The sequence below is a fragment of the Jingyaoa shaoxingensis genome, assembly GCF_014385005.1.
Lineage (GTDB): Bacteria > Bacillota > Clostridia > Lachnospirales > Lachnospiraceae > Marvinbryantia > Marvinbryantia shaoxingensis.
On the sequence record NZ_JACRSZ010000003.1, the window covers coordinates 1 to 57671 of the forward strand.

Consider the following 57671-nt stretch of genomic DNA (forward strand, 5'->3'; position numbering starts at 1 on the left):
TTGTCGTACATTTTTTTGATTTATGCATGGATTTTAATCTGTGACAAGAAAATAAAAGAGAAGTTAGTATCGAAAAAAGATACCAACTTCTCATAATCTTACTTAACTTAATGCCATTGATGCTGTCTGCAAGACTCTTTAATGCTCTGTCACCGTAACTATGTCCATAGATATCATTGATAAATTTAAAGTCATCGATATCAAAGAGTGCAGCCACAAAATGTGTTTGTGGATTTTTGGAAATCATTTTTTCTGCAAATTCATCAAATCCATAGCGGTTATAAATATTTGTAAGAGAATCTGTGCGTGCAAGTATTTGATATATGTTCTTATGTTCTTTTGCTACTAACCATACTCTGGTAAGAACTGACAGAAGAAGGCTTATAGTAAGAAACATTCCGCTGATGATTACGAGTAGTGTGTTATTTCTCCATCCAATTTTAGGAGTTACTTCAAGTTTCCAGTTTTCATTGCCTATTGTAAATGCATAGAAAACAGGATGATTTATTTGACCATCTGACTGATAAACCACTTTATAAGTATCACTCCAGGGAGTGTCTGTTTTTGAGATTTTATATTCGTATCCAAATTTTGAAAGTGCATTGACTGCATCTGAAAAAATATCCGGAACACGCAGGATAGCAATCGTAAATCCCCAAAAATACTCTTGTCCGTTTTTATCTTTCAGGTATACTGGATTGCGGACTGCAATTCCATATCTGCCCTGTTTTAATTCGAAAGGTCCCTGCGTAATGATTGTATGGTTATCTCTTGCATAACAGGAAATCTCTTTACGGTCTTTATCATGGAGCAGATCAATCTTGCCTGCCTCATTTCCTTCAGCCGGATAAATATCTGTTACAACACCATTGGGAGCGAGCTGCATGCTTTCAATAGAAGCAGACATAAGATTCCCAGCAATCGTGTCAAACTGATGGATTTCGCCATTTTCACTGATTAAGATCTGTTCCAAAGCATCCGTAATTTCAATTCCATTTGCAATTTCATTCTTTATGCGCTCACCATAGGTGTTTGCATTCAATTGTGCTGTTATGTGTCTCTGCTCTTTTTCGTGGGTGTCTGTTTTGTATACAATGAAACTAACAAGGCATAAGCCCAGTAAAAAAACGATAAGAGGCACAAGTATTTTCTTCTTCACTTGGTTTACCTCGTTTTATCCATGAAAATTTTTATGATAAAGCATTATATCACAGAAGTTGAAAAACAGAATAAGTTTTCTGAAAAAAAACAATATTTTTTTAACAAAAGTTAGCAAGAATTCTCCTTCCGCTACAGGTGGGAGATGAATTGCAGAAAAAATGATCTGTGAAGATGCCGGTAAAGGCTATTCTTCCATGTATCAGGATGTGAAACGATGCGTTCCTACCGAGATTGATGCCATAAACGGGGCAATCGTAGAACAGGCTCGTCGATACAACGTACCGGTACCTTATAATACTCTGATTGTTGATCTGATTCATGCCATTGAAGAATCATATGAATATCGAAAACAGAGTTAACTGCACAAATTCTGCAGAATGGATACAATTATTTTTAATAATTATAGAATTTTCTCCATATTTTGTGTTATTCTGTTTATGTACAACTCTGATCTTTTATGATTAAATGATGTTGAAGAGATTGGAATACATAAAACAATCCATATAACATCATTCATGTCTGAGATCACAGGAGAAAAAGGAGGAACCGATTATGGCAATTTTGGTAACAGGCGGCGCAGGATACATTGGAAGCCACACCGTAGTAGAACTTCAGAACGCAGGTTATGATGTAGTAGTTGTAGATAATTTAAGTAACGCAAGCGAAAAAGCACTGGACAGAGTCAGCGCAATCACAGGCAAGCCAGTTACTTTTTATAAAGCAGATATTCTTGACAGAGAAGCACTGAACGAAGTATTTGATAAAGAAAAGATTGATTCCTGTATTCATTTTGCAGGACTGAAGGCAGTGGGAGAGTCCGTTGCAAAGCCTTGGGAATATTATGAGAACAATATTGCAGGAACACTGACACTGGTAGATGTCATGAGACAGCACGGAGTAAAGAACATCATCTTTTCTTCCTCTGCAACTGTTTATGGTGATCCGGCCATCATCCCGATTACAGAGGAATGCCCAAAGGGACAGTGCACCAATCCTTATGGATGGACCAAGTCCATGCTGGAGCAGATCCTGACAGATATTCAGAAGGCAGATCCGGAGTGGAACGTGGTATTACTGAGATATTTCAATCCAATCGGTGCTCACAAGAGCGGAACCATGGGAGAGAATCCTAACGGTATCCCGAACAATCTGATGCCATACATTACACAGGTAGCAGTTGGTAAGTTAAAAGAACTGGGTGTATTCGGTAATGATTATGATACACCGGACGGAACCGGCGTCAGAGATTATATTCATGTAGTTGACTTGGCAAAAGGTCATGTAAAGGCATTGAAGAAGCTGGAAGGACATCAGGGACTGAATATCTACAATCTGGGAACCGGAAAAGGCTATAGTGTTCTGGATATTGTCAAGAATTTCGAAGCTGCAACCGGTGTGAAGATCCCATATGTGATCAAAGCAAGAAGACCAGGTGATATCGCTACCTGCTATTCCGATGCAACCAAAGCAGAAAAGGAACTTGGATGGAAAGCGGAGAACGGTATTCGTGAGATGTGCGAAGACAGCTGGAGATGGCAGTCCCAGAATCCGAACGGATACGAAGATTAAAACTCGCATTATCATGAACTAAGGATCACGTTCAAGAAAAAGGTACCACTTTTTGAATATTGGATATAAATTTGATGTTTGAAAAGTGGTTCCATTTTTTGAACGTGTTTTTTCTTTTTGAATCAAGTCAATTCTCGTTTACGAAACTGGGATGGGGAGCATCCAAACTGTTTTCGGAACAGACGGCTGAAATATAATGGATCATCATAACCCACCAGATCTGCGATCTCAGAAATATTATTATCCGTAGTTTCTAACATCACCCGGGCGTTCATCATCCGAACTGACTGAATGAACTGTGCAGGAGTGGTTCCGGTATAAGTCTTAAAGTTCTTAATAAATCCACCGGTATTAACATTATGTTCTGTAGCGTAAGTCTCTACACTGATCGGTTCACTGTAATGTTGACGGAAATATTCTACAGCCTCATCCATTTCCCGGAAGATCTGCATATTTTTTTTATGGGGTTTGACATACGACATACGATGGATACGGATCAGAAGTTCCATAAAATAGTGAACCAGCATTTCTTCATAATCTTCTTTGGTAAGCTGCAGTTCCTGTATAATGGATTGAAACAGATTCTTATATTCCATGGATGTTCCGGTATAAAAAATATGAGTATCAGCGCTGATACCATACCGATTTAAAATATTTTCTACATCATTTCCAGTAAAATGAATCCAACAAACTTCTGACTGATCCACTGCGTTATAATAATACATCTGTGGTTCTTTTGGACGATAAATAACCATATTTCCGGCTTCTACCGTCTGTTCTCTGCCATTAATTGAAAAATATGCTTTTCCAGCAGCTACATAGAGAATCTGATAGTCCAGACGACCATTTGGGCGGTTGGTTGGACGCTTATCCAAAGTATACAAACGATAAATTCCACAGCTTTCAATAAAAAGCGGATGTGTCTGATCATGAAAATCGATTTTTGATTGATTCCAGTAAGCTGAGTTGGTATACATGAAGCTTAAATCTCCTTATTAAATCTATCTTTCAAAATCATATCATTTTGAAAAAGAATTGTAAATGATGAACCCATTTGATGTTTGTCATTTATTACCAGATGCAGTATAATAAAAACAACTGAGAGATGGAAACTGCATTTCCATTTCGGAGACTTGGGAATAGCTGCCTGTCTTTATAAAATCTTAATACAAAATCAGAAAATCTTACACTATTTTAGAATGAGTCCTTATATAATGAACAACGAACATATTTTGAAAGGGGCGTAAGCATATTATGTCGGAGAATATGCATAGAAGAAGGCATCTGACCACATTTCAGGTAATTATTCTTGGATTTGCAGGTGTAATTTTGCTTGGTTCAGCCATATTGATGCTTCCTGTTTCATCTACGAAAGGAAGCGTTACTTCTTTTCACGATGCACTTTTTACAGCAACATCTGCCGTGTGTGTGACTGGACTGGCAGTACGCGATACAGGCAGTTACTGGTCTGCTTTTGGACAGACTGTGATTCTTATTTTGATTCAGGTAGGAGGTCTGGGTGTTGTCACGGTTGCTTCTGCAGTAACAATTCTGTCCGGGAAAAAAATCTCGCTGATGCAGCGCAGCACCATGCAGGACGCCATTTCAGCACCTCAGGTAGGTGGAATTGTCCGATTGACCAGATTTATACTAAAAGGGACATTTTTGATCGAGCTATGTGGGGCATTCTTATTGCTGCCAGTATTTTGTCATGACTATGGTGCAAAAGGAATCTGGATGTCTGTTTTTCATTCGATATCAGCATTCTGTAATGCCGGATTTGATATTTTAGGTACATCAGAAAACACCTTTCCTTCCCTTACCGGATATACAGGAAACATAATGGTAAATGTGGTGATTATGTTTTTGATTATCATTGGAGGAATTGGGTTCCTTACCTGGGAGGATATCTGTACAAACAGAGGAAAACTGAAACGTTATCGGATGCAGAGTAAGGTTATTTTTGCGACAACATTGATATTCATTGTACTGCCAGCTATCTTTTTCTTTTTTTCCGATTTTCAGGAACTGTCCGCAGGAAGGCGTTTTCTCGCTTCTCTTTTTCAGGCAATAACGCCAAGAACTGCCGGATTTAATACAGAAAATCTTTCTAATATGACAGAGGTATCAAAGGCAGTTATGATTTTGCTTATGCTGGTCGGAGGATCTCCTGGCTCGACCGCTGGAGGTATGAAAACAACCACTTTTGCAGTTCTCATTTTGAATGCAGCTGCTACTTTCCGCAGTCGGGAAGAGGTAAGTGTATTTGGTCGCAGAATAAACAACACTGTCATAAAAAATGCGGCAACGATTGGTATGATGTATCTGGTACTGTTTCTGTGCGGAGGGTTCATCATCAGTGTACAAAATGGAATTCCTCTTTTGGATAGTCTTTTTGAAGCTGCCTCTGCGGTAGGAACAGTAGGACTTACACTGGGGGTGACACCGGAGCTGCATCTTGCATCCAGATATGTGCTGATTATATTGATGTATCTGGGGCGGGTCGGAGGATTGACACTGATCTATGCAGTATTATCAAAAAAGAATGCAGGAAATGCAAAATTACCTTTAGAGAAAATAACAGTTGGATAAAATGGAGATGAAATGTATATGAAAAATATATTATTAATTGGGCTGGGACGTTTCGGAAAACATGTTGCCCTGCAGCTGAATCAACTGGGACATGAAGTGATGGCGGTGGATGCCAATGAAGAGCGAGTAAATAAAGTACTTCCTTTTGTGACAAATGCGCAGATCGGAGACAGCACGGACGCTGAATTTTTAAAATCCCTTGGTATTGGCAATTATGATATTTGCTTCGTGGCTATTGGAGGAGATTTTCAGAATTCCCTGGAAACTACTTCACTTTTAAAAGAGCTTGGGGCCAAACTGGTTATATCTCGTGCAGAACGGGATGTACAGGAAAAGTTTCTTTTGCGCAACGGAGCAGATAAGGTTGTGTATCCGGAAAAACAAGTAGCAAAATGGGCTTCGATCCGTTATACAGACGATCATATTCTGGACTATATGGAAGTCGATGCATCCCATGCTATTTTCGAAGTAGAGGTGCCTGAAGAATGGATTGGAAAAACAGTGGGCGAACTTGATATTCGCAAAAGACACAATATTAATATTCTTGCAGTAAAAAAAGATGGTGAAATCAGTATTACCATATCTGCAGACACTCTTCTTACAGAAAATGTAACGTTGCTGGTTTTGGGAGAGTATAAGGAAATTCGGAAATGTTTTCATATCTGAGAAAAAGGGGTGAAATATGAATCATCACATATCAGGTGAAAAAAAACAGGAGACAGAAGAGCATATTCTTGTCTGTCTGTCAGCGTCTCCATCCAATGAAAAAATCATCGATACCGCGGCTAAGATGGCTCATGGGCTTCAGGCACGTTTTACAGCACTTTATGTACAGAATGGAGTCAGACAGGAAAAGGCCGATCAGGAGAGACTGGAGGAGCATATCCGTTTTGCTGAAAAGATGGGGGCTGAGATTGTAATGACACACGGAGAAAACGTGCCGGTGCAGATTGCAGAATATGCACAATTATCCGGTGTAACCACAATAGTGATCGGGCAGAGCAATGCCAGGAAGAATCACGTTTTCAGCAGACAGACTTTGACAGAAAAATTGATATCTTTGATACCGGATATTGACATTCATATTATTCCGGATACTTTCAGAGATGGAAATTATCACAAACTTCATCTTGCTCTGTATACAGAAAAGCCTTCAGTAAAAGATATTTTGTTAACCATATCTATCTTTGCAATCTGTACCATGATTAGCCTGGTATTTCAAAAGCATCACTTTACTGATACGAATATTGTGACAATCTATATTCTTGGTGTATTACTCACTTCTATTCTGACAAATGGATATCTCTGCAGTATTGCGGGATCTTTTTTAAGTGTCGTGTTGTTTTGCTTTTTTCTTACGGAACCCAGAATGTCTTTTCAGACTTATGCTGTAGGATACCCTGTGACATTTCTGATAATGCTGATCTCTTCGGTACTTACCGGAACACTGGCAGCAAAATTAAAAAATCATGCAAGGCTTTCGGCACAGCTGGCCTTTCGTGCACAGATTCTATTTGACACAGATCAGATGCTGCAAAAGACAAAAAGCAGCAATGAGATCTTAAGTGTAACCTGTACTCAGCTGGTACGTCTTCTGAATCGCAGTATTGTGGCCTATGTATCAGAAAATGAAGCGTTATCCTGTGGAACAGTATTTCACAGCCAGAAACAGGATGAGAAGGAAGAAAAATCAAAATCGGAAGAACAGCTTCTGGTACCATCAGAAGAAAATGTTGCCAAATGGGTATATGAAAATCAACAGCGGGCTGGAGCAACCACCCATCATTTCCGTAATGCCAGATGCCTGTATCTGGCTATTCGTATTGGAGATCACGTATATGGGGTAGTTGGAATTCCCGTACAGAACCATCCACTGGATTCCTTTGAATATAGTGTGTTGCTTTCCGTGATAAGTGAATGTGCACTTGCCATGGAAAACTCCAAGAATGCCATGGAAAAAGAAAAAAATGCAGTATTGGCGAAAAATGAACAGCTTCGCGCAGATCTGTTGCGTGCAATATCTCATGATCTGCGTACCCCTCTTTGTTCGATATCCGGAAATGCAGATATGCTTCTGAACAGTGGAAACGGACTGGATGATGCCACAAAGCAGCAGATTTATACGGACATTTATGAGGATGCAGAATGGCTGACCGGTGTGGTGGAAAACCTGTTATCTGTTACCAGACTGAATGATGGACGTCTCAAGTTCAAATTCACAGATCAGATTCTGGATGAGGTCATTACAGAGTCTCTGCGACATATCAGTCGAAAACACGAAGAATATCAGATTCTGACGGAATGCGATGAACTGCTTTTGGTACGTATGGATGTACGGCTGATTATTCAGGTGTTGGTGAATCTGATCGACAATGCCATAAAGTACACGCCGCCAGGTTCTGTGATCTGCATTCGTGGAAAAAAGAAAAATGGAAAAGCAGAGGTTTGCGTAACGGATAACGGAGCCGGAATTTCTGAAGAAATGAAACCTCATATATTTGAGATGTTTTATACCGGAAAAAATACGATTGCAGACAGTAAGCGAAGCCTGGGTCTGGGCCTGGCACTTTGCAAATCGATTATTGAAGCACATGACGGCAGTCTGACGCTTACAGATAATCAGCCACATGGATGTATCTTTACTTTTACATTACAGCTCAGTGAGGTGATATTACATGAATAAAACAACCATACTGGTTGTGGAAGATGACCGTCCTATCCGCAACCTGATCATCACAACCTTAAAAACCCATGATTATAAGTATCTGGCAGCAGAAAATGGAGCTGCTGCATTATTGGAAGCCTCCTCTCATAATCCTGATATTGTACTTCTGGATCTTGGCTTGCCGGATATGGAAGGAGTAGAAATCATAAAAAAGATTCGCACCTGGTCAAATATGCCGATTATTGTCATCAGTGCAAGAAGTGAGGACACAGACAAGATCGAAGCGCTGGATGCAGGAGCGGACGATTATATTACCAAACCATTTTCTGTAGAAGAACTGCTGGCGCGTATTCGGGTGACACAGCGTCGTCTTTCCATCATTCAGGCCGGTGACAGCCAGGAAACATCTCTGTTTCAGAATGGGAATCTGAAAATCGATTATACTGCTGGTTGTACCTATCTGAAAGACACGGAGCTGCATCTGACACCAATTGAATATAAGCTACTGTGTCTGTTATCGCATAATCTGGGAAAAGTACTGACACATACCTATATCACTCAGCAGATCTGGGGGAGGACGTCCGAAAATGATGTTGCATCCCTGAGAGTCTTTATGGCAACGCTGCGAAAAAAGCTGCAGCCGGATAAAAATGGGGTACAGTATATACAGACTCATATCGGTATCGGATATCGTATGTTGCGGATTGAAAACTGAAATATATTGAATGATTGTGAGGACTGTTGTTCCATAGAAGTATCTGTGTCTATGGAGAACAGTCCTTTCAATCATGTTATAAAATATTTTGGAACCATTTGGTATTTTTCTGCGTCTAATAGATAGAACAGTTGAAAAACATGTTCCTGTACGTACAGATTTTCAGAAGGGAGAAGTAAAGTGGAGAAGTTAGTCAATATGGCAAAAAGAGGTGATACAGAAGCTTTTACACAGCTGATGCAGTCTCAGATGCAAAACATGTATAAAACTGCCAGATCCATTTTATCACAGGATGAAGATGTGGCAGATGCGATTTCAGATACCATACTGGCATGTTGGGAACAATTGGGGAGTTTGAAGCATGATGGATATTTTCGTACCTGGATGACCAGAATTTTGGTCAATAAATGCTATGATCTGATCAGATCAAATAAAACAGTAGCATGGGAAGACTATATTCCAGATCCGGCGTACCGTGAGCAGGAGTATGAAAATATTGAATGGAAACAGACCTTAGATTCTCTTTCAGAAAAATACAGGCTGATCATGATGCTGTATTATGTGGAAGGATTTAAAGTCAGTGAAATCAGCCAGATACTGGATCTTTCAGAAGGTACCGTAAAAAGCAGACTGTCCAGAGGGCGTGACCGTCTGACAGAAGCTTTTGAATTACGGCAAAGGAGGGCGAATTAATGAAGAAAAATGATACGATTTATACTTTACAGCAAAATATTGAGATCCCAGATATTGTAACAGAGAAGGCAAATATGGCATTTGAACAGATCAGGAAGGATGCCGGCAGCAGTAGCGATAAAATTGTAACGTATCAGAAATCAGTGAAAAAATCCCGCAAAAAATATGTGATTGCGGCACTCATTGCCACGATGACCGTTGGTGCAGTATCTGCCTATGCCGCTTATACAAACTGGAGTCATGGAATGAAAGAAGAACTGCGTATTTCAGAGGAACAGCAAAAGAATCTGGAAGCAAACGGTATGGCAGCATTTTCCGATGCATCCGTCACAGATGCAGGCGTGACAGTAACAGCACAGCAGAGTATTACCGATAATTATTACACCTATCTTTCCTTTAAGGTAGAGGGGTATTCTGTTGAAAAAGGGGTACAGCCAGACTTTGAAACTATTTCAGTCACCGCAGACGGACAGGATGTCAGCTGGGGCGGCAGGTTCTATGACGGAATGATTTCGGGCAATGATGGAATGTTTGTCAATGCAGATGGTTCGGAACCGGAAACAGAGGCCGATGGATCCATGATAGAAAACTATATGATGGATGATGGCAGTCTGGAGTATCATATGATACTGAAGAGCCATGAAAAAGGATTTTTTACAGGTAAACAGCTGCATGTAGAATTAGAAAACCTTGGAACAGTGGCAAAGGCGCAATATTTTCCGGATATCGAAGGCAACTGGATACTGGATATGACACTTGGCGGTGCTGATACAGCCAGATATATAGAAACCTGTGAAAAATTAGGTGATACCGAAACAATTGTAACAGGAGTGGAACTTTCACCGGTTTCCATGCGAGTCACATATGATTTTCCAAAAACAGAGCCGCGAATGGAAGAATTTGAGGATGAAAACGGTGAAATACAGACTATTGCCTGGCCTGCACAACCACCATTTGCTTTCGGAATCCGGTTAAAAGATGGTACTGTGATGAAATATATCTCTGCCGGTAGTGAAAGCACGGGATATACAAGTGAAGAAGGGCAGGAATATGTTGTGTCATTCCCACTGGACCGAGTGATTGATCCGGATCAGGTAGAAGCAGTACTCTTCAGAGAATACAACGAAGAAAGCAACGAACATCTTACTTATGAAGTACCGTTAAAAGCGAATTAATATTCATAAATCATCTGGAAAACTTACAGCAGTAATGATACAATAGTCGAAATAGGAGAGGAGCAGTAAGGCACATGACTTTTTCAAAGAGAATCAAAAATTTAAACCGTTATCAAAAGTGTTTTTTATTGATTATGTTATTGATGTCTCTGATATTTACGATATTGTATCCCATTACCATCTCCAGAGTAGGTTATGAATATAAGAATTCCATTTTTGTTCCGACACAGGAAAACAATAATATCGTATATTCAGGTAAAATTCATGGGACGCAGGCACATTTTACAGTATCAGAAGATAAGACTCTTGCATTTCAATATGGGGATAAAACCTATGGTCCTTATACTCTGAAAGAAGATCCTGCAGCAATTCCACAAAACGATGATATGTCTGAATATATGACAGGTGTGGAGCTTCGATGTGGCGAAAATATTCTGTTTCGCGGAGGTATGCAGCAAATGGCCGATTCTTACTGGCTGTATAATGAGGATGGAACGGATTATGAATTTTCATATATGGTAGAGGATGAGACTGAACGGGATGCAAGCGGCAATACCATTGATCCAGATGAGCCATCTGCAGGCATTATAATAGAACTGATGAACGATCCTGTGCTGACGCATAAAGGAAACTGGACTACATGGTTTGTTGCTTTGGCAATTTGCCTATTTAATGCAATTTCGATTCTGTATGCGGACGAACTTTTCCGCTGGAATCTCGCCTTTCAGATTCGTGATACATACGGAGCAGAGCCATCTGACTGGGAGATTGCAGGTAGGTATGTGAGTTGGATCATACTAATCATTGTTGCTTTGATTATATACATAATAGGGTTGAATTAATCAGCAGGCTTTTATCATAGGATTTATCTATACTTAAAATGACAAACAACAGCTTGTCAGGATGTTTGGAAGATGATATAATAACCCATACAGATCTATTCGACAAACCATAGTTTAACGAATAGATGAGCAGCGATATACAATGATTACGTTCAGAAAGGATTTTTATATTATTATGGATCAGACATCTATGACATATCATGAACAAACCGATATTGACAATACCTTACGTCTGCGGGAAATCTTAAAGACACTTCCTCCGTTTGTCAAGGATTATTTCCGGGCAATTGAACCTACCACATCTACGCGAACCAGGATTTCTTATGCATATGACATTCGGGTATTTTTCCAGTTTTTACTAAATGAGAACCCGGCGTTTAAGAATACATCCATGTCAGAGATCTCTGTATCTGTACTTGATCAGATCAAGGCTCTCGACATCGAGGAATACTTGGAATACTTAAAAGTATATGGTGACCGGGAGAATCTCCACACCAACGGCGAACGTGCCTTAAAACGCAAAATGGTGGCTCTCAGGGGGTTCTATGCATATTACTATAAGCATGAAATGATCCAGACAAATCCTTCCGTTCTGGTTGATATGCCGAAGATTCATGACAAGGCAATTATCCGCCTGGATGCGGACGAAACGGCCATGCTTCTGGATTTTATTGAACATGGCGGTGATGAACTGAGTGGTCAGAAAAAGGTCTACTGGGAAAAGACAAAGGTTCGCGATCTGGCACTGATTACCCTTCTTTTAGGTACTGGAATCCGTGTATCCGAATGTGTGGGTCTGGACATTACAGACGTGGATTTTAAAAATAACGGTATCAAGGTCGTTCGAAAAGGCGGTAATGAAATGATTGTATACTTTGGTGATGAGGTGGAATCTGCCCTGCGTGATTACCTGGCGGTGCGGGAAGGCATTACGCCTTTAGTCGGCCATGAAAACGCCCTCTTTCTCTCCACTCAGCGGAAACGTATTGGCATCAAGGCTGTGGAAAATCTGGTAAAAAAATATGCATCCCAGATTACCGGAACCAAGAAAATTACACCTCATAAGCTGCGAAGTACTTATGGTACTGCTCTTTATCAGGAAACCGGTGATATCTATCTGGTTGCAGATGTTCTGGGACACAAAGACGTCAATACCACCAAAAAGCATTATGCAGCCATGGACGACCAGAGACGCCGTCGGGCTGCTTCAGCAGTACATCTGAGGGAAGATTAATCCATACATAAGAATCCCTCTGTCGGATCAAAACAGATAGATCTGTCAGAGGGATTGACTTTTATTTAATTTTCCAGTATCACAGTAAATGGTCCGTCATTGACCAGGCTGACCTTCATATCAGCGCCAAATTCCCCTGTTTCTACACATGGGATCTGTTTCCGGCATTCTGAGATGATGTATTCATACAATTCATTAGCCATTTCCGGAGGGGCTGCATCCACAAAACTTGGACGGTTGCCTTTCTTACAATTGGCATATAAGGTAAACTGAGAAACCAGTAAAAGGCTGCCGTCTACATCTTTCAGTGCCAGATTGGTCTTTCCGTTTTCATCTTCAAAGATACGAAGCTGAATCATCTTTTTGATTAACTGATCAGCTATTTCTCTTGTATCTTCTTTTCCGATTCCAATCAGAACCAGAAATCCTTTTTGAATCTGTCCGATACAGGTATGATTTACCGTAACAGAAGCCTCACGGACACGTTGAATCACAAATTTCATAATAATAGGTACTCTCCTGCTTTTTCTCATGATGTACAAAATGCCTTACGGACTGCATATTCTAATCCGCAGGGCATTCTACGATTATTCAGATAAATGACGTGGAACTTTCCGTTGTTCCTTCTCTTCTACAAATTTTTTAATCAGATCTACGGTTCCGTCAATTCCAAGAACAGAGCTATTCACGCACAGATCATAACTACTGATGTCGCCCCATTTCTTACTGGTGTAGTAGTTATAATAGCTGGCACGTTGTTTGTCAGTCTTGGTAATGGCATCCTTTGCCTTGGAGTCACTCCAGTCATGGCGTCTGGCGATGCGATGAATTCGAGTGTCCACATCACCATAAATAAACACAGATACATGATTCGGGAATGATTCCAGTGCATAGTCGGCACAACGCCCAACCATAACACACGGTCCTTCTTTTGCAATATCCTTAATAGCATTAAACTGTGCCAGAAATACCTTGTGATTGATCGGCATACCCGATAAAGCGGAAGAAGCATATCCCATAGAATAGGTATCCATAACCAGAGAATATAAGAAACTATTCGTTGGTTTCTCATCATGGTTTTCAAAAAGCTCCTGACAAATTCCGCTTTCTTTAGCGGCTCGGTCTAAAAGTTCATTATCGTAACACTTGATTCCAAAAGCCTCAGCAAGTTTTTGGCCAATCTCTCTTCCTCCGCTTCCATACTGTCTTCCGATTGTAATGATTGATTTACATGCCATAAAAATCTCCTCCTGCCTGTTTTGGATAAAATAATTTATGTATATTATACAATAAAGACATCATATTGTACAGCAATTTGTACAAAAAATCATAATATTCAAACTTTGTATAGAAATTATTTTTCTTACCTGGATGAGATACTGCGCAATTTAGTCAGAAGATTTTCAAAATATTCCGGCAGCGGTGCAGAAAATTCCATATATTCGCCTGTCCGCGGATGAATGAATCCCAGCACCTGGGCATGAAGTGTCTGTCCCTGCAGACCTGAAAATGGACATTTAGCCGGTCCGTAAACATCATCCCCGACAATCGGGTGATGAATGCTGCTCATATGAACACGAATCTGATGGGTACGTCCCGTTTCAAGCTGACATTCGATATAAGTATAATTTCCAAAACGCTCCAGAACATGGTAATGGGTAATGGCATCCCGACCATTTCGTGGCTCAATCGCCATTTTTTTGCGATCAATGGGATGACGTCCGATCGGAGCATCTACAGTGCCCTGATCATCCTTTAGATTTCCATGTACAATCGCACGGTACCTGCGGGTAATAGAATGTACCTTTAACTGTTCGGCAATGGCATTGTGGGCAAAATCGTTTTTACATACCAAAAGACTTCCGGTTGTATTGCGGTCAATACGATGAACAATGCCAGGACGCATTACCCCATTAATCCCTGACAAATCATCCTTGCAGTGATACATTAATGCATTAACCAGTGTGCCACTGTAATGTCCGGCTGCAGGATGAACTACCATGCCTTTCGGTTTATTTATGACAATCAGATCCTGATCTTCATATAGAATATCCAGTGGAATATCTTCCGGCAGAATATCCGGTATAACCTGATCAGGAATCAGAAGTGCGATTTCTTCAGACCCGGTTATTTTATAATTAGACTTGACGGCTTTTCCTTCAATCGAGACCTGTCCGTCTTTGATCAGTTTCTGAATATAGGATCTGGAGTGTTCCGGGAGCTGTTCCGAAAGAAAACGGTCTATGCGGATTCCGTAATGCTCTGCGGACGCCTGAATTAGTTTCTGATCCACTCGTACACCTCTTTTCGATAAAAAAATAAAAATAATGCAATAGAAAGGGTCACATAACAGTCGGCCACATTAAATACCGGGAAATTGATAGCTGAGAAATACAGAAAATCAATCACATAGCCATGTAAAAAGCGGTCAATGGCGTTACCCACTGCACCGGATGCCAGCATAATCATAAGGAACCGGCTCAGATTCCAGTGGTGTTCCAATGGGAGTTTCCGATAATAGAAAAAAATCAGACCTGTCAGAATCACTGCAGTAATCAGAAAGAAAAATCTGGCATTTTCTAGAAGCCCCCATGCCGCCCCCCTGTTCTCCAGGTAATAAAGTTCAAATATACCTGGAATCAGAATGATACCAGACTGATTCTTTAAATACAGAACTGCAGCATATTTGGATAACTGATCCAGCAAAACAAGTACGGTCAGTTCTGCCAGAGCAAACAGATAATAGCGTTTAGTCTTGTTCATAACAACTCGTAGTTTACATAATCTGGTTACGTAACCTATTCTCCTTCCAGATTGTCAGCATTAATAAATTCAACAGCTTCCAGAATTTCTTCATCTGTTACAGTATGGTCAATAAATGCCTTGCCAATTTTCTCTAGCAGAATAAATTTTACCTTACCGGCGTCCATTTTTTTATCTGACTTGGTAATACGCAGAATTTCCTGACTGTCGATTCCTTCAATGAGAAAAGACAGATCAAATCCCACATTCATATCACGGATCTCATAAAATTCTTCTGTAGATAACAGTCCCCTTTTAAAAGAAATATAGGCAGCGGCAACATACCCCAGGGCAACACACTGACCGTGAAGAAGCTCTGGTGATTTGACTTTTTCAATGGCATGTCCGATGGTATGTCCAAAGTTCAGTAACGCACGTTCTCCCTTTTCAGTAGGATCTTTTTCTACAACATTTTTCTTGATTTCACAGCTTTCCTGTACCATCTTTAATAGTACCGGCAGTTCACGGTCATTGATTTCTGTCATATGATTAATCAGCCATTCGTAGTATGCGGCATTTTTGATCAGACCATGCTTCAGGATCTCGCCCATACCACAGGCAAACTGCTGTTCATTCAGACTCATAAGCGTATTCAGATTCATATAGACAAGAGATGGCTGATGGAATGCACCGACCATATTCTTGTAGCTGTCAAAATCCACACCGGTTTTACCGCCAATGCTGCTGTCTACCTGGGATAATAATGTAGTAGGCACCTGAACGAAATCAATGCCTCTCAGATAAGTTGCTGCGGCGTAACCTGCAAGGTCACCTACCACGCCGCCTCCCAGGGCAACGATTAGATCACGGCGTTCGAAATGGTTCAAAATCAAATGTTCATACAGATTCCGGACCGTATCCAGAGTCTTATTCTGCTCTCCTGCCGGGAAAATAAACTGGGATACGGTAATACAGTGACTGTCCAATGCTGCGGTAATCTGGCTTCCATAGAGTGGAAATACATTGCTGTCTGATACAATGCAGACCTTTCTGCCGGAAATCTTGCAGTCCTTTTCCAAAATCTCTGCAAAATGTTCAAAGCTCTGCTCAAAATAAATGGTATATCCCTGATGATCTCCTGTCTTTACAGACAGGCTGGATTCAAATTTTTTACCCATAATTGATTCTCCTTCTATTATTTATAACGTTTTATTTCTACGGAAAGACGTCCTTTGCGTGTTTCAGAAAGGACACTGCAGAACTGAAACTTGCCGTATCCGCGGGCAGAGATAATATCTCCATTTTTTAATTTATAACCGTTGGAGGTAGTCAGTCTGCCATTGACGTAAATACTGCCGTTTTCCACCAGGGAAGTCAGGCTGCTTCTGGAAGACCCAAATGCCAGTGAAAGCAGGCTGTCCAGACGCAGGGAAGCTACTGTCCCGTGAATCGTCTCATACACTGGCTGCCAGGAAAATGAGTCCAGATCTGTAATCTGAGCAGCAACGGAAGTATGACGGATATGGGTCAGTTCCCTGCAAAGCAGCTCTGCCATAGTTTCATGGCAGAATACGTAGGTACCGTCATCTGTCAGTAAAATATCCCCAATTTTATTTCGTTCAATGCCGATATTCAGAATAGCACCCAGAAAATCCCGATGTGTCAGTTTATCTGTATATTTTTCATGCAGTGGACGTATACAAATGCAGACAAAAGGGAATTCCCACCCATATGGAAGGCTGCCATCCTTCGTCTCTGTATCCTCCATATCATAAGAAAGAGCATCAGGTATAAATGCTATCATCTGACGCTCTGCTGTTTCATAGCCGCCAAACAGCCTGCATGTAACAAATGCAAGCTCTTTTTTGCTGCTGTGATAAATATTCAGTTCATTTAAGTTCAGAAAATCACTGAACATAATCATACTGCGCCGATCTGCCAGGTTCGCAAGATCGATCACTCTTCGCTGAAATAATACTTCGTCTTTTGTCATAATAATCAGTAATTAAAATTCATAGATGGAATGTCAAAGGCACCGTTTAACAGATCCTGAAAATCTCCGGATACATCTACGGATGCCGGTGTAATAATGAATATGTAGTTGCTGATCTTCTGAAGATTACCGCTGATTGCATAACAGGAACCAGACGTAAAATCAATGATCCGCTGTGCCAGATCCAGATCCAGCCCTTCCATATTCAGAACAACAGTACAGTTTGCCAGTAAGGTTTCTGTGATCTCACGGGCATCTTCCATATTACGTGGTTTTACCACACATACAGACATATCGTTAGCTGTCTTGCGGGTGCGTATCGGTGATACCTTGCTGCTGGATACTGTTGCCTTCTGAGTAGAAAAACTGCTGCTGCTTTTCGGCTTGGTATAATTCACGGTCTTAAGTGTCTTTACCGGCTGCTTCAGGCTTTTTCTTGCAAGAGGTTCTTCATCAAAATCATCTTCTATATCATCGAAAGAATCGGACTGCGACTTTTTGAAGATGCTTTTCTTAGGACGTTCTTCGTAATCGTCCGCATCATCATCTAAAAAATCATCATCATCATCGTAGTCGTCATTTAACTTCATGGCATTCAATATTTTATCGAGAAAACTCATTCTTCTACTCCAATCTTTTTTTATACCGGATAAGAACGTGCCCCGAAAATTCCTGTTCCAACTCTGACCATGGTGGCACCTTCTTCTATCGCAACCTCGTAATCATTGGTCATTCCCATGCTGAGATTGCACATACTTACATTATCAATGTTTCTTCCTTTAATGTCAATAAATAAATTATATAAATTTTGAAAGTGAATTCGGTTATCTTCAGGGTTTTCGACAAAAGGAGCGATAGTCATCAGTCCGGATACCTTCAGATTCGGGTAAGCAGCTACCTGCTCAATAAATGCAGGCGTCTCGTCCAGCGTAAGACCAAACTTGGATTCTTCCTGTGCAGCATTGACTTCAATCAGCACCGGCATAATGACATTATGTTTTTCTGCTTCTGTCTGGATCGTCTCTGCCAAACGGATAGATTCCAGCGAATGAATCATACATGCCTTATCAATGATATATTTAACTTTATTTCTCTGCAGATGACCGATCATATGCCACTTGAGGTCTTTTGGAAGCACTTCATATTTCTCCTTCAGTTCCTGTGGCTTATTTTCACCAAAATCGACTACTCCGAGAGGAAGCAGTTCTTCGATCATAGACACCGGCTTAGTCTTGCTTACTGCAATCAGAGTAATATCTTCTGGTTTTCTTCCGGTGCGTTCACATGCTGCAAATACTTTCTTCTGTACATCCAGATAATTCTCTTTTATCATGATTCTATAACTCCTTTCAAAATGCCTGCTTATACTACAATGGCATCTTCTTTTACGGTAGAAGCATCCAGCGCTATATGGTCGTACTGGGCCAGTCCATAACTGGAATTGCTCTCTATAATACAATATTCCTCATTCTCATCAATAATTGTAATCTCACGGAATACCGCATAACCTTTATTAATATTATAGACACCGATCAGAGATTTGGTATCAGATACCTGATACCGTTTGGAGGAATCCTTCATAAGAACATAATCCCCTTCAGAAAACAGTCCGGTATCTACATAATAATCCGTATCCGTCTTATCATATACAGTGGCTGTGATATATTTGGTAATAGCAGAACCATCTGTATCATAAGTCTCTTTAATCAGACTGATCTCATCTTCATTATTCTTATTCACTGAGACAAATTCTTTTGGAATACGGTAAAATGTCTTTTCTGCAATTGCTGTGTTCGGAATCTTTAATCCGCTGGCTTTATTCAGCTGTAATTCAATATCAATAAAACGGTCTCCTGCAAAACGTATCACAGAATTACTGATATCCAGTTTGCCGAAAAATCCGTCTTCATTCTGTATAATAGAAAAATCTGCATTAAAAGTAGACTTATCTTCCAGAAATGTAAATCGGATGGTTGTGGAATCTGCCAGCTCTGTAGCAGTCTTAATATCCAATGGAATGATCAGAGACCATTCTTCACCGGTGATCAGCTTATAGACCGGATCATTTGCCCCCACTGTATCCTTCAGTCTGAGATTGGTACGCTTATAATTTGTCTTGCTGAAATCACTCAGGCGAACATCATCTGCTGTCAGATCTTCCATGCCGTCTACAGAATATACCACGATACCGTCGGTATCTGTGGAGATCAGGTTCTGCCCTGAATATCCGGAAGCCGAACCAGTCTGATTTTTGGAATAAATCTCAGATATGGCAGTCTGAGCATCTGCCTTAAAATTATATACTGTCTGATAATCAATATCAGAGTAATTCGTTGAAAAACTGGATGCAATATTACGGAATGAAGAATAATCTGTATTCTCATCTTCTGCTTCGGTGGAAACTGTCTGTGTCTGAATACCGGATGCACCCAGTGAATAAATGGCATTGCCAACGCCAACTTTACTGTTCTCTCTTGCATAATAATGAATGCTTCCGGAACCGTTACTGTAGACTACCTTTTCCGACTTCAATGCCAGCGCAGTATACTTATAATTGCCCGAAAGAGGACCGGCGGTTACTTCGTATGCGGTCACATGCGGAGAAGTCAGATACATAATCAGACAGATAATCATATAGATAAAGAGGATACCAAACATAAATGTTCCGATATTCAGCATGGAATGATGATTGATCTTTACCACTTTATTATTTCTTGGTTTTCGTATCGCCATGTAAAACTCCTTAAATTACAAATGCCAAAAAAATGCCGGATAGATTTTATCCGGCATTTTCTTTTTTCTGATACATCAATGTTATGTAACAAGATCAAGATTAGTTGATCACTTTGCTCTTCATATCTTCTGGCAGTTTTGCAGAATCCATAGAAATGCTTAATACAAATGTTACATGGTACTTTTCGCCAATGGCTTCCAGTTTGTTTAAGGTTGCACTGATATCAGCACCTTCCAGTTTGGCTACTTTCAGAAAGCTGTCAAGATACATCTGTTCCAAATCGTGATCCTGGGAAATTACACCACATATAAATCCAATAAAGTTGTCTGCATTGTCAATCATGAATTCAGATGCGTCAATGAGACGAACTTTGTTATTTAACTCATACATATGTTTTGAATTTTTGTCCAGGTAGACAATATTACCGTGTACAGATTTTATTTCAGAGTTTACCTTATCCAGTAAACATTTTGTCTTTCCGTTTCCTTTTTCTCCAGCGATTATCTGTATCATCGTAATCTCCTCCTTCGGTTTCGTATATGTAAAATTATACTGCATATAATTTTAAATTACAACTGTTTTTTGTTTATTATTGACAGTAAATCATTCATTTCAATGTACAGGTCATCTTTGGTATCTGCCTTCATAATAATACTGAAATATGAGTTCCCGTACGGGTCTTTGGAAAGAAGGGACAGGCAGGCACCCGCCTCATCGGTTGTTCCTGTCTTGCCGCCGAAAATAGTTACATCCTGCGGTGCTGTCGCTTCACCGGTGAAATAATAGTTGGTTGCAAACCAAGTACGTTCATACTGTTCTCCGTCTCCTGCTGTATAGGTAACAGTATAATTTTTCTGACTGATTGCATCGGTGAAAGTATTGTATTTAATAGCTTCGTTGAAGATCAGATACAGATCATACGGTGTTGTATAATGATTTTCATCATGAAGACCATGAGCATTCATGAAATGGGAATTCGTTGCGCCAAGGGTTGCCGCTTCCTGATTCATCAGAGCCACAAATCCTTCTACACTTCCACCCACATGCCAGGCAATGGCATTGGCAGCATCATTACCAGATGAAATCAGCAAACCATAAATTAACTGCTTTAAGGTATATTGATCTCCCAGTTCCAGATAACATACAGAAGATTCCGGGTCAATATCCAGTGCATTCTCATCAATGGTAACCACATCATCCAGATTGCCGTACTTGATGGCAATCAGTGCTGTCATGATCTTGGTCAGGCTGGCTGGATACAGCCGCTCATGGACATTCTGTGCGAATAATACTTCATGGGTACTCAGATCCATGATGGTTCCAGCTTCCGCATACTGAAGACTCTCATCTTCAAAAGATATATCCCCGGCTGTCACACAGAGATCTTGTGTAAATGGTTCCGCTCTCTGGCTTCTGGCGGCCGGTGTTTCCATCACACCGTACACCTGACTTCCAATGTCATAAGGATTGTTTAGCGTCAGTTCATGGGAACGGAACACAAAATAAAATATTACGAATCCAATCAGGGCAATCAGACAGATCAGAAGGAACAGAAAACCAAGTGCCTTTCTGCGTTGTCTTCTGCGAATCTGCAGACGCTTTTCCTGACGGGTCATTTCTCTATCTGTACATTTCACGCCACTCTAACTCTCCTCTGTCAAGGGATTTGATCAGCATTTCCGCTGTGGCAAGATTGGTTGCCAGTGGCACATTGTATGTGTCACAAAGCCGAAATACATTCTTGATATCCGGTTCATGCTTCTTTGGCTGAAGCGGATCACGCAGAAAGATCATTAAATCTAGCTGGTTATGTTCAATCTGTGCCGCAATCTGCTGGATACCGCCTAGATGCCCGGCAATATACTTATTAATATTCAGTGAGGTTGCCTCCTCAATCAGTCTTCCTGTCGTACCTGTCGCATACAGGGAATGCTTCGCCAGAATTCCGCGATAGGCAATACAGAAATTCTGCATCAGTACTTTTTTTGAATCATGTGCTACTAATCCGATATTCATAAAAGTATGTCCTTTCGTTAATATTTTTTAACCTGAAGACCAACATTCAATACCAGTCCGATACCGACAAACAAGGTAATCAGAGAGGACAGTCCGGAACTTACAAATGGTAACGGAAGACCTGTATTCGGCATCAGTCCTGTGGCAACGCAAATATTCATAATACTCTGAAGGGCAATCAATGCTCCCATTCCACAACAGAGAATTGATCCTGATCTTTCCCTTGCCTTCTGTCCCACCCGGATACATTCAATAGCAATCAGCATTTCCAGAATGATGATAATACAACATCCAAGGAACCCGATCTCCTCCCCTGCTACTGCAAAGATAAAGTCTGTCTGTGCCTCCGGAATAAAATTACCGTTTTTTACGGATTCAATGGCAGTTGTATCCAGTCCTTTTCCATAGAGCTGACCAGACCCGATTGCCATAATAGAATTAACCTGCTGAGCAGCATCGGAAGGATACTGATCTGGATATAGCCAGGCGAGAATTCTCCTAATCTGGTATTCCTGAATCAATGTCTGACCAGGCTTCAGAATCATGCTGATCAGAACCGTAAAAGCAGGTATTAATACAACTAGTATACCACCGATTACTTTATAGCTCAATCCCGCAACAAAATAAATAACGGAAAATAATAATAAAGTTAATATTGTGGTAGAAAGGTTCGGCTGTTTATAAATCAGAACAAGAGGTACAGCAAGAATCAGCAGTGATTTAATAATCGTCTTAGGATTGCTGATATCATCCTCATGCTTTGCAAAATACTGAGCATAGAACATGATCAGTATGATCTTCATAAAGTCGGAAGGCTGAATCTGAATACCTCCAATCACAAGCCATCTGGTTGCACCGTTGACATTTCTGCCGACTAACATGATCGCTCCCAGCATTGCCAGACCAATAAAATAGAAAATCCAGTAAAATTTTAACAGCCATGTATAATCAATTAATGAAACAATCACCATAGCAATCAGTCCAAGAATCAGCCCGATGATCTGCTTGCTCTGTACATCACTGTCTGCACTTCCGATAATCATAATTCCAAGAACCGTCAGCGCAATCACCCATAATACTAATCGAAATTTGTAGTCTCTTAATTTGTATTGTTTAATCATGTCTTTTTCCTGTAATGATATGTTTTCCTTTAAAAGGATTATCTCGTATCTCTTTTAATCAGATGCTTTTTTTAAATAGCTGCCTTAGTTTCTGAAACAGCGTATCTTCCTGATTCAGATCCGGAAACGGAACAGCTTCACCCATTAATCGACGGGAAATATTCAGGAAAGCCTGACCTGCCGGAGAATCTTTGCCGGCAAGTGGTTCTCCCTGATTGGAAGCAATCACAATATCTTCCTGGTCTGTCAGCACGCCAATCAGCGGAATGGCAAGAATCTCTGACACATCTTCCACAGACATCATCTCGCCTCTTGCAACCATTGCAGGACGGATACGGTTAATCAGCATCTCTGTTTTTTTGATCTGTGCTGCTTCCAGAAGACCTATAATGCGGTCAGCATCTCGGATAGAAGATACTTCAGGTGTCGTCACTACAACTGCCCGGTCAGCAGGGGCAATGGCATTCTGAAATCCCTGTTCGATTCCGGCAGGACAGTCTATCAAGATATACTCAAAATGCTGCCTCAGGTCATCGGTCAGTTTGATCAGCTGCTGAGGTGTAATAGCGGTCTTGTCTCTGGTCTGTGCAGCCGGAAGGAGATACAGACCAGGATAATGCTTGTCTCTTACCAGCGCCTGCTTTAGCCTGCAGGTTCCTTCTGCCACATCAATCAGATTGTATACAATCCTATTCTCCAGTCCCATTACCACATCCAGATTACGCAGTCCCAGATCCGTATCAATCACTACGCACTTCTTATCTAATCTGGCAAAGGCTGCGCCCAGATTGGCGCATACCGTTGTTTTTCCTACACCGCCTTTGCCGGATGTAATTACAATCACTTCACTCATACCTGTTCCTCCAAATATGCTGGGTATTGCCCGTTTCTTAGCTTTCGTGTCTCGGACTTTACAGCATCAGTCGGTACGTACTCCGGAAATCGTTCCGTCATAGACAGAAGCATGTCCGGTAATCAGTGTATCCTTGTCAGCCAGATCATAAATATAACGGATCATGTCTTTGGCAAGCAAAGATGCATTGGCTGATGTATAACCGTTAGTAATACGGCAAGCAATGGCAACCTCCGGATTATCATAAGGTGCATAACCGATAAACAGAGCGTGACTTGGTACACCTGTTTCTTCGGCGGTACCGGTCTTACCCGCCATATCGATCTCTATATCCTGCCAGTAGGTATTCTGCTTGATCATCTGGTTCATACCGGTATGAATCGTATTCCACAGACTGTCTGTAGCTTCCACTGTGTCATGAATCACGGGTTCTTTTTCCATAATCGTACGTCCGGTAGAATCTGTAATCTTATCAATCAAAGTCAAATCGTAACAGGTACCACTGTTGGCGATAGTTGCCGCATAACGGGCAAGCTGTACGGTAGCATAGGCATTATTACCCTGTCCCATGGCTGATGGTGCTTCTGCCTGATCAGAGATACGAGGACTGCTCTCATCCATCTCAATCCCTGTTTCCTGGTCAAAGCCAAACATAGAAGCATATTTTGCCAGCTTGGCAATACCGGTGGCATCATCAGATTCCCCGTTGGTTCCACCCAGATTACCGAGACGGACACCCACCGCATTGAAGAAATAGTTACAGGACTCCTGAATGGCTGTAGCAAGGCTGATCGCCCCATGCATACCGCCACTGGAATGGATCCAGCAATTAATAGGTGGCTTTACATCTTCAAATACACCGGTACAGTTAATGGTTTCTGTCTCAGAAATCACACCTTCCATCACACCGGCAACCGCAGTAACAATCTTATAAGTAGAACCAGGCGCAGTCAGTTCCTGTGTTGCTTTATTATAGAACGGACTGGACTTATCTGTCACCAGTTCGGAGAAATATTCTTCATCCATATCATTGGCAAGACGATTATTATCATAACCCGGATAGGAAATACATGCCAGTACATTACCGTTATTCGGGTCTGTGATAACCATAGAACCGGAACAAGGGGACAGTCCCAGAGAGGCCGGTTTGATTTCCAGATTATAGATCTTTTCTTTAATAAAGTCAAAGGAATAGACACTGCCATCTCCCAGACCCTGATAAGTGGCATCATCTGCTTCCAAAATACCCTGATCATAGAGAAGCTGGCATTCGATCTGTGGACTTAACTGATCATCTTCAATCATATAACGATAAACAATCTTGCTGAAGTTATTATCGTTTGTCACATATTCTGCAAGATAATCACACAGGCTGGAAAAGATCTCATCGGTATCCAGAAACTGTGAATCCGTACTGATCTGTGAAATATCCATCCAGTCTTTGGAAATGGCATAGGTCAGATAATCCCTCAGACTGATATTCTCGTCATTTGTCCATGCAATATAGGTATTATCTGTGGTATCAATGGCGTCTTCACGGATAATGCCCAGTTCTACCATGGTGGTATCCAACAGATAAGTGATATATGCCTGCATCTCCTCACTCAACTCATTGTAAGGTTTCGCAGATGCGGATAACAGCTCTGCCTTCAGATCTGCAAACAGCTGAGATTTCTTATCAAGGAACATGTTATATACTTTTTTCTCAAGCTCCGTTGCATCATTGGATCTCAGGTGCGAAACACTAAGCACATTATTCTCAAATAAAGCATAATATATATCATATACCGGAATAACGATCTCATTGGTACCTACCTGTGTATTATCAAATTCCTTGTAGTCATAGGTATTTTTCCATACAATTCCTGCAACGTACTGCTCCAGCAGCTGATAACCGGCTTTCTGCCAGTCTGTCTTCAGAGTCAGATAAATATCATCTCCGGTCTGCGGATCAACCTGTGAATCCTCTTTTAAGACTTTACCCAGGTTGTTTACATATACTGTCTTTTTACCGTCCACACCCTGGAGTTCTTTTTCATAGTACTGCTCCAGTCCGGCTTTACCGAAAATATCTGTGGTATCGTATTTGTTTTCACCGGAATCTGCATTCAGAGACTGAATCTCTTCTGCAGAGATCTTACCGGTATATCCAATAATATTGGCATAGTAGAGGCTTTCATTGTATACACGAATGGAACTTTCCTCTACGTCTACACCAACGTAATAGCCCTTGCTCTCCATCAGACTGGACATGGACTTATCCGAAATATCCCTTGCAATTGTGGTCGAAATGTATTTCTGGTAGTTGTTTTGGTTGATGGCACTTCTCATGGCAATAATCTTCAGCGCATCTTCCTGAGAAAGTGTATCAGGAAGTCCGTACTGCTCTAATTCTGCCGCTGTATATGGCTTCTCCAGAGATTCTGATACTACACCAAAACCATAGTCACCATCACCGCCCAATTCCTTTACCATATCTTCTGCAGATACGGATTTCTGGTAAGGCTTCATGTCGGCAGGATCCGCCTGCCCGTATACATCGGCGCGGAAACGCAGCAGATTGGTTCCGCTCTTGGTATATTCGTATTCGCCTGCGTCATTGATCTTAATGGCAAAATCCGTATATACATCATCTCCGTTGGCATACAGGATCTGCATAATCTGATAAAGATAACCATTGATGGTCAGGTTCTTCTCCCTGGTGGTCTCATAACTTCCCACATCCTGGAAGGTCACATCATAAGCGAGTTTATTGTAAGCAAGAAGATTGCCATCACTGTCATAGATGCATCCTCTTGTACTTGGAATCGTGGTCTCTCTTGTGATCTGAAGATTATAGTTATCCTGATAGGATTCACCATTAATAATCTGCAGGTCAAACAGTCTGCGGATTAGCACAAATCCCATTAGCACCAGCAAGATGGACAGGATCACTGACCGGGACTGAAAAAATCGTGAAAGAATTTTCTTAATCTTTTTAAACAAAGCTGTCTACACTCCTTTTTGCTGTCTTCTCAATCTTGTTATTCAAAAAAAGAAAAACGCGATAAAGAACTAAAGTTACTAAAACGGTATAGATCATTTCCGGAATGATAATCCGCTTTAAATAAAAAAAGAAATCAACTCTCCCCCTTAGAAGAAACTGCAGGGTATATACGACCAATCCGTATATAAGATCCCCTGCCGCCGTTAAAAGAACCGGCATCTTCACATCATCATCATAAAAAATCTGATAGCAGTAACCACACAGGTATCCGATATACATATAAATAAATGCGCGGAAACCTACTACATAATACCCCAGTACCATACACATCATATCCATCAGCAGACCGGAGAAAAATCCGATCAGCATGCCGGATTTTTTGCCACGCATCAGTCCGAAAGAAACGGTGAAAGAAATCATCAGATTCGGGGTGACCGATGCTATGGAGATCGCAGGCATCAGGGTACACTGCAGGATCAGGCATATCACTATCAGAAAGAAAAGACTTACTTTTGTTCTCATTCTCTTCCCTCCTGCCTTATTCTGCCTTCTGTTTCAGATTCTTGATAACCAGTACTTCCTTGATATCCTTGAAATCTACCACTGTGGAAACCAGACCGGAGCTGGTCAGGTTATTGGAATCTACACCTATCTCAGAGATATATCCGATCAGAATACCAGGAAGAAAAATGTCACTGATCTGAGATGTTACCACGGTGTCTCCTACCTTCGCTTTGGAATTTGGATCATTTAGCTTAACCAGACGAACCGTACCTTCATCTGTCAGGGAAAGATCACCTGCGATAATACAGGTATCTTCTGTCTCCGTGATCTGAGCACTTACATTGCTGTAATCATCGATGATGGAACGGACGGTAGCCCAATTCGGTCCAACATCGGTAATAATGCCTACCAGACCGGCACCGGACATAACATTCATATCTACGGCAAGACCGTCATTGGTTCCCTTATCAATAGTGAAAGTACTGAACCAGTTGGAACTGTCATCTTTGGAAATAACCCTTGCGCCAACTTTTTCATAAGTCTCATATTTGTGATCCAGTTCATACAAATCACGAAGACTGTTCAGTTCATCCTTATCCTGAAGAAGCTGTGTATTCTCCACTGTAAGCTGATCTACCTGGCTTTTCAGTTCCTCATTCTGGGCAACCAGCTTCAGATTATCTTCAAAATAATCCATTTTACCGGAAAACCAGCCACCGACCTGATTGATACCGCTCTGAATCGGTGTCAGCACCACTCCCACCGCATCCTTCAGTGGACTGTTGGTAAATTCCAGGGCAAAACTTGCGATAATCATAATGCCACAGAACAGGGATAAAAAGAATAAGATTAATTTACTTTTGGTGTGTTCTTCGATTGTGTTTTTTTTCATAATAACCCTCTTATATAAAACTTGCAGTGAGATCCCGTAGAGAATAGGTGTAATTTTTTACAAGATCTTTCTGATTCATAATAACCTGAATGCCACGCATGGTTGTGAGACCAGGTTCTGAGACAACAGATACCGGTACTCTCACCTGTCTGCGAAAATAGTCAGACAGATTAAAAATCATGGCACAGCCACCAATCAGACAAAAACCAGCTTCCAGAATATCCTGATGGAACTGAGGCGGCAGGCGGTCAATCATGCCCCGTAGTTCTTCTGCAACAGACTGAATCGTCCGTTCCATACACATACTTACTGCCATGGATGTAACTTCAGCCGTTATCGGATGACCGGATACGGTACTGATTCCGTAAACAATCATAGAATTGGCAGGACCGTCACCGGCATAGGCAAGAGTTGTTTTCAGACTCACTGCTGTCTTCTTTCCAATATGAATATGATACATACGGCGACACATAGTAATGATATCTTCATCTAACTGATCTCCGCCAGTCTGCAAAGTTTTACTCATCAGTATCTTGCCACCTGCCACTACAGATACTTCCGTAGTACCGGCACCCATATTCACCAGCATGCTGGCTCTCGGCGAATCCATGGATACACCAACGCCAAGGTTATCCGCAATTCCCTTATCTACCAGATAGATTTTATTTTCCGGTACAATGCCACTCAGAACGGTGTAATATGCCCGTTTCTCTACAGCAGAAAGATCCCGCGGTACCGCTATGAAAATAGCAGGACGGCCGGACAGGATAGATTTATGTTTTTTTAATAAATGCGACAGAACAATCCCGGCATTTTGGGCTTCTGCAATGGCACCATGTGCCATCGGACTTCCGGCTTTTACATTCGCCGGTGTCTTCTCATACATCTCATAGGCATAATCCCCTATGGCGATGATACTCTTTTCATCCCGGATTGCTATCATATTTTTTTCACAAACAGTAATGCGATTTTTTTTATCACAGATTTTAATGGTATCTGTACCAAAATCTATTCCCAGTGCATGATTGAATGCCATCTTTTACCCCTTGCATATTCTTTAGGATACCTCTGATTCTTCATCAGCAGTCAGTGAATGATGTTCGCAGAAACTATAATAACACCGATCTCCCAGAATGATATGATCCATCATGGGAATGCCCATAATCTGACCTGCCTGTCCCATACGTTCTGTAATACGGAAATCTTCAGGACTTGGTGTCGCATCACCGCTTGGATGATTATGCAACAGGACGATATACGCTGCCCGGTTCTGCAAAGCTTCCAGATATACCTCCCGTGGTGTGATTAAGGACTGGTTCACGGTACCCTTTGTAATAATTTTATCCCCTAACAGATGTCCCCTGGTATCAAAAGACATCACAAATACATGTTCCTGATCACAGTGCCGGAAATCTTCCATGTAATACTCGGCAATTTCCAGTGCACTGGTAAAAAGGTGCTTTCTGGAAACTCCGGACTTGGCAATCCGACGTGAAAGTTCTGCAATACACTTAATCTGAGTCGCCTTCACCCTGCCAATGCCACGGATCTGGCATAATTCAGGAACGCTGATTCGATAAAGACCGGACAGATCGTCTCTCCCGGTCTTCTGTAATACTTCGCATGCCAGATCTACAGATGTGGTACCATCTGTACCTGTTCGTAAAATGACAGCCAGCAGCTCCGCATCACTTAACGATTCACAGCCATATTTGCTGCATTTTTCATAAGGGCGCTGATCTGCAGGCATTTCTTTCATTGTGTATTTCATATCATTTTTTGAATTCCCGGCACGAGAATCAAGGATATCTTATCATAAACCCTACCAAATGTATAGGTTCGATTCCTTAAAATTTTCTGTATTTTTTGATAATGCTTTCCGCAACTTTTAATCCATCCATGGCAGCAGACGTGATGCCACCGGCATATCCGGCGCCTTCTCCACATGGATACAGCCCATCCAGACTGGCAGTAAACTGTTCTCCTCTCAGAATACGGACCGGAGAAGAAGTCCTGGATTCCACACCGGAAAATACAGCATCCGGTCTTGAGTATCCCTTTATCTGCCGTTCAAATCCTTTTACACCTTCGATCAGGGAATCACTTAAAAATTCTGGGAGAACACTTCTCAGGTTTGTGAGCTGATAGCTGCCTTTGATACAAGGTGTTACATCTCCCAGCCCGGAAGAAGCTTTGTTTTCACAGAAGTCTCCGAAAAGCTGAACCGGAACATGTCCTTCCCCTGCCTGGAAAGCCAGTTTTTCCAGATCTCGCTGGAATTCAATGCCTCCAAGAATCCCTTTATGCCCGAAGTCTTCCGGTGTGACCGTAACGATCATGGCACTGTTGGCATTCTTACTGTCTCTTGCGCGGTAACTCATACCGTTTACAGCAAGGTGTCCCTCTTCGGAAGAAGCGTTTACCACATAGCCGCCTGGACACATACAGAAGGAATAGACGCCTCTTCCGTTTGGAAGCTTTCTGGTTACTTTATAATTGGCAGCACCCAGCAAATCAGGGTAATCAGCCCCATACTGATCCTGATTGATCATTTCCTGTGGATGTTCGATACGTAATCCCACAGCAAAAGACTTTGGCTGCATCAGAATCTGGTGTCTATTCAACATGGCAAAGGTATCTCTTGCGCTGTGACCGATGGCAAGCACCAGAGCTTCACATGGAATCTCTTCTATCTCATTAATAGTTACGGAACAGATCTTTCCATTCTTTTGTTTCAGATCCGTCACTTTTGCACCGAAACGCACTTCTCCGCCCAGAGTAAAAATCTCTTCCCGCAGATGGCGGATAACATCTCTTAGTACATCTGTCCCGATATGTGGCTTGTTCACGTAGAGAATATCGGGATCAGCACCTGCTTCCACAAAATTCTTCAGTACATAATGATTCCGTCCGCAGTTGTCCTTCACCAGAGTATTCAGCTTTCCATCGGAAAAGGTACCTGCGCCGCCTTCACCGAACTGAATGTTCGATTCGGTGTTCAGAATACCTGTACTCCAGAACTTTTCTACTGCCGCAGTTCGATGATCGACATCTTCTCCTCTTTCCAGCACCAGCGGACGGTATCCGGCTCTTGCAAGAAGAAGGGCACAGAACAGTCCCGCCGGTCCAAAACCAACAATAACCGGCCGGCTGGAAAGCGGAATGCTGCCACTCTCCGGAATCTGATAAGGCGTCTCTGTTACCTGAGAGACCATAAGATTCGTCTTTTTCTTTATGAGCGTCTGTTCCTTGGTTACAGTAAGGTCTACCGTCAGTACATAATATAATTCTGGCTTTTTGCGGGCATCCAGAGACTGCTTGCGCACTTTCAGCTCTTTGATTTCTGATGAGGGAATCTTCAGCTTTCTGGACAGTTCCTTTTTCAGATATGCTTCATCGTAGGTTAACGGTACTTTTAACTGTTGTATTCTAAGCATGCTGTTCTCCTTTTTCGGCACTGTGTATTCCGGCAATATAACCGGTAGACCATGCCCACTGCAGGTTGTAGCCTCCACAGATACCATCCACATCCAGCAGTTCTCCTGTTAGATATAAGTCGTTCTTTTTCCTTGATTCCATTGTGGCAGGACAGATTTCATCGGTTGCCACACCTCCTGCACAGACCTGTGCCTGCTCAAATGATCTGGTTCCGGTAACAGAGACAGAAAGCTGCTTGATGGTACGGCATACTTCCTGTAATTTTTCCGCATCCGGTCTGGCAGATGCTTTTTTTATCTTGCATAATTCCAATACGACTGCAATCATCTTCTTCGGAATAATACCGGTCAGGGCATCAGAGATAGATTCTTCCGGCATCTTCTTTTCCAGCAATTCAAACAGAGTCTCTTCTTTCACGGATGGCAGACAGTCGATCTGAACCTGTACTTTACTGCCCTGCTGCAATGCATACGCAGCATAACGGCTTAACTGGAAAACCACAATACCGGATATACCATATTCCGTCCACTGTAATTCTCCCGATTCGGTATAAGCTGCTGTGCCATGCCCGTTTTTATCTGTAACGTACATGGTAATATCTGCCCTGGTACGAAGTCCTGCCAGTTTTTTTACAAATCCTTCTCTGCATTTTAACGGGACAAGTGCCGGAAGCGGCTGGATAATCGTATGTCCTGCCAGCTTTGCCAGTTCATAGCCACTGCCGTCTGATCCGGTTGCAGGAACCGATCTGGAACCACAGGCAAGGATGACCGCATCCGCATCATAGTGCCAGGACTGGGTATATACCTGCCAGTGCCCACCAGACTGTTCCATACGTACTACTTTTTCCTGACATTTTAATTTGATGCGAAGCTTCTGCACTTCCAGCAGCAGGCGATCCGCAACAGAAGACGCCTGATCTGTCAGCGGATAGACTCCGTTTCCGCGCTTTTGCAGCAGAAGTCCCATTTCTTCAAAAAAAGCCATGGTTTGTTTCTCATCAAACTGTGTATACACCTGCTGCCAGAAGGAAGGATCACCACCACGGTAGCAGTCTTTTCTGGAAAAATCCAGATTAGTAAGATTACATCTTCCATTTCCTGTCATCAGGAGTTTTCTGGCAGGCTTTTCCATAGCTTCAAGAATAGTAACCTGCGCTCCCTTCCTGGCAGCGGTAATGGCCGCCATCAGACCGGAAGCACCGGCACCGATTACAATTACTGATTTCATCATTTTCCTTTATACAGTTATTTTCGAAAGGTCTACGAGGTTACGTTCTTTCATGCGCTGCAGGGATTTTAAAATACCAAGCTTCGCATGCTGCCAGGTCAGTCCGCCCTGGAAGTACACGGCATATGGCGGCTTAATCGGACCGTCTGCACTTAATTCAATAGAAGATCCCTGAATGAAGGCGCCTGCTGCCATGATCACATCGCTGTCATAGCCTGGCATAGCCCACGGCTCCGGTGTGACATAACTGTCTACCGGTGCAGCTGCCTGAATACCTTCGCAAAAAGCAATCACACCTTCCGGATAACCGAATTCCACAGCCTGTATAATATCGTGACGGCTCTCTGATCCGTTCGGGATCACGTGAAAGCCCAGTTTTTCATAAATATTGGCAGCAAAAATAGCGCCCTTTAATGCTCCGCCAACGACGGTCGGTGCAAGAAATAATCCCTGAAAAAAATCTTTGTTTACACCAAGGGAGGCACCCACTTCTTTGCCAAGACCCGGTGAAGTCAGGCGATAAGCACAGTTTTCAATGCAGGCATTGGTTCCTGCGATATAGCCTCCGATCGGGGCAAGTCCACCGCCCGGATTCTTGATTAGAGAACCAACTACCATGTCTGCCCCGAAATCACTCGGTTCCATAGTCTCTACAAACTCTCCGTAACAGTTATCTACCATGACGATAATGTCTGAACGGATGGATTTCACATACTGAATAGCTTCTGCAATCTTTTTTACGGAAAGAGAAGGCCGTGTCTGATAGCCTTTGGATCTCTGGATCTCTACCAGTCTGGTTTTGTCAGAAATAGCGTTTTTAATGCCTTCCAGATCGAATTCGCCTTCCGGAGTCAGATCTACCTGGGAGTAAGTGATACCATACTCGGCCAGAGATCCATTGGAAGGACGGATGCCGATTACTTCTTCCAGGGTATCATATGGCTTACCGGAAATGGAAATCATCTCGTCTCCAGGACGTAAGTTTCCTGCAAGGGCAAGCGCCAGTGCATGGGTACCACAGGTGATTTGCGGGCGGACAAGTGCTGCTTCTGTATGGAAAACAGCTGCATAGACAGCTTCCAGTGTTTCTCTTCCCAGATCGTTATATCCATATCCTGTGCTGCTTTGAAAACATTCTGCACTTACACGGCATTTTTGCATGGCACGGATGACTTTTAACTGATTATATTCTGTAACCGTATCAATTTCCGAAAAACGGTTCTTTAAAGTTGCTTCCACTGCAGTACCAAAATCCAGGACATCTTTATCCACGCCCAGTTTCTGATACATAGCGCTTATCATATCTGTATTCATAATATTCTCCTCTTTTTTGCTGGTTTTACTGCTTTCCAGTCAGTATTCCCTGTTTTTGTAACTGTTCTTTTATATATTGTAATAATTGGTCATCCTGATAGTGAAAATTTTCTTTGGCCAGCCAGATAACATCCTGTTCCCGTTTGAACCAGGTAATCTGCCGTTTGGCAAAGTGCCTGGTATCCCGTTTAATTCGATAAACAGCTTCATCCAGAGAAATTTCTCCGGCAAGATAATCCAGTATCTCTTTATAGCCCAGTCCCTGCATGGAAACCATATCTCTGGTATAGCCTTTTACTTTTAATCTCTTCACTTCTTCCACCAATCCCTCTTCCAGCATGATATCGATTCGCTGGTCAATTCGCTGATACAGTCTGCTTCTGTCATCATTTAAGACAAAGTAAGCAAAATTATACGGGGATGTTTTTTGCCGTTCCTTTTCATTATGTTCTGAAATTTTCTGTCCTGTTTCATGATAGAATTCCAATGCACGGATCACACGTTTCACATTATTGGCATGAATATCCTGAGCTGATCTGGGATCTACTTCTGCCAGCATCTGATGAAGATATTCCGCACCTTTTTCTGAGGCAAGCTGTTCCATCTCCTGACGGTAGGCATCGTCATTTTTATTTTCGGTAAAATCAATATCGTATAGCAGTGCCTGTATATAGAATCCAGTTCCACCTACGATAATCGGTATATGGCCACGCTGCCAGATCTGCTGAAGATAAGCTTTCGCCATTTGTTGAAAACGTACTACATGGAATTCTTCATCTGGTTCCAGTTCATCAATGAGATAATGGGGAATCCCCTGCATCTCTTCTGAGCGGATCTTGGCGGAACCAATGTCCATTCCCTTATAAACCTGCATAGAATCGGCAGAAATAATTTCTCCTTCGATCTCCCTGGCAAGCTGGATGGACAAAGCCGTTTTTCCCACAGCCGTCGGTCCAGTTAATATTACTAATGGTTTTTTCATAATGCTTCCTTACTATACGATACGTTTGAATTTTTTTTCGATTTCGTATTTAGACATCGAGATAATCGTTGGCCGTCCATGTGGACAATGGTATGGATTTTCCAATGTCATCAGTTCATCAATCAGGGCATGTACTTCTGAAACAGAGAGACGGTGATTGCCCTTAACGGCTGCTTTGCAGGACATGGTTGCCACACGATCTTTGATAATATCCACACTGGCATTTGCCGGCTGGCTGTCCAATGCATCCAGCATCTCAATGAACAGATCATCCTTGGCGATACCAAACAGATTATCCGGCACTGCACGCAGGGCATATTCTTTCCCGCCGAACTCTTCGATCTCGAAACCAATCTCCTGAAAATACTGCATGTGTTTCTGCAGGGTTTCGGCTTCCTGTATGCTCAACGTCAGTATTACCGGCGGGTTCAGAATCTGAGAAGTATATTCTCGCTTATCCATGGATCGCATGGTCTTCTCATAGAGTACCTTTTCATGAGCCGCATGCTGGTCAATGATAAACAGATTGTCACGGAATTCAATCAGCCAGTAGGTATCAAATAACTGTCCGATAATCCGATGCTCTTTCACATTATTCCGGTCCAGAAGCTTTTCGGAAAAGAAATCGGATTCTTTCACACTGCTGCCGGCCAGTTCTTCCATTTTCTGCGCAAATGGGCTTACCGGTGCTTCTGGCTGTATCGGTGGAGCCGTCTGAAGATCCTGTTTCTTTTCCTGCGTTGTAGAAGCTGTTATCTGTTTCGAGGCGTCTGTTGCCTGTCCGGTGAATACGTCTGCATCCGAAGTAACGGATACTTGTTTTTCTGTCATTACGGTCTCTGGTTGTTCTCTCTTTGGCGGCTGCCATGACGGAACTACATAAGAAGAAGTTACTTCCCGGATACCTCTGGTATCTTCTTCACTTAGTTTCCTGGTCACAGGCACTGAAGTCTGGTGTGCCAGAAGGTTTAATTTTTCCTTCGACTGCTGCATGGTGGAAATTCTGCTTTTTTCAAAAGGCTCCGGAAGGTTTTCTTTTATCTTCAGCGGACGCTCCTCTTTTTCTTCTTTTCCCACGCTGACCTGTACAATCATTTCTTTATGGGAAAGTGTATTTAAAATCGTGTGATACACATCCTGATACAGTTTTTCATTTTCCGCAAACCGCAGTTCCATTTTGGTTGGATGAACATTGATGTCCAGCATCTCTGTATCAATCTGAAAATGCAGTACCGTAAAAGGATATTTATGTTTCATCATAAAGGATTGGTAAGCATCTTCAATAGCTTTTGAAATGATTTTGCTTTTAATATAACGTCCGTTTACGAAATAGTTTTCGAAGTTCCGGTTTCCTCTGGAGATCACAGGCTTTCCGATAAATCCGGTAATTTTCATGCCATTTTCAAAAGTTTTCTCTACTTCAAGCAGATTGTTGGTAATGTCGCGTCCATAGATATTATAGATAATATCCTTCAGGCGGTGATTGCCGGAAGTATGCAGCTTTACCTGCGATCCTGCAATGAATTTAAAGGACACCTCCGGGTGTGACAGCGCCATACGTTCCATCAGTTCACTGATATAGCCGGTCTCAGTCTGAGGTGTTTTCAGGAACTTCTTTCTGGCCGGAGTATTATAGAAAATGTTCCGCACAAGAAAGGTCGTTCCGGACGGTGCGCCGATCTCTTCCATATTTTTCTCTTTTCCGCCTTCGATCAGGTAACGGACACCTGTCAGACTCTCCGGTGTCTTACTGATTAACTCCACCTGGCAGACAGCCGCGATACTGGAAAGTGCTTCACCTCTAAATCCCAGAGATGTTACATCCAACAGGTCTTCTGCTGTCCGTATCTTACTGGTGGCATGACGCAAAAAAGCAGTTGGAATCTGCTCCGCCTCGATACCGGATCCGTTATCTGTAATACGGATAAAGGATATCCCGCCTTCTTTGATCTCTACGGTAACGGCGGTTGCTCCTGCATCAATGGCATTTTCCACCAGCTCTTTTACAATGGAGGAAGGCCGTTCTATGACTTCCCCAGCAGCAATTTTATCAATGGTCTGCTCATCTAATACGACAATTTTATTCATGTATCAGCCCTTCTTTACCATCTGTTCTTCAGTCTGTTCTGTAAACGGTTCAATACATTCAACGCCTCAATCGGTGTTAATGTCGAGATTTCAATTTCTTTTAATTCATTTAATACATCTTCGTCACTGACCGTATCCATCAGGGTCATCTGCTCCAGATCCACCTGATCGTATTTGGTAACCTTGCTCTTTATCTTTTTTTCCTGAGCAATTTCACTTACGGTCTCTGTGATATCTGCATCACTTAATTCCTGCACCAGTTCCTTGGCACGTTCAATGACACTGTCCGGCACTCCGGCAAGCTTGGCTACCTGAATACCATAACTCTTATCTGCACCACCCTTGACGATTTTACGCAAAAATACGATGTCATCTCCTTTTTCTTTGACAGCAATGCAGTAATTATTCACATTGGACAGCTTGCCTTCCAGTTCGGTCAGCTCATGATAATGGGTGGCAAATAAGGTCTTGGCACCCAGAAGTTTTGGATTGCTGATATGTTCTACTACAGCCCAGGCAATACTTAAGCCATCAAAGGTACTGGTACCTCTTCCGATCTCATCCAGGATCAGTAAGCTGTTGGATGTGGCATTGCGCAGAATATTGGCAACCTCTGTCATCTCTACCATGAAGGTACTCTGTCCGGAAGCCAGGTCATCGGAAGCACCCACACGGGTGAAAATCCGGTCTACAATGCCAATCTTGGCACTGGATGCCGGAACGAAGGATCCGATCTGTGCCATCAGGACGATCAGCGCCGTCTGACGCATATAAGTGGATTTACCAGCCATATTCGGACCCGTAATAATAGAGATACGGTTCTTTCCATTATCCAGCAAGGTATCATTGGCAATGAACATATCGTGATCGATCATCTTTTCCACCACCGGATGACGGCCGTCTTTGATCTGAATCAGGCCCTTATTGTTCATCTTCGGGCAGACATAATTATTTCGTTCCGCCACAAGAGAAAGGGATGCAAACACATCCAGTGCAGCAATGGCTTTGGCTGTCTTCTGGATACGGACAATCTCTGCTCCCAGCTTATCTCTCACTTCACAGAACAGATTATATTCCAGAGCAACCAGCTTATCTTCTGCTCCCAGAATCATATCTTCCAGTTCTTTTAACTCCGGTGTAATATAACGTTCAGCATTGGCAAGAGTCTGCTTACGCATATAATGCTCCGGTACCAGATCCTTGTAAGAATTGGTGACTTCCAGATAATAACCAAACACTTTATTGTATTTAATACGAAGGTTCTTAATTCCGGTTGCTTCCCGTTCCTTTGCTTCCAGCTGGGCGATCCAGGTCTTTCCTTCCGTCTTGGCATTTCGCAGACGGTCTACTTCCTCATGGAATCCTGTTTTGATCATATCACCGTCTCGAACGGTCAGAGGTGGTTCATCCATAATAGACTGATCCACCAGCTCATACAGATCCTGAAGCGGATCCATATCCGCCTGAATCTCTTTTAACAGGTCACACTGAAAATCATCCAGCAAACAGCGGATGGCAGGCAGCATCTCCAGAGAACTCTTAAAAGCAATCAGATCTCTCGGATTTGCCGACTGATAGCTGATTTTGCTGATCAGACGCTCCAGGTCATAAACTGGATTCAGATATTCCCGGATCTCTTCTCTTGCAATGGCATTCTGATTCAGTTCTGCAACAGCCTTCTGACGATTTTCAATCTCTTCCAGATCAATCAGCGGCTGTTCAATGAAGCTTCTCAGCATACGGGCACCCATGGCTGTCTTCGTCTTATCCAGCACCCATAAAAGAGATCCACGCTTCTGCTTTTCACGTAAAGTCTCGCAAAGCTCCAGATTCCGTCGGCTGGAGCTGTCAATTAACATAAATTTACCGGTAATATACGGTGTCAGCTTCGTAAGATTAGATATAGAAGTCTTCTGGGTCTCAATCAGATACTGAAGCAGCGCACCTGCTGCAATCACTCCACAGTCAAAGTCATCCAGTCCCAGTCCGGAAAGGGTACTGGTATGAAAATGTTCCATCAGTGCCTTTTTACAAAGCTCATCGTCAAAATACCAACTGTCCAGAGAATATACAGAAATCCCCAGACGGCTTCGAAAGTCTTCTACATCGATGCCGCTGACATAAAAAGAATGATTACAGATAATCTCAGAAGGAGAATATCTGGAAATCTCATCATTCAGCTTCTTTGCTGTATCTACTTCCGTAACAAAATAAACGCCCGTTGTAATATCCGCAACGGAAATTCCGTATTTATCTGCGGTATATACGATGGACATCAGGTAATTATTCTTCGTTTCATCCAGTGCCAGGGCATCCAGGGTAGTACCCGGAGTGACAATACGGATGACTTCTCTCTTCACAATGCCTTTTGCAGTCTTCGGATCTTCCACCTGCTCACAGATAGCTACTTTATAACCTTTAGATACCAGTTTATTCAGATAACCGTCTACCGCATGAAAAGGGATGCCACACATAGGGGCACGTTCCTCCAGACCACAGTTCTTCCCGGTTAAGGTAATCTCCAGTTCTTTGGATGCCGTAAGCGCATCATCAAAAAACATCTCATAAAAGTCACCCAGGCGGTAAAATAAGATGCAGTCCTTGTACTCTTCTTTGGTCTTCAAGTACTGCTGCATCATAGGTGTCATAGTATTTTTTGCTTCTTTTGTATTATTCATGTTCGTCCTTATCTAAAATCTTATAACAAGAGTCGAGAATAGTTTGCTTATTCCGGGCTCCAAGTACATCAGAATATTAACACGTTCCGGGGAAATATTCAAGCATGCGGTTTTGTATCTTTTAATCCAATAATTTTCCTTCACGATACGACCATTCAAGATAGTCTGGATTTTGATAATATTTGAGAAAAAGGCAGCCATTCCATGATCACATGAAATCACTGCCTTGGGAAGTTGTCTGTTTATCTCATATCTCCCATATAATAGAATCCTTTGCATTCTGCCAGGTATACGTTCACGATCTTTCCAATCAGATCTGGGGATCCTGGGAAGTGTACCAGCAGATTGTTGCTGAGACGTCCGGTTACCAAGGACGCGTCATGATCGTTTACTTCTTCTACCAGTACCGGCTGTGTCTGTCCGGTAAGGCGGGCAGATTCTTCTCTGGAGATCTCCTGTACTTCTTTTAACAGGCGGTCAAAACGCTGTTTTACAATCGTCTCCGGTACCTGATTGTCCATTTTAGCAGCAGGTGTGCCGGTACGTTTGGAGTAGATGAAGGTAAAGGCGCTGTCATAGCGCACTTTTCTTACCACATCCATAGTCTCTTCAAAGTCTTCCTCTGTCTCACCAGGGAAGCCTACAATGATATCTGTCGTCAGAGAGATATCCGGGATGGCTGCCCGTAATTTTTCAACCAGAGTGAGGTACTGTTCTTTGTTATAATGACGGTTCATGATCTTTAAGAGACGGCTGCTTCCGGACTGCAGAGGCAGATGCATATGCTTACAGATCTTTTTGGAATGCGCCATCACATCAATCAGTTCATCTGACAGATCTTTTGGATGAGATGTCATAAAGCGGATCCGTTCCAGACCTTCGATTTTCTCGACTTCCTGCAGGAGCTGTGCAAAAGTCAACGGCTGTTCCAGATTCTTGCCGTAGGAATTGACATTCTGTCCCAGCAGCATAACTTCTACCACACCGTCTGCGACCAGTTTCTCGATTTCACGGATGATATCCTTTGGTTCACGACTTCGCTCACGTCCCCTTACATATGGCACAATACAGTAACTGCAGAAATTATTGCAGCCGAACATAATGTTCACCCCGGACTTGAATGGATATTTACGTTCTACCGGAAGATCCTCTACAATTTTAGATGTATCCTTCCAGACATCAATAACCATCTTACCGGAAGTCAGACGCTGGTAGATCAGTTCTGCGAATTTATAGATATTGTGGGTTCCGAAGATCAGATCTACAAAGCGGTAGCTTTTCTTCAGCTTTTCCACCACTTCATTTTCCTGCATCATACAGCCGCACAGAGCGATCAGCATATGTGGATGTTTCTTCTTGATACCACCCAGTACGCCCAATCTTCCATAGACACGTAAGTTGGCATTTTCCCTGACCGTACAGGTGTTATAGATCACGAAATCCGCATCTTCTCCTTCTACCAGTTGATAGCCGATGGTTTCCAGAATACCTGCCAGTTTTTCACTGTCTCTGGCATTCATCTGACATCCGAAGGTAATCGGTGATGCTGTCAGTGGACGTCCAAGTTCTCTGGACAGTTCCGCTACTTTTTCCTTACACTTTTCCATAAAATAATACTGCCGTTCCGGTTCTGTCCTGGGAATGATTTCTCCATACATGGCAGATTCTGTCACCAGAAGCTCCGGTGAAATGTCAAATTCATTGGATGGAATATGATCATATACCTGAAAATCAAATGCAATTGCCACACTGGTCAGTCCCGGATGGGCTGCCAGATAACGGTCATAGAATCCCTGACCGTAACCGCAGCGGTGGCGGTCTTTATCAAATCCAACGCCCGGAACAATTAGGAATGCATCTTCTTCCGTTGCTTCGATCTCTGTGGTTGGCTCCGGGATATCATAATAGCCAGGTGCCAGATCGTCGTAAGAAGTAATATAATAATATTTCATAGCTCCGGGACCAGTCACTCTCGGTGCGGCTGTTTTCTTTCCCATTGCCCACGCGGCTTCCAGCATTGGTCTTACTGATACTTCCCCTTTACAGTCCATATAGACAAAAATAGTGTCGGCATTCTGAAATGCCGGCAGCTCAATGATTTTCTGATTAATGATCTGACTCTTTTTTTCTAATTCTGCTGGGTCAGATGATCTTCTGATTTGAAATACCTGTTTTCTAATTTCCTTTTTTTCCATGTTTTGCTCCGTATTTTTCTCCCAGATTTACAATAGTTCCGTCTTTTTCCTTAATATCAATATTGTCCAGCTGAGACTTCAGACTGGCTCTGAAAGCGGCAATGTATTCGGCACGCAGCACCTGCTGCTCCAGCTTCTCTTCTGCTGTCAGCCCTTCAGCCTTAGCTTTATGTGCTAGTTCATTGATACGTGCAATCTGTTTTTCTGAAACTCCCATAGTTCCTCCTATTATTCTAATTATTTATAGTATGCAAATACTCTTCCAAGGAAAAGGTATGATCTTTTTTCCCTAAAAACAGGGTTCCATAATCCCTGCCCTGAAGGAGCTTATGAATAATATGAAAATCTTCTCCGTTGGCAATGATCATATCCGCACCGGATGTGGTAGCGATCTTGGCAGCAGATAACTTGGTACTCATGCCACCGGTACCCACTGCACTGCTGGTATCTTTTCCCATACGCATCAGATTCTCATCCAGATTCTCTACTACATGGATAAATTCTGCATTCGGATTATGGTGTGGATCATCGGTAAATAATCCATCAATATCTGATAACAGAATCAGTAAATCCGCACCTACCAGAGAAGCTACCAGAGCAGACAAAGTATCATTGTCTCCAAACTGAATCTCATAGGTAGATACGGTATCATTTTCATTTACAATTGGAATTGCGCCCAACTTCAATAACTCCTGAAATGTATTGTAGGCGTTCTTCCGGCTTTCATCATTGGTAATGGTATTCTTGGTCATCAGGACCTGTGCCGCCATATGACCATATTCAGAAAAAAGCTTCTGATAGATCATCATCAGCTTTGCCTGCCCAATGGCTGCACATGCCTGTTTTTCCTCTAATTTTTTTGGCTTTTCGTGGAAGCCGACACTGCGACTTCCCACTGCGATGGCTCCGGAGGATACCAGAATCACATCTTTGCCCATATTTTTAATGTTGCAGATTTCTCGGATCAGGATCTCCAGTTTGGTCAGATCCAGTGCACCTGTCTGCGGGTGCGTCAGAGAGGAAGATCCGATTTTAATAATAATTCTGTTTTTATCTTTTAATGTCTCACGGATATTCACGTTCTTCTCTCCCTTGTATTATGCTAAAAATTTAATTTTTCTTAAAATGGCTGCCAGAGTTGCTCCCTTTGGCAGTGCTTCTATCTCAGATTCCCGGATTCCTTTCAGGCGAATCAGGAAGAATCCATAAACAAATATGGCAACAACAACTGCCAGAAGTACTGCAACTGCATTGGCAATATAGAGCAGCATGGAAGAAGGATCACTTCCGCCAGCCAGCAGAATCAGATGATCAATTCCCCAGTAAACAACAAATGCTGCAATGCCCATAAACGCTGAAGAAATCAGTGGAATGATAAACGTCTTCGGTATCTCCTGGCGATAATGGAGATGACGCTTGATTGCCATAGAATTCAGTGCGCAGACAATAAAGGCAAATAAAGTGTTGGCATATACGACACCATAGATGTTCAGGTTAAATTTCTTTAAGAATAAAATCAGTGCTGCCACATGAATCACAAGGGCAATGGCACTGTTCTTGACCGGCTCACGCATACGGCTCATACCCTGCAGCACCGCAGTGGACAGTGTAGAGATGGCGAACAGAACAATCATCAATCCGCCTGCCTGCATAATACCTGCCGGAAGTCTGTGACTGTCGCGGAACAACAGCTGCATAATCGGAGATGCCAGTGCTGCCAGACCCACTGCACACGGAATGGTAATAATCATGGTATAACGCATGGTAGTACGCACTTTCAGTTTGGCATCCCGGTAGTCACCGTTAATCATCGCAGCGGATAATGACGGGACAACGGAAGGAGCCAGAGAAGAGGCCAGAACCAGCGGCACGTTCATCAGAACGTAGAATTTGCCACTGTAAATACCATAGATAATGGTATATTGCTCTTTTGTATATCCCTGTCCGGCAAGAATTGTATTGAAAATCGACTGATCCAGTGTCGGAGTAATATTGTAAATCAGCGTACTGAGCACTACCGGTAAAATGGTCGTGATAATGGCAGCGTAAATGGCACTGTCAGACTCTTTCTTTTTCGTCTGATCATGACGCAGGTATTTACGGTTGGCCTTCTGGAACATACTGTAAACAATGATCAGAAATACCAGAGCAACAGCTACACTGACAACCGTGCCCAGTGTTCCACCTGCTGCCCCAAGTGCCGGTCCCATGGAAGTGTTGCTGCCGCCAATGGAAACACCGTAACGGAATAACAAAGCAGCACCGATAACGGATACAAAAGCATTTATAATCTGTTCGATGATCTGTGAAACCGCTGTCGGCACCATGGATTCATGTCCCTGAAAATATCCCCGGAATACACCGGCAATGGCAAATATGAAAATTGCCGGAGACAGAACACGAAGTGCGTAAGAAGCATTATCTACTTTCATAATGCTTCCACAGATCACACCTGCAAGGAAGAAGGTCAGCAGAGAAATCACACCGCCTGCTATGACAGAAAAACGCATAGCGCAGTGAAATACCTTCTGTGCATTCTTATATTGTCCCTGGTGTAGTCTTTCTGACACCAGTTTGGAAACTGCCAGCGGAAGACTGAAAGTAGAAATCATTAACAAAATAGTATAAATCTGATTGGCAGTGGTATAATATCCGTTTCCCTCATCTCCAAGAATATTGGTCAGGGGAATGCGGTATATCATTCCGATCACTCTGGCAATAATCGATGCCACAGCGAGAATCGTTCCCTGCACTAAATAATTCGATTTGTTTTCTTTATTTTCCACTTAAATGTATCCTCCGCGTTACTCTTTCACTTCAATATTATTTACTGAAAACTGGTATCATCTTTTTTGGTATCCTGTACAATGCATATCCAGGTTTTGCCCTGGTTGATAGCGATCTCATTGCCATCGGCGTCATAATATCTGGCAGGGCCCCAGTCTGAATTCTTCTCCCATGTGGCATGCTGATAGGTTCCCTTTGTGAAAAGAATTGCATCCCCGCCGGAATTGGTGTTGATGTTCAGATATCCGTGATCATCATAATTCTGAATCTCACAGTACTGAATGATGACGTTATCAAAGCTAAGCTGGTTACCTGTAGATTCATCGATCTGTGCAGCACCGGCGGAACGGTCCGGATACTCAGATCTCAGATACTTCTGTGTGGTCTCATCATAATCAAAATATGGATGGTTCGAATACTGATGAGGTACAATATGGGTTGCGGTTCCCTCGGAATAAGTAACTGTCTCTCCATCTGCTGCAAACTTAAAGTGGCCGGTATAGTCATTATCCAGTTCCATACTGTATTCCTTCTTCTCAATACCCTTTAAGATGCCTTCACCACTGGTATAGCAGTTATGCGGAGCCACACGGTCAGAAGTACGGAAGAATACATCTTCTCCTGCATAACCGTTCAGTTCTCCTACGGAATCCTGATACTGCAGACCACTGATGTTGTTTACCATATCAGAGTTCAGAAGATCGTATGCATAAACAGCCTGACCATAGTGTACATAGATAGCATCGAATTCCAGTGCCCAGTCAATATAATAATCACGGCAGCTTCTGACAGGACCGATCTTGTCCAGTCCTTCAACAGTATCATAAATCGCCATCATACGGGTGATCTCGCCTTCTACAGGTGCTTCATAAATTACAGAAGCCTGCTCAATATCGGACTGTGGAAGTGCGTTGATAATATTGTTAATCATAACAGCAACTGGTCTCTGAAGTGCAATTTCAGAATCAGTAAGCTGTCCGGTAAGGTAACTGTGTACCTGTCCGTTCACATCCGGAGTCTCTCGTTCTCCACCGCCTCGTTTAATATCTGTACGCGGATCCTGATGCCAGCTGTCATCATCACTGCTGCTCTTTGCAGAAGCTTCCTCTGTAGAAGACTCTTCTGAGGAATCACTGGAAGATGCACTGTCGTCATAAGATTCTTCAGAATAGGAAGAACCATCATCAGAATAAGATACGTCATCATAATATCCTGTGTCGGAATAAGATCCGTCATCGTAATATCCGGCGTCGGAATAGGAGCCGTCATCATAATATCCTGTGTCAGAATAAGATCCGTCATCATAGTATCCTGTATCGGAGTAGGATCCGTCGTCATAATATTCTTCTGCACAGATCTGGCCTGTTACCAGACAGGAAAATGCAGAAACACCAAGTAAACATACTACAAATTTTTTTCTCATTTGATTGCCTCCTTTTGTCACAATAATCAGTCTCTGTTTATATGCAGGTCATTCAGAATATTTTTCTGCTTTTCTTCCATAACAGCAGCTTCTGCCTCTGTCATATGATCATAACCGATCAGATGATACATGCTGTGGGCCACCAGAAATGCAAATTCTCTTAAAAGAGAATGTCCATATTCTTCTGACTGTACCTTCACATGATCCACGGAGATCACAATATCCCCCAGCATCAGTTCCCCACTGTCCGGATCAAAACTGTCCATCTCTTCTTCCAGAAAATCAAATTCCCCGGCTACAGGGAACTGGGTCATCGGAAATGACAGTACATCCGTTGCACGGTCAATTCCGCGCTGCTGTAAATTAATTTCATGAATAGCATTGTCGTCCGTCAGTGTCAGATCGACCGTTGCCTCATAAGGACATTTTTCTTTGTCAAGAACAGCATTCATCACTCGAAAAGCCACTTCGTGGCAGTCAAATTCAAAATCACAGCTGCATTCTTCCGTCAGGTTCAGTGTCATAATGTTATCCCTTCTGATGAGATGAAGTCTTCTGCTGTCTGGCAGCAGTACGCTTTGTCTGCTTTGCTTCATAATCATCGTATGCTTTTACGATCTTCTGTACCAGAGGATGACGAACAACGTCTTTATTAGTCAGTGTACAGAATTCAATTCCTTCTACTTTACCAAGTACCCTGGTCGCCACATCCAGACCGGACTGTGCACCGAATGGAAGGTCCTTCTGTGTCATATCACCGGTTACAATCACTTTGGATCCAAAACCGATTCGCGTCAGAAACATCTTCATCTGAGCCGGTGTGGTATTCTGTGCCTCGTCCAGAATGATATATGCATTATCCAGTGTCCGTCCTCTCATATAGGCAAGAGGTGCCACTTCAATCAGCCCCTTTTCCATATTCTTCTGGAAACTCTCCGGTCCCATAATCTGATACAGTGCATCATACAACGGACGAAGATACGGGTCTACCTTACTTTGCAGATCTCCAGGCAGAAATCCCAGCTTCTCACCTGCTTCAATGGCAGGTCTGGTCAGAATAATTCTCGCTACTTCTTCATTCTTAAATGCCTGAATGGCCATGGCCATGGCAAGATATGTCTTACCGGTACCTGCAGGTCCGATTCCGAATACGATCATATTCTTACGGATGGCATCGATATATGCCTTCTGTCCGAGCGTCTTTGGTTTGATCTGTTTTCCATTAATGGTATGGCAGATACAGTCTTTGTCTATGTCTACGATTGCGGATTCTTTATCTTCCATGGCAAGTGCCAGTGCATAATCCACGTTTTGCTCTGTGATAGTGTTGCCTGCCTTCGCCAGTGCAGCCAGACTCTCAATGATCTGCGCTGCTTTTCTGGAACTGTATTCACTGCCAAGGACCTTGATATTGCCTTCTCTGGATATAATTGTAACATTCAGGGTCTTCTCAATCCGTTTCACATGCTGGTCAAACTGACCGAAAATGTTTGCCTCCAGACTGGCAGGTATCGTTACAACCGTCTCTATAATACTCATGAATTAGTCCTTTCCTCGTTGTCTTCCACTTGCGTGGCAGGTATGCTTCTGGTCTCTGATATGTATGCCTGATAGTTACAGACGCACTTACAGATGGTCATACCTATTTCTATTTTAACATTTTTTTTGAATATTTGAACCCCTTTTTCTGCATTTTCAGTAATAAATTTCTCCAGGCGCCTTTCCGCCTTATCTTTTGCAGCTTCTTCTGACAGAAAAATACTGTGGGATTCCACTTCATGGCAGATGACTTTTCCCAGGCAGACAGGAAGATAAAAGCCAGGGAAAAGTGATAACTGTGTTTCTTCCACCATAAGATCAGATGACTCAGATGTTTCCTGTATTTTTCCCGTGGAAAATACCTGATTACCGATTTTCAGGTACCAGTTTACCTGTCCCTGATCCGGATAGGTATCTTGCTGCCCGCTTCTTGGAAAGGTGTCTGTGTAAGTTCCGGATGTTTCCATGAGAATATCAGCATCAGCATTCACATAACGGATATTCGCAATCTCACCATCATCATTCGTAACAGGAATAGCACCAGAGACAAGAATATCTCCTTTCCGGATCTGATCTCCTTCCTGAACACAGGACACCCCTTCCCTTGTAACAATATCCAGAATCTTGCCGTCACAGACTGCAACCAGGCTGCTGCCCTCTGAATCAGAAAACCAGACACCCTGATCCATGGTGTAAGCAGAATCTGTATTTTCTTTGATATTGATCTCCAGAAACGTTCCCTGTTTTTTCACTGCTACCCAGGTGATACCTGGAAATGCATTACGAATATCAGCCGCTATTTTTTTACAGTCGATCTTTCTGCTCAGGCTTCCGGGACGAATCTCATTCTGTTCCAGATACGACAGCATCTGCATTGTGGTGATTTCCTGATTCCCGCAGATGTCAATTCTCCAGATATGGATAGAGAGCAAATACAGAAAAAAACAGCACCAGATCCATCCAAGTAGCAGTAACTTGCGTTTTCTGTGCTGTTTCAGAAAAAAAGGCATACCAGACTTCTGTACAATACGGATATGCACACCACTTTTCTTTACCAATCTTTTTATTTTTAAGAAATCACCAGCCATCATAATGGCCGTATAACCGTCCTGGTCCCTGCAAATCCGGCAGAAAGAAATCTCATGATTCACGCACAGATTCAGGAATCTTTCACAGGAATCTCCTGTTATGCGCACCCTCAGGCAGCCGGTCCAGAAAAAATTATGATGAAGCATAGGGATATGTCACCTCTACAGAAACATAACTTTTTGAATTACACCCTCCAGCACCAGTTCCTGGCTGGAATACCGGAGTATCTGAAGTCCCTTTCCACAGATCTCTATCTGGCAGGTCTTACACTGAAGCAAAAGTCTGTTCGAACTGTAGTCAATCATTCTGGTATAATTTTCCAACTTTACCTGATGATTTCCGCAAATCTGAAGATAAGAATATCGTGCAGCCGTATCCTGTGGTATCTGAAAAGCATCCATAGCGGATTTTAAAAGATCCATTTGCTCACCGAAATTCCGGCTTTCTTTAATATATGTGACAGTAATCAGATTATTCCTGATAAAAAATCAGGCCAAACCAGGTAACGGTATGCATATCAGTATAAAATTCAATGTTATATTTATCTGTCAAATTCACAACCAGAATGCCGTAGCTCTCGATACAGGGAATGGCTATATCCGGATGGCGGCAGGCAGCCGGATAAGCACACTGTTCGCAGATCTGGCAGGAATCACCGGATAATGCAAAACAGGATATTTCTGCATCTTTTAAATCCTTCAGGATCTCTCTGGTAATCTCCTCATGGGAGGTTCTGGAAGCAAGTGCCTCTGCAAATATGGAAGAATCCGTCACTTCTGCCTGGGTTGTATAGAGAAGGACATGTCCATAAGAGAGGCATTTCTGTCTGCATTCTTCTACGCTCCCTACTCCCGGCGGACAAGACCATGACTTTCCGTAACGTTCACATTCTGTCTGGCAAATACTGCGCACTTTATCAGAAAAGGTAAGTTCCTGTGTACTGCAGAATGCATACTGAATGATAGGATACTGACTAATGATTGTTTCTATTTTTTCATTTACTGTTTCCATCCTCTGGCTCCTCTACTTGTGATATGGCTCTCCAAACTGAATCCGATAGCCACGGTAAATCTGTTCCAGAAGAATGACTCTCATAAGCTGATGCGGGAAGGTCATATCTGAAAAACTTAATGCACAATCTGCTTTTTGGATAATCCTGTCATCCAGTCCCAGTGACCCGCCGATAAAGAACTGAATATGACTGACGCCTCTGACACCAAGCTGCTCGATATAAGAAGAGAACTTTTCTGATGTCATACGGCGTCCTTGAATGGCAAGCACAATCTTATAAGCATCGTCTCTGGTATACTTTAACAGACGCTCTCCTTCTTTTGCCTTGATCTGATCCACCTCTGTCTGACTGGCATGATCCGGTGTCTTCTCATCTGTCACTTCAATAATCTCCAGCTTGCAATAACGGGACAGACGCTTGGAATACTCAGCTATGGCATCCGCAAAATATTTTTCTTTGATTTTCCCTACACAAAGAATGGTAATTTTCATATATCACCTCTTAAAAAGATCATAAGGAAAAAGGGCTACAGCCCGGAAGCCGCAGTCCTCTTTCTCTGTGTATCTGTGAAGTCACTGAACAGATACGATACTTATTTGTTGCTTAAGAACTCATGGATGCCTTTTGCTGCTGCTTTACCTGCGCCCATGGCCAGAATAACAGTAGCTGCACCTGTAACGGCATCACCACCGGCATAAACACCATCTTTAGATGTCTTACCTGTCTCTTCATCTGCGATGATACATTTGCGTTTGTTTGTATCCAGACCGATTGTTGTAGAAGAAATCAGTGGATTTGGTGAAGTACCAAGGGACATGATAACAGTGTCCACATCCAGTACAAATTCAGATCCAGGAATCACAACCGGACGTCTTCTTCCGGATGCATCCGGCTCGCCAAGTTCCATACGTACACACTTCATACCTGCTACAGCATCATCCTCGTTTACCAGAATCTCAGTTGGATTTGTCAGAAGATCAAAGATTACACCTTCTTCTTTTGCGTGATGTACTTCTTCTGCTCTTGCAGGAAGTTCTGCTTCACTTCTTCTGTACACGATATGTACTTCTGCACCCAGACGAAGTGCTGTTCTTGCAGCATCCATTGCAACGTTACCGCCGCCTACAACAGCAACTTTTTTACCTTTTACGATCGGTGTGTCATAATCTTCACGGAATGCTTTCATCAGGTTGTTTCTGGTCAGGTACTCATTTGCTGAGAAAACGCCCTTTGCTGTTTCTCCAGGAATGCCCATGAACATTGGAAGACCTGCACCGGATCCGATAAATACAGCTTCGAATCCCTCTTCATCCATCAGTTCATCAATTGTGATAGAACGTCCGATGATAACATTTGTTTCGATCTTAACACCAAGAGATTTTACATTTTCTACTTCTTTGGCAACAACGTCCAGTTTTGGAAGACGGAATTCAGGGATACCATAAACCAGTACACCGCCTGCCTCGTGAAGTGCTTCGAAAATAGTTACATCGTAACCAAGTTTTGCCAGATCACCTGCACAGGTAAGTCCGGAAGGACCGGAACCGATAACTGCAACTTTCTTTCCGTTTTTCTCTGCAGCAGGAGTTGGCTTGATGCCGTTCTCTCTTGCCCAGTCTGCTGTGAAACGTTCCAGTTTACCGATGGATACAGCTTCACCTTTGATACCACGGATACATTTACCTTCACACTGGCTCTCCTGTGGGCATACACGGCCACAGATTGCAGGAAGTGCGGAAGATTCGGAAATTACTTTATAAGCTTCTTCAAAATTTCCTTCTTTTACCTGATGGATAAATCCAGGAATATTGATGCTTACAGGACATCCTTCTACACATTTTGCTTTTTTACAGTTTAAGCATCTGGAAGCTTCTTCCATTGCTTCTTCTTTGTTATATCCAAGACATACTTCGTCAAAATTAGTTGCTCTGACCTGTGGATCCTGTTCTCTGACAGGAACTTTCTTTAATACATCTGCCATTATTTGTCACCTCCACAATTTCCACATCCGCCGTGATGTGTTTCACCTTCATGCAGTTTTAATAAAGCACGGCCTTCTTCTGTCTTGTAGAGCGCCTGTCTCTTCATTGCTGCATTGAAATCGATTTTATGACCGTCGAATTCCGGACCGTCTACGCAAGCGAATTTCACTTCATCTCCTACCATAACTCGACAGGCTCCGCACATACCAGTACCGTCTACCATGATCGGATTCATGCTGACAACCGTCGGGATGTTTAACTTCTGAGTCGTCAGGCAGCAGAATTTCATCATGATCATCGGTCCGATGGAAACACAGTGATCATAGGTCTTACCTTCTTTTGTTACCAGATCTTCGATTACTTTTGTAACCATACCGCTTCTTCCGTAAGAACCGTCATCTGTTGTGATATAAAGATTGCCGGCTACTTCCTGCAGTTCTTTTTCCAGAATAACCAGATCTTTGGTCTTGGCACCAACGATAACATCTACGTCTACGCCATGTTCATGGAGCCACTTTACCTGTGGGTAAACAGGAGCGGTTCCCACACCACCGGCAACGAAAAGAATTTTTTTCTTCTTTACTTCTTCCAGCGGCTCTGTGCATAAATCAGATGGCTGTCCAAGAGGTCCTACGAAATCGCGGAAAAAATCTCCGGTCTGAAGAGTTGCGAACTTCTCTGTAGATGCTCCGATTGGCTGGAATACAATAGTAATTGTTCCTGCTTCGCGGTCATAATCGCAAATGGTAAGTGGAATTCTTTCGCCTACTTCATCTTTTTTCACGATGACAAACTGTCCCGGCAGGCAGTGTTTTGCAACACGAGGAGCTTCTACAACCATCTTGTAGATGTTGCCGGCAAGCTTGCCTGCTTCTAAAATCTTGTACATATATATATCCTCCTTCATATTATGCCTTTACAGGCTAAAGTCCAAAACTTCTTCAATAATACTTCATTTCCTCATTTTCGTCAATATTTTGTTAAAATTTTAGACATTTTCATCTACATACTGTTCGAATTCTTCCATAGACATCAGCACTTTTCTTGGCTTGGTGCCCTCTTCCGGGCCAACCACGCCCGCTTCTGAGAGCTGATCCATGATGCGCGCCGCACGATTGAAACCTATCTTAAAGACTCTTTGCAGCATACCGATGGAAGCTTTATCTTTCTCAATGATAAACTTGCCTGCCTGTACGAAGTTGCTGTCCAGTTCGCTTCCTCCTGTTGCTCCTCCCATAGATAACGGACTGCTCTGCGCCACGGTATTCATACGTGCCTCCATCTGTCTGGTATAGGCAGTCATATCGTTTTTCTGCGTCAGGAATTCCGTCACTTTGCTGACTTCAGCATCTGAGACAAAGGATCCCTGTACACGGACTGGTTTGGAATAACCCTGAGGGTAAAAGAGCATATCACCTTTTCCCAGCAGTTTTTCCGCTCCTGTCATATCCAGAATGGTTCTGGAGTCTACACCACTGGTTACTGAGAATGCAATTCGTGATGGCATATTCGCCTTAATCAGGCCTGTGATAACATTCACTGACGGACGCTGTGTGGCAATGATCAGATGAATCCCGGCTGCTCTGGCAAGCTGAGCCAGACGGCAAATGGCATCTTCCACTTCTCCCGGTGCCACCATCATCAGATCAGCAAGCTCGTCTACAATAATGACGATCTGTGGAAGCTTCTTGGGTTTATCCGTTGCATTCACATCATCCAGCGCTTCTACTTTCGCATTGTAACCCTTCAAATCACGGACCCCGGCATTGGCAAACAGCTCATAACGCTTTGTCATCTCTGCCACACCCCAGTTCAAAGCACCGGATGCCTTTTTCGGATCCGTGACAACCGGGATAAACAGATGTGGAATACCATTGTATACACTCAGTTCCACAACCTTCGGGTCAATCATAATCAGTTTTACATCTTCCGGATCTGCCTTGTAGATAATGCTCATAATCAGTGTATTAATGCAAACAGACTTACCGGAACCGGTGGCACCTGCAATCAGTAGATGCGGCATCTTGGCTATATCCGTCACAACAGTTTTTCCGGCAATATCTTTACCGACTGCAAAGGAAAGATTGGATTTGGCATTCTGGAATTCATCGGATTCCAGAAGTTCACGAAGATAAACAGCACTGTTTTCCTTATTAGGAACTTCAATCCCCACCGCCGCCTTTCCGGGGATCGGTGCTTCAATACGAATATCCTCTGCAGCCAGATTCAGCTTGATATCATCTGCCAGATTGACAATTTTACTGACCTTCACTCCCTGTTCAGGCTGAAGTTCATATCTGGTGACTGCCGGGCCGCAGCTTACATTCGTCACTGTTACATTTACTCCAAAGCTGTGAAGCGTATCCTGAAGCTTTCTTGCTGTCTCTGTCACTTCATCATTGGTGTTGCCGCCAGATGATGAAGCTGGCTTTTTCAGGAGATCCAACGGAGGAAAAACATATTCCGCCTTTTCTACAGATTCATTCTGTTTGATCTCCTCTGCCACGCTGTCCACAGCCTGTTCCTGTTCTTCTTTGGAGGAATGCGGATTCTTAATCTTTGTTTTTGCTGTTATCTCTTCGGAAGCTGTTTCTTTTTCTATGGCGGATTTTTCTGTATGCTTTTCAATATCTTTATCTGCCAGCCTGACTACATCTTTGTGTTCTGCCGGAATGCTTCTGTCTTCTACCGGCATCTCCGGCATAGAGAATGATTCCGGCCTAGATACTGTATCTGCGGAAGCTGCCACTACAGGCTGTACTCTGTGAACTATTTCAGCATCAGGAGATGATGAAGAAATCACCTGTGAACTGCCATTTCTCTGAATTGTAAACTGCAGTTCCGGAAGACCATCTTCCTTATTCTGTAAAGGCTTCTCCTTAACAGTTGTATGTTCTGCCTTTGCCTGAATGACCTTAGGCTTTTCCTGTCTTGGTGGAAGCTCCGGCACTGATTCCTCTGCTGCTTTTGCATTGGCCGGGTCCAACATCACTGTTGCATGTCCGGAAGACTTCGGGATCTTTGGCACAACTTCATGAATCTCTTCTGCAACCGGAAGTCCCATACCAAAAGTAGTATTCGTACTGACTCCTGTTACCACGCGCTGTCTTCTCGGCTCCCGAATTTCTCTGGACAGATCCTGATTAGCTGACTTCATTTCTTCGATCTCTCTTTGCATCTGCATCTGCTTCTGAAGATGTGCTCTTTTTCTTTTCTGCTGATTCAGCTCTCTGCGCATCTGCTTCCTGGTATGTGCCTGTCCTATGGCACTTCCGCTTTCTGCACAAATACTGTCAAACAGAGTATGGCCTGTCAGAAGAATCATACCGATAATAAAAAGTACAATGTTGCAGATCCAGGTTCCAATCTCTCCTACAATTGGATGAAATAACTGATAAACTGCGGCTCCCGCCATACCTCCGCCATTTCTGTTCTCCATACAGGATTGATAATACTCGACAAGTGATATCTGTGATGACACCGGGTTAGATACCAACGCAAAAAAACAGCTCAGTGAAATCATCAGAACCAGGGCTGCAATCACCTTGAGCCATGCCTGCAGGCTGCCATGATTGGCAATCAGAAGCGTCATGACCAGGAACAGAAAAAATGGCATAATATATGCCATCATGCCAAATAGTCCAAAGAAAAATCCGCTGATGGATCTTCCAATGATTCCACCTGCATGAAAAGTGTTCCCCAAAAAGAAAATAATACAGAACGCAAGCAGAAGCCAGAGAAATATCTCTGCTGACAGCGGCGTTCTTTTCTTTCTGGAAATGTCAGGGACATCAATCTCAGAACGCCGTCTTCTGTTTGATTCCGTACCGGAGGAAGCATTCTTTTTTCTCACACTCTGTTTTCCAGATGCAGATGTGATCCGTTTCTTCCTGGTATCTGAGGAAGTGTTTGTTTTTTTATTGCTGTCTTGGCCTTTGGAAATTCTGGTTGGCTTTGACGTCGATATTTTTTCTTCTTTTGTCTGAGCAGTTGCTGTCTTTTTCTTTGTTGCCATATTTTCTCCCTTAAAATACTATCCTATCTGGTTGCAATATATGCGATAATTGAGACACTGCCGACGATCAGGCAGTATATTGCAAATCCCCTGAATTTTTTCTTTCTTACGATCTTCAGCATTTTTTTGATACAGAAATATCCCACAATTCCTGCCACTGCTGCTCCGATAAAAAATATGAAAAACTGCGCCACACTGACATGACTGCTTCCCATCTGTGTGAGTTCCAGAATGGCTGCTCCCAAAATGGCTGGAATAGCCATAATAAATGAATATTTTACGGCAAATCGCTTATCATATCCACTGATCAGACTGGCTGCAATGGTCGTCCCGGATCTGGACAACCCCGGAAGCGTACTGATCCCCTGTGCAATACCGATCAGAAATGCACTGGTAAAACTGATATCTTTCGGAATCTTTTTGCCTGATTCTGCTGCATCGGCAATGATTAGAAGCACCGCTGTCATAATCAGACCGATTCCAGGTGCCAGCAGGGAATCATAAGCCAGATTCACCAGGTCTCTTGCAGTATAGCCGATCACAGCAGTAGGGATTGTCGCACACAGAATCATCACTACAAATCGCCGGTAATTATTATGTAAAATCTTCTTATACCGTACGGCATCTTTTTCTTTCTTATTATGAATGAGGATCGAACCGTTCCTGCCAATGTCTGAAATCATTCGGACTGTCTCACCGATCATTCGCAGAATATCTTTATAGAATACTGCACAGATCGCAAAGAAAGTCCCAAGATGCAGCATTACATCAAAGAGAAGTCCGCCGTCTGTCTGTATTCCGAATAGATTCCGCAGAATCGCCAGATGTCCCGAACTGCTGATTGGCAAAAATTCTGTGACGCCCTGCACGATTCCCAAAATAACGGACTGTATAAGTGTCATATTGTTCTCCTTATCCCTGCATACATGATTTCAGATTATAGCATAAAAATCCGTATGATACAAATATCATTGTATCATATCGTGTATTTTCTGTAATGCCAGGGATATTCCTCCTACCTCATTGATAATATGTTCTTCCACTGCCTGGCTTCCCACCAGAATGGTTCCCAGATCTTTGGTCAGCATACCGGTATCCAGCATTAACTGCTCCAGACGTTCTCTTTCGGCACCGCAGTGTGATGCGATAAAGCCCAGAATCCGGTTTTGCATCTGCCTGAAGTAATCATAAGTCTGCGGAGCCCCAATCACGGTTCCATTCATACGGACAGGGTGAATCACCATGGTACCGGTAGCTACAATAAAAGAATAATCTGTGGAAACAGCAATCGGAACACCGATGGAATGGCTGCCACCCAAAACCAGTGATACGGTTGGTTTACTTAAAGATGCTATCATCTCAGCAATAGCAAGCCCGGCTTCCACATCGCCGCCTACTGTATTCAGCAGAAC

General features: G+C 42.7%; 53 protein-coding genes and 1 pseudogene (1 of these 54 running past the window's edge). 10 read left to right on the forward strand and 44 right to left on the reverse strand.

The window, feature by feature from the left end; all coding sequences use genetic code 11:
• Positions 1-1159: diguanylate cyclase domain-containing protein (locus H8716_RS03915; protein WP_249307218.1), on the reverse strand; the 1159-nt coding region annotated here is incomplete at its 3' end.
• Between the two features lie 160 nt (positions 1160-1319).
• Here H8716_RS03915 and H8716_RS03920 point away from each other — a divergent pair.
• Both H8716_RS03920 and galE read left to right on the forward strand, forming a co-directional pair.
• Positions 1320-1520 carry a ketopantoate reductase family protein gene (locus tag H8716_RS03920; RefSeq protein WP_249307219.1) on the forward strand — a complete coding sequence of 67 codons (201 nt, stop codon included), beginning with the start codon at positions 1320-1322 and terminating at the stop codon, positions 1518-1520.
• A gap of 193 nt (positions 1521-1713) precedes the next feature.
• Positions 1714-2730: a UDP-glucose 4-epimerase GalE gene (galE, locus tag H8716_RS03925; RefSeq protein ID WP_249307220.1), complete on the forward strand. Its 1017-nt coding sequence runs from the start codon at positions 1714-1716 to the stop codon at positions 2728-2730.
• A gap of 122 nt (positions 2731-2852) precedes the next feature.
• Here galE and H8716_RS03930 read toward each other — a convergent pair whose 3' ends face one another.
• Complete coding sequence (locus tag H8716_RS03930) at positions 2853-3707, reverse strand: AraC family transcriptional regulator (RefSeq protein WP_249307221.1); 855 nt, start codon at positions 3705-3707, stop codon at positions 2853-2855.
• A gap of 277 nt (positions 3708-3984) precedes the next feature.
• On the opposite strand from H8716_RS03930, the gene H8716_RS03935 reads away from it, so the two are divergent.
• The 8 genes from H8716_RS03935 to H8716_RS03970 all read left to right on the forward strand — a co-directional run bounded on the left by H8716_RS03935 (position 3985) and on the right by H8716_RS03970 (position 12646).
• Positions 3985-5322 (forward strand): TrkH family potassium uptake protein, encoded by a 1338-nt coding sequence (locus H8716_RS03935; protein ID WP_249307222.1) that lies wholly within the window; start codon positions 3985-3987, stop codon positions 5320-5322.
• 18 nt (positions 5323-5340) lie between these two features.
• Positions 5341-5988 (forward strand): potassium channel family protein, encoded by a 648-nt coding sequence (locus H8716_RS03940; RefSeq protein WP_249307223.1) that lies wholly within the window; start codon positions 5341-5343, stop codon positions 5986-5988.
• 16 nt (positions 5989-6004) lie between these two features.
• The gene (locus tag H8716_RS03945) at positions 6005-8005 is read left to right on the forward strand and encodes a DUF4118 domain-containing protein (RefSeq protein ID WP_249307224.1); all 2001 of its coding nucleotides are present in this window, start codon (positions 6005-6007) and stop codon (positions 8003-8005) included.
• A complete protein-coding gene (locus tag H8716_RS03950) occupies positions 7998-8702 on the forward strand; it encodes a response regulator (RefSeq protein ID WP_249307225.1) in 705 nt (234 codons plus the stop codon). Before H8716_RS03945 ends, H8716_RS03950 begins: the two co-directional genes overlap by 8 nt.
• Before the next feature lie 180 nt (positions 8703-8882).
• On the forward strand, positions 8883-9395 hold the full coding sequence (locus H8716_RS03955; protein WP_249307226.1) for an RNA polymerase sigma factor: 513 nt from the start codon (positions 8883-8885) through the stop codon (positions 9393-9395).
• The gene (locus H8716_RS03960; RefSeq protein WP_249307227.1) at positions 9395-10570 is read left to right on the forward strand and encodes a DUF4179 domain-containing protein; all 1176 of its coding nucleotides are present in this window, start codon (positions 9395-9397) and stop codon (positions 10568-10570) included. Before H8716_RS03955 ends, H8716_RS03960 begins: the two co-directional genes overlap by 1 nt.
• 74 nt (positions 10571-10644) lie before the next feature.
• Positions 10645-11412, forward strand: coding sequence for a hypothetical protein (locus H8716_RS03965; protein ID WP_249307228.1), 768 nt, complete (start codon positions 10645-10647; stop codon positions 11410-11412).
• 175 nt (positions 11413-11587) lie between these two features.
• Positions 11588-12646 (forward strand): tyrosine-type recombinase/integrase, encoded by a 1059-nt coding sequence (locus tag H8716_RS03970; protein WP_249307538.1) that lies wholly within the window; start codon positions 11588-11590, stop codon positions 12644-12646.
• A gap of 65 nt (positions 12647-12711) precedes the next feature.
• Here the strand turns inward: H8716_RS03970 and dtd are convergent, their stop codons facing one another.
• The 42 genes and pseudogenes from dtd to H8716_RS04180 all read right to left on the reverse strand — a co-directional run.
• Positions 12712-13149 (reverse strand): D-aminoacyl-tRNA deacylase, encoded by a 438-nt coding sequence (gene dtd / locus H8716_RS03975; RefSeq protein WP_249307229.1) that lies wholly within the window; start codon positions 13147-13149, stop codon positions 12712-12714.
• An 84-nt stretch (positions 13150-13233) separates the two neighbouring features.
• Positions 13234-13884 carry a cytidylate kinase-like family protein gene (locus tag H8716_RS03980; protein WP_249307230.1) on the reverse strand — a complete coding sequence of 217 codons (651 nt, stop codon included), beginning with the start codon at positions 13882-13884 and terminating at the stop codon, positions 13234-13236.
• A gap of 125 nt (positions 13885-14009) precedes the next feature.
• On the reverse strand, positions 14010-14939 hold the full coding sequence (locus tag H8716_RS03985; protein ID WP_249307231.1) for an RluA family pseudouridine synthase: 930 nt from the start codon (positions 14937-14939) through the stop codon (positions 14010-14012).
• The gene (lspA, locus tag H8716_RS03990; RefSeq protein WP_249307232.1) at positions 14924-15409 is read right to left on the reverse strand and encodes a signal peptidase II; all 486 of its coding nucleotides are present in this window, start codon (positions 15407-15409) and stop codon (positions 14924-14926) included. The genes H8716_RS03985 and lspA overlap by 16 nt, the downstream gene beginning before the upstream one ends.
• A 35-nt stretch (positions 15410-15444) precedes the next feature.
• A complete protein-coding gene (gene aroB / locus H8716_RS03995) occupies positions 15445-16566 on the reverse strand; it encodes a 3-dehydroquinate synthase (protein WP_249307233.1) in 1122 nt (373 codons plus the stop codon).
• 17 nt (positions 16567-16583) lie between these two features.
• Positions 16584-17381 carry a YlmH/Sll1252 family protein gene (locus tag H8716_RS04000; RefSeq protein WP_249307234.1) on the reverse strand — a complete coding sequence of 266 codons (798 nt, stop codon included), beginning with the start codon at positions 17379-17381 and terminating at the stop codon, positions 16584-16586.
• 5 nt (positions 17382-17386) lie between these two features.
• Positions 17387-18001, reverse strand: coding sequence for a cell division protein SepF (locus tag H8716_RS04005; protein ID WP_249307235.1), 615 nt, complete (start codon positions 17999-18001; stop codon positions 17387-17389).
• Positions 18002-18021: 20 nt separating this feature from the next.
• On the reverse strand, positions 18022-18714 hold the full coding sequence (locus H8716_RS04010; protein ID WP_249307236.1) for a YggS family pyridoxal phosphate-dependent enzyme: 693 nt from the start codon (positions 18712-18714) through the stop codon (positions 18022-18024).
• Between the two features lie 29 nt (positions 18715-18743).
• The gene (locus H8716_RS04015) at positions 18744-20114 is read right to left on the reverse strand and encodes an HlyD family efflux transporter periplasmic adaptor subunit (protein WP_249307237.1); all 1371 of its coding nucleotides are present in this window, start codon (positions 20112-20114) and stop codon (positions 18744-18746) included.
• 100 nt (positions 20115-20214) lie between these two features.
• Entirely contained in the window at positions 20215-20628 is a 414-nt protein-coding gene (locus tag H8716_RS04020) for a twitching motility protein PilT (protein ID WP_249307238.1), read from the reverse strand.
• Between the two features lie 56 nt (positions 20629-20684).
• Entirely contained in the window at positions 20685-21752 is a 1068-nt protein-coding gene (locus H8716_RS04025; protein ID WP_249307239.1) for a D-alanyl-D-alanine carboxypeptidase family protein, read from the reverse strand.
• On the reverse strand, positions 21736-22131 hold the full coding sequence (gene mgsA, locus H8716_RS04030) for a methylglyoxal synthase (RefSeq protein WP_249307240.1): 396 nt from the start codon (positions 22129-22131) through the stop codon (positions 21736-21738). Before mgsA ends, H8716_RS04025 begins: the two co-directional genes overlap by 17 nt.
• Before the next feature lie 17 nt (positions 22132-22148).
• Positions 22149-23252 (reverse strand): FtsW/RodA/SpoVE family cell cycle protein, encoded by a 1104-nt coding sequence (locus H8716_RS04035; protein ID WP_249307241.1) that lies wholly within the window; start codon positions 23250-23252, stop codon positions 22149-22151.
• 58 nt (positions 23253-23310) lie between these two features.
• Positions 23311-24105, reverse strand: coding sequence for a septum site-determining protein MinD (gene minD, locus H8716_RS04040; protein ID WP_249307242.1), 795 nt, complete (start codon positions 24103-24105; stop codon positions 23311-23313).
• A 66-nt stretch (positions 24106-24171) separates the two neighbouring features.
• On the reverse strand, positions 24172-27090 hold the full coding sequence (locus H8716_RS04045; RefSeq protein WP_249307243.1) for a penicillin-binding transpeptidase domain-containing protein: 2919 nt from the start codon (positions 27088-27090) through the stop codon (positions 24172-24174).
• The gene (gene mreD, locus H8716_RS04050; RefSeq protein ID WP_249307244.1) at positions 27083-27613 is read right to left on the reverse strand and encodes a rod shape-determining protein MreD; all 531 of its coding nucleotides are present in this window, start codon (positions 27611-27613) and stop codon (positions 27083-27085) included. Before mreD ends, H8716_RS04045 begins: the two co-directional genes overlap by 8 nt.
• A 16-nt stretch (positions 27614-27629) precedes the next feature.
• Positions 27630-28487 carry a rod shape-determining protein MreC gene (gene mreC, locus H8716_RS04055; RefSeq protein WP_249307245.1) on the reverse strand — a complete coding sequence of 286 codons (858 nt, stop codon included), beginning with the start codon at positions 28485-28487 and terminating at the stop codon, positions 27630-27632.
• A 10-nt stretch (positions 28488-28497) separates the two neighbouring features.
• A complete protein-coding gene (locus H8716_RS04060) occupies positions 28498-29523 on the reverse strand; it encodes a rod shape-determining protein (RefSeq protein ID WP_249307246.1) in 1026 nt (341 codons plus the stop codon).
• A gap of 21 nt (positions 29524-29544) precedes the next feature.
• Entirely contained in the window at positions 29545-30258 is a 714-nt protein-coding gene (radC, locus tag H8716_RS04065) for a RadC family protein (RefSeq protein WP_249307247.1), read from the reverse strand.
• Between the two features lie 76 nt (positions 30259-30334).
• Entirely contained in the window at positions 30335-31924 is a 1590-nt protein-coding gene (locus H8716_RS04070; RefSeq protein WP_249307248.1) for an NAD(P)/FAD-dependent oxidoreductase, read from the reverse strand.
• Positions 31917-33158: a BaiN/RdsA family NAD(P)/FAD-dependent oxidoreductase gene (locus tag H8716_RS04075; RefSeq protein ID WP_249307249.1), complete on the reverse strand. Its 1242-nt coding sequence runs from the start codon at positions 33156-33158 to the stop codon at positions 31917-31919. The genes H8716_RS04070 and H8716_RS04075 overlap by 8 nt, the downstream gene beginning before the upstream one ends.
• Positions 33159-33164: 6 nt before the next feature.
• Positions 33165-34469 carry a methionine gamma-lyase family protein gene (locus tag H8716_RS04080; protein ID WP_249307250.1) on the reverse strand — a complete coding sequence of 435 codons (1305 nt, stop codon included), beginning with the start codon at positions 34467-34469 and terminating at the stop codon, positions 33165-33167.
• 25 nt (positions 34470-34494) lie between these two features.
• A complete protein-coding gene (miaA, locus tag H8716_RS04085; RefSeq protein WP_249307251.1) occupies positions 34495-35451 on the reverse strand; it encodes a tRNA (adenosine(37)-N6)-dimethylallyltransferase MiaA in 957 nt (318 codons plus the stop codon).
• 12 nt (positions 35452-35463) lie between these two features.
• Positions 35464-37539 (reverse strand): DNA mismatch repair endonuclease MutL, encoded by a 2076-nt coding sequence (gene mutL, locus H8716_RS04090; RefSeq protein WP_249307252.1) that lies wholly within the window; start codon positions 37537-37539, stop codon positions 35464-35466.
• Positions 37540-37553: 14 nt separating this feature from the next.
• Positions 37554-40217 (reverse strand): DNA mismatch repair protein MutS, encoded by a 2664-nt coding sequence (gene mutS, locus H8716_RS04095; RefSeq protein WP_249307253.1) that lies wholly within the window; start codon positions 40215-40217, stop codon positions 37554-37556.
• Positions 40218-40459: 242 nt separating this feature from the next.
• The gene (gene miaB / locus H8716_RS04100; protein WP_249307539.1) at positions 40460-41875 is read right to left on the reverse strand and encodes a tRNA (N6-isopentenyl adenosine(37)-C2)-methylthiotransferase MiaB; all 1416 of its coding nucleotides are present in this window, start codon (positions 41873-41875) and stop codon (positions 40460-40462) included.
• A 66-nt stretch (positions 41876-41941) separates the two neighbouring features.
• Positions 41942-42412, reverse strand: a pseudogene (locus tag H8716_RS17820) (5-formyltetrahydrofolate cyclo-ligase); the annotation flags it as partial.
• Positions 42393-42629 (reverse strand): DUF896 domain-containing protein, encoded by a 237-nt coding sequence (locus tag H8716_RS04110; protein WP_249307254.1) that lies wholly within the window; start codon positions 42627-42629, stop codon positions 42393-42395. The pseudogene H8716_RS17820 and the gene H8716_RS04110, both read right to left, overlap by 20 nt.
• A gap of 16 nt (positions 42630-42645) precedes the next feature.
• On the reverse strand, positions 42646-43491 hold the full coding sequence (proB, locus tag H8716_RS04115) for a glutamate 5-kinase (protein WP_249307255.1): 846 nt from the start codon (positions 43489-43491) through the stop codon (positions 42646-42648).
• A gap of 18 nt (positions 43492-43509) precedes the next feature.
• Positions 43510-45198 (reverse strand): putative polysaccharide biosynthesis protein, encoded by a 1689-nt coding sequence (locus H8716_RS04120; protein ID WP_249307256.1) that lies wholly within the window; start codon positions 45196-45198, stop codon positions 43510-43512.
• Between the two features lie 41 nt (positions 45199-45239).
• Positions 45240-46622, reverse strand: coding sequence for a DUF3048 domain-containing protein (locus H8716_RS04125; protein WP_249307257.1), 1383 nt, complete (start codon positions 46620-46622; stop codon positions 45240-45242).
• A gap of 26 nt (positions 46623-46648) precedes the next feature.
• Complete coding sequence (gene ybeY, locus H8716_RS04130; RefSeq protein WP_249307258.1) at positions 46649-47146, reverse strand: rRNA maturation RNase YbeY; 498 nt, start codon at positions 47144-47146, stop codon at positions 46649-46651.
• A gap of 4 nt (positions 47147-47150) precedes the next feature.
• Positions 47151-48161: a PhoH family protein gene (locus H8716_RS04135; RefSeq protein ID WP_249307259.1), complete on the reverse strand. Its 1011-nt coding sequence runs from the start codon at positions 48159-48161 to the stop codon at positions 47151-47153.
• The gene (locus H8716_RS04140) at positions 48158-49396 is read right to left on the reverse strand and encodes a sporulation protein YqfD (protein ID WP_249307260.1); all 1239 of its coding nucleotides are present in this window, start codon (positions 49394-49396) and stop codon (positions 48158-48160) included. The genes H8716_RS04135 and H8716_RS04140 overlap by 4 nt, the downstream gene beginning before the upstream one ends.
• Positions 49397-49411: 15 nt before the next feature.
• On the reverse strand, positions 49412-49672 hold the full coding sequence (locus H8716_RS04145) for a YabP/YqfC family sporulation protein (protein WP_249307261.1): 261 nt from the start codon (positions 49670-49672) through the stop codon (positions 49412-49414).
• 49 nt (positions 49673-49721) lie between these two features.
• Entirely contained in the window at positions 49722-50261 is a 540-nt protein-coding gene (locus H8716_RS04150) for a DUF2284 domain-containing protein (protein ID WP_249307262.1), read from the reverse strand.
• A 12-nt stretch (positions 50262-50273) separates the two neighbouring features.
• Positions 50274-50753, reverse strand: a complete 480-nt coding sequence (rlmH, locus tag H8716_RS04155; RefSeq protein ID WP_249307263.1) for a 23S rRNA (pseudouridine(1915)-N(3))-methyltransferase RlmH — start codon at positions 50751-50753, stop codon at positions 50274-50276.
• Positions 50754-50854: 101 nt separating this feature from the next.
• Entirely contained in the window at positions 50855-52243 is a 1389-nt protein-coding gene (gene gltA, locus H8716_RS04160) for an NADPH-dependent glutamate synthase (protein WP_249307264.1), read from the reverse strand.
• Entirely contained in the window at positions 52243-53133 is an 891-nt protein-coding gene (locus H8716_RS04165) for a sulfide/dihydroorotate dehydrogenase-like FAD/NAD-binding protein (protein ID WP_249307265.1), read from the reverse strand. Before H8716_RS04165 ends, gltA begins: the two co-directional genes overlap by 1 nt.
• Before the next feature lie 99 nt (positions 53134-53232).
• Positions 53233-56259, reverse strand: coding sequence for a DNA translocase FtsK (locus H8716_RS04170; protein ID WP_249307266.1), 3027 nt, complete (start codon positions 56257-56259; stop codon positions 53233-53235).
• A gap of 23 nt (positions 56260-56282) precedes the next feature.
• Positions 56283-57161: an undecaprenyl-diphosphate phosphatase gene (locus H8716_RS04175; RefSeq protein WP_249307267.1), complete on the reverse strand. Its 879-nt coding sequence runs from the start codon at positions 57159-57161 to the stop codon at positions 56283-56285.
• 66 nt (positions 57162-57227) lie between these two features.
• A protein-coding gene (locus tag H8716_RS04180) for a ClpP family protease (protein ID WP_283242959.1) crosses the window boundary here: on the reverse strand, positions 57228-57671 show its 3' portion. It continues 234 nt past the right edge of the window; 444 of the gene's 678 nt are visible here — the last part of the coding sequence; the start codon falls outside the window, past its right edge; its stop codon occupies positions 57228-57230.

Bases quoted from the DNA above. Each gene is read 5' to 3' on its own strand.
- H8716_RS03920 (WP_249307219.1), top strand. From the start codon at position 1,320: ATGATCTGTGAAGATGCCGGTAAAGGCTATTCTTCCATGTATCAGGAT.
- galE (WP_249307220.1), top strand. From the start codon at position 1,714: ATGGCAATTTTGGTAACAGGCGGCGCAGGATACATTGGAAGCCACACC.
- H8716_RS03930 (WP_249307221.1), bottom strand. From the start codon at position 3,707: ATGTATACCAACTCAGCTTACTGGAATCAATCAAAAATCGATTTTCAT.
- H8716_RS03935 (WP_249307222.1), top strand. From the start codon at position 3,985: ATGTCGGAGAATATGCATAGAAGAAGGCATCTGACCACATTTCAGGTA.
- H8716_RS03940 (WP_249307223.1), top strand. From the start codon at position 5,341: ATGAAAAATATATTATTAATTGGGCTGGGACGTTTCGGAAAACATGTT.
- H8716_RS03945 (WP_249307224.1), top strand. From the start codon at position 6,005: ATGAATCATCACATATCAGGTGAAAAAAAACAGGAGACAGAAGAGCAT.
- H8716_RS03950 (WP_249307225.1), top strand. From the start codon at position 7,998: ATGAATAAAACAACCATACTGGTTGTGGAAGATGACCGTCCTATCCGC.
- H8716_RS03960 (WP_249307227.1), top strand. From the start codon at position 9,395: ATGAAGAAAAATGATACGATTTATACTTTACAGCAAAATATTGAGATC.
- H8716_RS03965 (WP_249307228.1), top strand. From the start codon at position 10,645: ATGACTTTTTCAAAGAGAATCAAAAATTTAAACCGTTATCAAAAGTGT.
- H8716_RS03970 (WP_249307538.1), top strand. From the start codon at position 11,588: ATGGATCAGACATCTATGACATATCATGAACAAACCGATATTGACAAT.
- dtd (WP_249307229.1), bottom strand. From the start codon at position 13,149: ATGAAATTTGTGATTCAACGTGTCCGTGAGGCTTCTGTTACGGTAAAT.
- H8716_RS03980 (WP_249307230.1), bottom strand. From the start codon at position 13,884: ATGGCATGTAAATCAATCATTACAATCGGAAGACAGTATGGAAGCGGA.
- lspA (WP_249307232.1), bottom strand. From the start codon at position 15,409: ATGAACAAGACTAAACGCTATTATCTGTTTGCTCTGGCAGAACTGACC.
- aroB (WP_249307233.1), bottom strand. From the start codon at position 16,566: ATGGGTAAAAAATTTGAATCCAGCCTGTCTGTAAAGACAGGAGATCAT.
- H8716_RS04000 (WP_249307234.1), bottom strand. From the start codon at position 17,381: ATGACAAAAGACGAAGTATTATTTCAGCGAAGAGTGATCGATCTTGCG.
- H8716_RS04005 (WP_249307235.1), bottom strand. From the start codon at position 18,001: ATGAGTTTTCTCGATAAAATATTGAATGCCATGAAGTTAAATGACGAC.
- H8716_RS04010 (WP_249307236.1), bottom strand. From the start codon at position 18,714: ATGATAAAAGAGAATTATCTGGATGTACAGAAGAAAGTATTTGCAGCA.
- H8716_RS04015 (WP_249307237.1), bottom strand. From the start codon at position 20,114: ATGGCGATACGAAAACCAAGAAATAATAAAGTGGTAAAGATCAATCAT.
- H8716_RS04020 (WP_249307238.1), bottom strand. From the start codon at position 20,628: ATGATACAGATAATCGCTGGAGAAAAAGGAAACGGAAAGACAAAATGT.
- mgsA (WP_249307240.1), bottom strand. From the start codon at position 22,131: ATGAATATCGGATTAGTAGCACATGATTCAAAAAAAGTACTGATGCAG.
- H8716_RS04035 (WP_249307241.1), bottom strand. From the start codon at position 23,252: ATGATTAAACAATACAAATTAAGAGACTACAAATTTCGATTAGTATTA.
- minD (WP_249307242.1), bottom strand. From the start codon at position 24,105: ATGAGTGAAGTGATTGTAATTACATCCGGCAAAGGCGGTGTAGGAAAA.
- mreD (WP_249307244.1), bottom strand. From the start codon at position 27,613: ATGAGAACAAAAGTAAGTCTTTTCTTTCTGATAGTGATATGCCTGATC.
- mreC (WP_249307245.1), bottom strand. From the start codon at position 28,487: ATGAAAAAAAACACAATCGAAGAACACACCAAAAGTAAATTAATCTTA.
- H8716_RS04060 (WP_249307246.1), bottom strand. From the start codon at position 29,523: ATGGCATTCAATCATGCACTGGGAATAGATTTTGGTACAGATACCATT.
- radC (WP_249307247.1), bottom strand. From the start codon at position 30,258: ATGAAATACACAATGAAAGAAATGCCTGCAGATCAGCGCCCTTATGAA.
- H8716_RS04070 (WP_249307248.1), bottom strand. From the start codon at position 31,924: ATGCTTAGAATACAACAGTTAAAAGTACCGTTAACCTACGATGAAGCA.
- H8716_RS04075 (WP_249307249.1), bottom strand. From the start codon at position 33,158: ATGATGAAATCAGTAATTGTAATCGGTGCCGGTGCTTCCGGTCTGATG.
- H8716_RS04080 (WP_249307250.1), bottom strand. From the start codon at position 34,469: ATGAATACAGATATGATAAGCGCTATGTATCAGAAACTGGGCGTGGAT.
- miaA (WP_249307251.1), bottom strand. From the start codon at position 35,451: ATGAAAAAACCATTAGTAATATTAACTGGACCGACGGCTGTGGGAAAA.
- mutL (WP_249307252.1), bottom strand. From the start codon at position 37,539: ATGAATAAAATTGTCGTATTAGATGAGCAGACCATTGATAAAATTGCT.
- mutS (WP_249307253.1), bottom strand. From the start codon at position 40,217: ATGAATAATACAAAAGAAGCAAAAAATACTATGACACCTATGATGCAG.
- miaB (WP_249307539.1), bottom strand. From the start codon at position 41,875: ATGTATGGAGAAATCATTCCCAGGACAGAACCGGAACGGCAGTATTAT.
- H8716_RS04110 (WP_249307254.1), bottom strand. From the start codon at position 42,629: ATGGGAGTTTCAGAAAAACAGATTGCACGTATCAATGAACTAGCACAT.
- H8716_RS04125 (WP_249307257.1), bottom strand. From the start codon at position 46,622: ATGAGAAAAAAATTTGTAGTATGTTTACTTGGTGTTTCTGCATTTTCC.
- ybeY (WP_249307258.1), bottom strand. From the start codon at position 47,146: ATGACACTGAACCTGACGGAAGAATGCAGCTGTGATTTTGAATTTGAC.
- H8716_RS04135 (WP_249307259.1), bottom strand. From the start codon at position 48,161: ATGAGTATTATAGAGACGGTTGTAACGATACCTGCCAGTCTGGAGGCA.
- H8716_RS04140 (WP_249307260.1), bottom strand. From the start codon at position 49,396: ATGCTTCATCATAATTTTTTCTGGACCGGCTGCCTGAGGGTGCGCATA.
- H8716_RS04145 (WP_249307261.1), bottom strand. From the start codon at position 49,672: ATGGATCTTTTAAAATCCGCTATGGATGCTTTTCAGATACCACAGGAT.
- H8716_RS04150 (WP_249307262.1), bottom strand. From the start codon at position 50,261: ATGGAAACAGTAAATGAAAAAATAGAAACAATCATTAGTCAGTATCCT.
- rlmH (WP_249307263.1), bottom strand. From the start codon at position 50,753: ATGAAAATTACCATTCTTTGTGTAGGGAAAATCAAAGAAAAATATTTT.
- gltA (WP_249307264.1), bottom strand. From the start codon at position 52,243: ATGGCAGATGTATTAAAGAAAGTTCCTGTCAGAGAACAGGATCCACAG.
- H8716_RS04165 (WP_249307265.1), bottom strand. From the start codon at position 53,133: ATGTACAAGATTTTAGAAGCAGGCAAGCTTGCCGGCAACATCTACAAG.
- H8716_RS04170 (WP_249307266.1), bottom strand. From the start codon at position 56,259: ATGGCAACAAAGAAAAAGACAGCAACTGCTCAGACAAAAGAAGAAAAA.
- H8716_RS04175 (WP_249307267.1), bottom strand. From the start codon at position 57,161: ATGACACTTATACAGTCCGTTATTTTGGGAATCGTGCAGGGCGTCACA.